General features: G+C 72.5%; 36 protein-coding genes (1 of these 36 only partly in view). 21 read left to right on the forward strand and 15 right to left on the reverse strand.

All coding sequences use genetic code 11. The annotated features are described in order from the left end of the window. On the forward strand, nt 1-1,837 hold the final stretch of the coding sequence (locus AB0N02_RS39180; RefSeq protein WP_363957783.1) for a DUF5682 family protein. It extends 1,919 nt beyond the left edge of the window; only the last 1,837 of its 3,756 coding nucleotides appear in the window; the start codon falls outside the window, past its left edge; it ends in the stop codon at nt 1,835-1,837. Then, nucleotides 1,834-3,906 (forward strand): hypothetical protein, encoded by a 2,073-nt coding sequence (locus AB0N02_RS39185; RefSeq protein ID WP_363957786.1) that lies wholly within the window; start codon nt 1,834-1,836, stop codon nt 3,904-3,906. The genes AB0N02_RS39180 and AB0N02_RS39185 overlap by 4 nt, the downstream gene beginning before the upstream one ends. A 62-nt stretch (nt 3,907-3,968) precedes the next feature. On the opposite strand, the gene AB0N02_RS39190 is transcribed toward AB0N02_RS39185, so the two are convergent. The 7 genes from AB0N02_RS39190 to AB0N02_RS39220 all read right to left on the reverse strand — a co-directional run bounded on the left by AB0N02_RS39190 (nt 3,969) and on the right by AB0N02_RS39220 (nt 13,766). Beyond that, nucleotides 3,969-4,703, reverse strand: a complete 735-nt coding sequence (locus tag AB0N02_RS39190) for a lytic polysaccharide monooxygenase (RefSeq protein WP_363957789.1) — start codon at nt 4,701-4,703, stop codon at nt 3,969-3,971. 286 nt (nt 4,704-4,989) lie between these two features. Further along, nucleotides 4,990-6,138 (reverse strand): oxidoreductase, encoded by a 1,149-nt coding sequence (locus tag AB0N02_RS39195; RefSeq protein ID WP_363957792.1) that lies wholly within the window; start codon nt 6,136-6,138, stop codon nt 4,990-4,992. Between the two features lie 104 nt (nt 6,139-6,242). Then, nucleotides 6,243-8,546, reverse strand: a complete 2,304-nt coding sequence (locus AB0N02_RS39200; RefSeq protein ID WP_363957795.1) for a hypothetical protein — start codon at nt 8,544-8,546, stop codon at nt 6,243-6,245. Then, entirely contained in the window at nt 8,543-10,315 is a 1,773-nt protein-coding gene (locus AB0N02_RS39205) for an ABC transporter permease subunit (protein WP_363957798.1), read from the reverse strand. The genes AB0N02_RS39200 and AB0N02_RS39205 overlap by 4 nt, the downstream gene beginning before the upstream one ends. Nucleotides 10,316-10,348: 33 nt before the next feature. Further along, nucleotides 10,349-11,740 (reverse strand): hypothetical protein, encoded by a 1,392-nt coding sequence (locus AB0N02_RS39210; protein ID WP_363957801.1) that lies wholly within the window; start codon nt 11,738-11,740, stop codon nt 10,349-10,351. Further along, the gene (locus AB0N02_RS39215; RefSeq protein ID WP_363957804.1) at nt 11,730-12,479 is read right to left on the reverse strand and encodes an ATP-binding cassette domain-containing protein; all 750 of its coding nucleotides are present in this window, start codon (nt 12,477-12,479) and stop codon (nt 11,730-11,732) included. The genes AB0N02_RS39210 and AB0N02_RS39215 overlap by 11 nt, the downstream gene beginning before the upstream one ends. A 225-nt stretch (nt 12,480-12,704) precedes the next feature. Continuing rightward, nucleotides 12,705-13,766: a LacI family DNA-binding transcriptional regulator gene (locus AB0N02_RS39220; protein WP_363957807.1), complete on the reverse strand. Its 1,062-nt coding sequence runs from the start codon at nt 13,764-13,766 to the stop codon at nt 12,705-12,707. A 189-nt stretch (nt 13,767-13,955) separates the two neighbouring features. On the opposite strand from AB0N02_RS39220, the gene AB0N02_RS39225 reads away from it, so the two are divergent. The 14 genes from AB0N02_RS39225 to hydA all read left to right on the forward strand — a co-directional run bounded on the left by AB0N02_RS39225 (nt 13,956) and on the right by hydA (nt 30,308). After that, the gene (locus AB0N02_RS39225; RefSeq protein WP_363957809.1) at nt 13,956-14,939 is read left to right on the forward strand and encodes a dihydrodipicolinate synthase family protein; all 984 of its coding nucleotides are present in this window, start codon (nt 13,956-13,958) and stop codon (nt 14,937-14,939) included. Continuing rightward, nucleotides 14,936-15,256, forward strand: coding sequence for a (2Fe-2S)-binding protein (locus AB0N02_RS39230; protein ID WP_363957812.1), 321 nt, complete (start codon nt 14,936-14,938; stop codon nt 15,254-15,256). Before AB0N02_RS39225 ends, AB0N02_RS39230 begins: the two co-directional genes overlap by 4 nt. Further along, on the forward strand, nt 15,246-16,793 hold the full coding sequence (locus tag AB0N02_RS39235; protein ID WP_363957815.1) for an NAD(P)/FAD-dependent oxidoreductase: 1,548 nt from the start codon (nt 15,246-15,248) through the stop codon (nt 16,791-16,793). Before AB0N02_RS39230 ends, AB0N02_RS39235 begins: the two co-directional genes overlap by 11 nt. Beyond that, on the forward strand, nt 16,790-17,998 hold the full coding sequence (locus AB0N02_RS39240; protein ID WP_363957818.1) for an FAD-binding oxidoreductase: 1,209 nt from the start codon (nt 16,790-16,792) through the stop codon (nt 17,996-17,998). The genes AB0N02_RS39235 and AB0N02_RS39240 overlap by 4 nt, the downstream gene beginning before the upstream one ends. Further along, nucleotides 17,992-19,299, forward strand: coding sequence for an amidohydrolase family protein (locus AB0N02_RS39245; protein ID WP_363957821.1), 1,308 nt, complete (start codon nt 17,992-17,994; stop codon nt 19,297-19,299). The genes AB0N02_RS39240 and AB0N02_RS39245 overlap by 7 nt, the downstream gene beginning before the upstream one ends. Then, the gene (locus AB0N02_RS39250; protein WP_363957824.1) at nt 19,296-21,362 is read left to right on the forward strand and encodes a hydantoinase/oxoprolinase family protein; all 2,067 of its coding nucleotides are present in this window, start codon (nt 19,296-19,298) and stop codon (nt 21,360-21,362) included. Before AB0N02_RS39245 ends, AB0N02_RS39250 begins: the two co-directional genes overlap by 4 nt. Continuing rightward, complete coding sequence (locus AB0N02_RS39255) at nt 21,359-23,089, forward strand: hydantoinase B/oxoprolinase family protein (protein WP_363957826.1); 1,731 nt, start codon at nt 21,359-21,361, stop codon at nt 23,087-23,089. Before AB0N02_RS39250 ends, AB0N02_RS39255 begins: the two co-directional genes overlap by 4 nt. Before the next feature lie 6 nt (nt 23,090-23,095). Continuing rightward, the gene (locus tag AB0N02_RS39260) at nt 23,096-24,721 is read left to right on the forward strand and encodes an ABC transporter substrate-binding protein (protein WP_363957829.1); all 1,626 of its coding nucleotides are present in this window, start codon (nt 23,096-23,098) and stop codon (nt 24,719-24,721) included. Nucleotides 24,722-24,806: 85 nt separating this feature from the next. Next, complete coding sequence (locus AB0N02_RS39265; RefSeq protein WP_363957832.1) at nt 24,807-25,880, forward strand: ABC transporter permease; 1,074 nt, start codon at nt 24,807-24,809, stop codon at nt 25,878-25,880. After that, complete coding sequence (locus tag AB0N02_RS39270) at nt 25,877-26,776, forward strand: ABC transporter permease (RefSeq protein WP_363957835.1); 900 nt, start codon at nt 25,877-25,879, stop codon at nt 26,774-26,776. Before AB0N02_RS39265 ends, AB0N02_RS39270 begins: the two co-directional genes overlap by 4 nt. After that, entirely contained in the window at nt 26,773-27,633 is an 861-nt protein-coding gene (locus AB0N02_RS39275; protein ID WP_363957838.1) for an ABC transporter ATP-binding protein, read from the forward strand. The genes AB0N02_RS39270 and AB0N02_RS39275 overlap by 4 nt, the downstream gene beginning before the upstream one ends. Then, nucleotides 27,630-28,445, forward strand: a complete 816-nt coding sequence (locus AB0N02_RS39280; protein WP_363957841.1) for an ATP-binding cassette domain-containing protein — start codon at nt 27,630-27,632, stop codon at nt 28,443-28,445. Before AB0N02_RS39275 ends, AB0N02_RS39280 begins: the two co-directional genes overlap by 4 nt. A 58-nt stretch (nt 28,446-28,503) precedes the next feature. Then, nucleotides 28,504-28,902: a gamma-glutamylcyclotransferase gene (locus AB0N02_RS39285; RefSeq protein WP_363957844.1), complete on the forward strand. Its 399-nt coding sequence runs from the start codon at nt 28,504-28,506 to the stop codon at nt 28,900-28,902. Further along, nucleotides 28,899-30,308 carry a dihydropyrimidinase gene (gene hydA, locus AB0N02_RS39290; protein WP_363957847.1) on the forward strand — a complete coding sequence of 470 codons (1,410 nt, stop codon included), beginning with the start codon at nt 28,899-28,901 and terminating at the stop codon, nt 30,306-30,308. The genes AB0N02_RS39285 and hydA overlap by 4 nt, the downstream gene beginning before the upstream one ends. A 9-nt stretch (nt 30,309-30,317) precedes the next feature. On the opposite strand, the gene AB0N02_RS39295 is transcribed toward hydA, so the two are convergent. Genes AB0N02_RS39295 through AB0N02_RS39325 form a run of 7 tightly spaced genes read right to left on the reverse strand, consistent with a single transcriptional unit; the run spans nt 30,318 to nt 38,048 of the window. Next, the gene (locus tag AB0N02_RS39295) at nt 30,318-31,325 is read right to left on the reverse strand and encodes a LacI family DNA-binding transcriptional regulator (protein ID WP_363957850.1); all 1,008 of its coding nucleotides are present in this window, start codon (nt 31,323-31,325) and stop codon (nt 30,318-30,320) included. 23 nt (nt 31,326-31,348) lie between these two features. Further along, nucleotides 31,349-32,551, reverse strand: a complete 1,203-nt coding sequence (locus AB0N02_RS39300) for an amidohydrolase family protein (protein ID WP_363957853.1) — start codon at nt 32,549-32,551, stop codon at nt 31,349-31,351. 43 nt (nt 32,552-32,594) lie between these two features. Continuing rightward, complete coding sequence (locus AB0N02_RS39305) at nt 32,595-33,548, reverse strand: ABC transporter ATP-binding protein (protein WP_363957856.1); 954 nt, start codon at nt 33,546-33,548, stop codon at nt 32,595-32,597. Next, nucleotides 33,545-34,531, reverse strand: a complete 987-nt coding sequence (locus AB0N02_RS39310; RefSeq protein WP_363957859.1) for an ABC transporter ATP-binding protein — start codon at nt 34,529-34,531, stop codon at nt 33,545-33,547. Before AB0N02_RS39310 ends, AB0N02_RS39305 begins: the two co-directional genes overlap by 4 nt. Next, the gene (locus AB0N02_RS39315; RefSeq protein ID WP_363957861.1) at nt 34,528-35,412 is read right to left on the reverse strand and encodes an ABC transporter permease; all 885 of its coding nucleotides are present in this window, start codon (nt 35,410-35,412) and stop codon (nt 34,528-34,530) included. The genes AB0N02_RS39310 and AB0N02_RS39315 overlap by 4 nt, the downstream gene beginning before the upstream one ends. A 7-nt stretch (nt 35,413-35,419) precedes the next feature. Next, nucleotides 35,420-36,481 carry an ABC transporter permease gene (locus tag AB0N02_RS39320; RefSeq protein WP_363957863.1) on the reverse strand — a complete coding sequence of 354 codons (1,062 nt, stop codon included), beginning with the start codon at nt 36,479-36,481 and terminating at the stop codon, nt 35,420-35,422. Between the two features lie 4 nt (nt 36,482-36,485). Beyond that, a complete protein-coding gene (locus tag AB0N02_RS39325; RefSeq protein WP_363957866.1) occupies nt 36,486-38,048 on the reverse strand; it encodes an ABC transporter substrate-binding protein in 1,563 nt (520 codons plus the stop codon). 444 nt (nt 38,049-38,492) lie between these two features. On the opposite strand from AB0N02_RS39325, the gene AB0N02_RS39330 reads away from it, so the two are divergent. Both AB0N02_RS39330 and aroC read left to right on the forward strand, forming a co-directional pair. Next, a complete protein-coding gene (locus tag AB0N02_RS39330; RefSeq protein ID WP_363957869.1) occupies nt 38,493-38,774 on the forward strand; it encodes an SAV_915 family protein in 282 nt (93 codons plus the stop codon). A 136-nt stretch (nt 38,775-38,910) separates the two neighbouring features. Continuing rightward, complete coding sequence (gene aroC / locus AB0N02_RS39335) at nt 38,911-40,131, forward strand: chorismate synthase (RefSeq protein ID WP_363957872.1); 1,221 nt, start codon at nt 38,911-38,913, stop codon at nt 40,129-40,131. A gap of 31 nt (nt 40,132-40,162) precedes the next feature. On the opposite strand, the gene AB0N02_RS39340 is transcribed toward aroC, so the two are convergent. Beyond that, nucleotides 40,163-41,320, reverse strand: a complete 1,158-nt coding sequence (locus AB0N02_RS39340; protein WP_363957875.1) for a M20 family metallopeptidase — start codon at nt 41,318-41,320, stop codon at nt 40,163-40,165. A gap of 103 nt (nt 41,321-41,423) precedes the next feature. Between AB0N02_RS39340 and AB0N02_RS39345 the strand changes: the two genes are divergently transcribed. The 3 genes from AB0N02_RS39345 (at nt 41,424) to AB0N02_RS39355 (ending at nt 43,878) form a co-directional block, all read left to right on the forward strand. Further along, nucleotides 41,424-42,614: a helix-turn-helix domain-containing protein gene (locus tag AB0N02_RS39345; protein WP_363957878.1), complete on the forward strand. Its 1,191-nt coding sequence runs from the start codon at nt 41,424-41,426 to the stop codon at nt 42,612-42,614. A gap of 83 nt (nt 42,615-42,697) precedes the next feature. Then, nucleotides 42,698-43,177: a VOC family protein gene (locus AB0N02_RS39350; protein WP_363957881.1), complete on the forward strand. Its 480-nt coding sequence runs from the start codon at nt 42,698-42,700 to the stop codon at nt 43,175-43,177. Next, nucleotides 43,174-43,878 carry an FCD domain-containing protein gene (locus AB0N02_RS39355; RefSeq protein ID WP_363957884.1) on the forward strand — a complete coding sequence of 235 codons (705 nt, stop codon included), beginning with the start codon at nt 43,174-43,176 and terminating at the stop codon, nt 43,876-43,878. The genes AB0N02_RS39350 and AB0N02_RS39355 overlap by 4 nt, the downstream gene beginning before the upstream one ends. The last annotated feature ends 131 nt before the right edge of the window (nt 43,879-44,009 follow it).

The raw sequence follows: 44,009 nt of genomic DNA on the forward strand, positions 1-44,009 counted from the left end.
CGCCGTCCGCGCGCTGCCCGGCCTGGTCGGCAGCGATCGGCGGGAGGACGCCGTCGCCCTGGTCGCGCTCGTCGCCCGGGCGGGTGAGCAGCGTCTCGGACTGCGCATGGACGACGCGCTCGGCACCCTCGCGCACGACGGCTCCCCGCTCATGCAGGGGGCCGCGCTCGCGGCCCGGGTGCTGCTCGACCTGGACGCCCCGCACACCCTGGGCGCCCGCGCCGCCGGATGGGTCGACAGCGCGACCGGTCCCGAAGCGCGCCACCGCCTGTCCCGTCTGCTCACCGGCCTGCTCACCGCCGCCGGTCCGCTCCTGCAGTCGGCCACGGCGGCGCTCGACCCGCTGCTGGACCGGGTCGACGGCCTCACCGACGGGGATTTCCTGGACCGGTTGCCCGCCCTGCGCGGCGGCTTCGACACACTCGATCCGGCCGGTCGCGACCGTCTGCTCCGGGCCGTGACCGACCGCCTCGGTGACCGGCTCGACCTGGCGCTGGACGTCTCACCGGCGCTGCTGGCCCTGTGGACCGCCGCGGACGCGGCCGGGCTGGCCGCCCTGAACGCCCTGCGGTTCCCCGTGCCGGGCCTCTCCGACGCCTCCTCCCCGTCGCCGGCGTCCCCCGCCGCGCCCGGGGAGGACGTGCCGGGCCTCCCGGGCACCTCGCCAGGGAGAACGGGAGAGACGCGCGAGGAGCGGGCCGCGCACCGGCTCGCCCCGGCCGACCGATGGCGTCTGCTGCTCGGCAGGGAGACCGAACGGCTTCCCGCCGACGCCCGGCGCTACGCCTACGCCCTGGACGAGCTGTACGGGGCGGGGCAGGGTGAGGGGGCGACCGACCTCGGCAACGGGCAGGGAGGAGCCTCGGGCGGTGGCGGCGGTCAGGGGGCGTCCTTTCCCAGCGCCCGGGAGTGGGCCGCCGAGCTCGACGCCCTCTTCGGCGCCGAGGTGCGCGAGGAGGTGCTGGCCAGGGCGGCGGACGCGGGACGCACCGATGTGCTGGCCGTGCTCGACCCGGACGCCGTGCGCCCGTCGGTCGAGCTGCTCACCTCGGTCCTGTCCCTGGCCGGGGGGCTGCCGGAGCAGCAGCTCTCCCGGCTGCGGCCGCTCGTACGGCGCCTGGTCGCCGAGCTGTCCCGCGAGCTCGCCACCCGGCTGCGTCCCGCGCTGACCGGTCTGGCGACGCCACGTCCGACCTACCGCCCCGGCGGCCGGCTCAACCTGCCGGCCACCCTCCGGGCCAACCTGGCGCACACGCGTCGGACCGGCGACGGCGGATTCCTGGTCGTCCCGGAGCGGCCGGTCTTCGACACCCCGATCCGAAAGGAGGCCGACTGGCGGCTGATCTTCGTGGTCGACGTGTCCGGTTCGATGGAGGCATCGGTGATCTGGTCCGCGCTGACCGCGGCCGTCCTGGGTGGGGTGCGGACGCTCTCGACCCACTTCCTGGCCTTCTCCACCCAGGTGATCGACCTGACGGACCGGGTCGCCGACCCGCTGTCCCTGCTGCTGGAGGTCCAGGTCGGCGGTGGCACCCATATCGCCGCCGGGCTCGCCCACGCGCGTTCGCTGGTCACCGTGCCCAGCCGTACGCTCGCGGTGGTGGTCAGCGACTTCGAGGAGGGGTATCCGATCGGGGGCCTGCTCGGCGAGGTCCGCTCCCTCGTCTCCTCCGGTGTCCATCTGCTGGGCTGCGCCGCCCTGGACGACACGGGTGCCCCCCGTTACTCGGTGCCCGTCGCCCAGCAGCTCGTGGCGGCCGGCATGCCGGTCGCCGCGCTCAGTCCGCTCGCCCTCGCCCGCTGGGTGGGCGACCGCCTCCGAGGAGAAGCACGATGAGTCTCCCCGCTCCCGCCGTTCCGCAGCTGCCGCCGGTGGAGCCGCACGTCGCCGCCGCGGCCGTGGAGGATCTCACGCCGCGGCTGCGCAAGAAGCTGGACGCGGCGATCGAACGCTGCGCCGAGCTGCCCGTCGTCGCCGACGGGCGGGCGGTCTCCGTCAGCTGGGGGGAGGACGCGGTGGTCACCCTCACCCCGGCGGAGTCGGGGGTGGTCGCCGAGCCCGGCGCGGCACTGTGCAGTTGCCTGCTGGCACCGCGCTGTCTGCATCGCGCGGCGGTTCTCAGCGCCTGCCCGGTCGCGGACACGACCGGCGGCACAGACGGTGGCACAGACGGCGGTATCGGCGGCGGCGACGGTGACGCCGGGAGCGGCACCGGAGGCGGTGGCAGCGGTGGCACCGCCGCCGCGGGCGCGGCCCAGGACGGGGACACGGTTCCGGACACGGTTCCGGACGCAGTTCCGGACACGGTCGCGCACGCGGACCGGGCCGGTCACGCCGACGCGGGCGCCGTGACCGGGGCGGTGGGCCCGGCCGGAGACGCGGGTACCGCGGCCGCCGCGCAGGTGGCCGCCGCGGCCGAGGTGTGGGGAGCCGCCGTGGCCGTACTCGTGGCGGGGGTTCCCGGGGCGGGCGCGGTGCCCCAGGCCGAACTGCTCCGCGCGGCGCACACCGCCCGGCTGGCCGGGCTGCCCAGGGCCGAGGCGGCGGCCCTGCGGGTCGTCCGCGGGCTGCGGGCCGCCCGCGCCCGTCATGATGGGCACCGCCTGGCCGACCTGGTCTCCGCGCTTCGCGACCTTCTGGTGACCGCGGGCAGGCTCGCGGCGGGCGACCCCGATCCGGCACTGGTCGGAACCACCCGCCGTGCCTACCGGCCGGGCGAGGCGCTGCGGGTTCACGGGGTCTGCCGGGAGCCCGTGATCAGCGCCACCGGCTACGGCGGGGTGGTCACGCACCTCGTCACGGAGGACGGGCGCTGGGTCTCCGTCGCCGACGTCAGGCCGGGAGGGCCGGCCCGCGCCCGGGGTGCGGGCACGGCGACGGTCGCGCTCGGCGCCGCCACCCTGAACCACGCTCAGCTGGCCCGTGGCGGTCTGCTGATCTCCGGTACGACGATCTCCCCGGAAGGACGCCTTGGCGCGGGCAGGGGCGTACGGGCCACCCCGCTCGCAGGTCTGTCCTGGTCGCAGGGACCGCTCGCGGCGTTGTTCGCCGCCCCGCTCGCCCAGGCGGCCGACGCGAGACTCTCCGGCGACGCCTGGGGCGATCCGCAGGCCGAGGAGGAGGCCAACCGGCCGGTCGGATGCGATCTGGTGATCGTGGGCGCCGAGGGCGACCGGCTGCTGGCCCGTGAACTGCGGCTTGTCGGCGGCATCGGGAGCACCGCGGCCTCGGGGGCGGAGCAAGCGCGGGGCGAGGCGGCGGAGCTCCCGCCGGGGCCGCTGATCCGGCTCGTGCCCGCGAGCTCCCATCCCGACCTGGCCCACGTCGCCAACCTGCGGCAGCTCGCGTCCCGTCCGGGGATGCGGATACGGGTGCTTGGGCGGCTCGACCCCGACCGGGCGGCCACCATGCGCCCGCTGGCGGTCGGACCGGTTCCCGGTGACGGGCCGACGCTCCGCCTGCCCGAGGAGTGGCTGGATCGCGCCGACCTCGGATACGACCGCCTGCGCGGCGCCCATCTCCCGCCGGCGGAGGCCTGCCGGCCGGGGCCGCCCGAGGAGAGCGCCGCCGAAACCGATCCGGTCGCGGACTCGCCCCTGTGGCGGGTGCGCCGCCTGGTCGAGCTGGCCGTCTCCGGTGGCAGGTGGGCGGTCGCCGAGTCCGCCCGGGGCGGTGACTCCCTCACCCAGCGGGCGTCGCTTCGCCGGACGGGATTCGAGACCGCGGCCGAGTTGGTCGTCGCGCTCACCGCGGAGGCCGACCGGCGTGCCCGTGACGTGTTCGGCCGCCTGGTGGACTCCGGGGGAGACGGCTACGCCTGGGCGTGGCTGGCCGCGGCGGTCCATCTCACGGCCACGGAGCGGGCACTGGTCCGGGCGTCCTGGCGGGGTGGCCGGGTTTCCTGAACGGGACGGACCCGCACCCTGGTGGGGTGCGGGTCCGTCGTGGACGTCCGTCAGAAGCGGGGTTACAGCTTCTGCCAGAGGCTCGGCACGTTCGGCGGCTCCCAGCCGGCCAGGGCGGTGTGCGCCTGCAGGCACCGGTAGGTGGAGCCTCCGTAGGTGACCTGGTCACCCGCGCGGTAGGCGGTGCCCGCCGCCCAGGTTCCGCCGGGGTTGGAGGTCGGGGTCACCGTCGGGGTGACGGTCGGGGTCACGGTCGGCGTGACGGTGGGGGTGGGGGTGGGGGTGGGGTTGCCACCGCCCACCTGCAGGTCGACGCACGCGTAGAAGGCGTTGCCGGTGTCGGCGACGTTCCAGATGGCCAGGACCTTCTGGCGTCCGGTCCTGCCGCCCAGGCTCACGCTGTGGCTGACCGTGGCGTCGGGCTGCCTGCCGCCGTCGTTGAAGGAGGCGATCTTGGTGCCGCCGATGTAGTACTCCCACGTGCTGGTGGCGTGGCGAGCGGTCAGCGACCAGGTGAAGTTGACGGTGTTGCCGACGTTCGTGACCGGCCAGTTCTTGCTGTCGTCGTCGAGGTCGGTGAAGCGGGAACCTCCGCTGCAGGTCCGCAGACCCTTGGGACCTTCCACGCTCTGCGGCTCGTACTTGATGTCACCGCAGGAGACCTTGCCCTGGGCGCAGAAGGCCTGGCGGCTCGGAGGGTTGGAGATGTAGCCGTGCGCCTCGGCCGGAGTGGCCATGAACACCGTGGTCACCATGGCGAGCATCGACGCCGACATGAGTGTTGTCGTTCTGCGCATGTACTGCTCCTTTGCTGGGGGGTGATCTAAATATAAAGGAAAGTTTCCTAACAGTAAATGCTCCAGCAATGTGTCACCCCCCGGCTCCGCCGGTCGTTCGCCCCCTAATGTGTACTTTCGCGGCAATTGCGAACATCGCTGTAAAACAGCCTTGACACCGCTTTTCAGCTGTAGAAATCCGCCGGTACGGCGGCCGCCGCCGCGGGGGAAGAGCGTCGCGCGGCGGATGTTCTCTGACAGGAGGTTCCCGGGCCGGTTCCGCCCGGTGCGGGCCGGCCAGGGGCGGCTAGGGGCGGCGGGAGAGCGTCAGGCGGGCGATCCGCCCCTGCTCGCCCGACGCCCAGCAGGCGAGGTCGGCGGTGCAGGACACCGTGTCGAAGGAACCGGTGTCGAACCGCTGCCACCGCCTGCCCTCGGAGAACGTCACGTCGCTGCCGGTGGGGCCCACCGCGATCGCGGCGGACGGCAGGTGGGGCAGCCATGTCACGCCCGACCGGTAGGCCTGCGGCGGCGCGGAGGCGGCCTGCCAGGTCGCGCCGCCGTCCCGGGTCAGCGCGGCGGCGTCGGGGGAGGGGTGTTCGAGCTGGAAGTCACCGCCGACGGCGATGCCGTGACGCGGGTCGCGGAACGCCAGGGCGAAGACGCCCCGCGCCGGATCGGCGGCCGGTAGGGGGTTGTCGGCCACGCTCCAGGTACGGCCCCGGTCCCGGGAGTGGAAGACGCGTGACCGGGCGCCCCCACCGGTGGCCAGCCAGACGTCGCGACTCCCCGAGGTGGTCAGGCACTGGCCGCTGGCGGCGAACCCGGCCTCGCCGGGGAGGGCGTCGGGCATCCCGGTGGACGGCAGGACCCGCCAGCTCCGGCCCCCGTCGTCGGTGGACAGGACGCGGAACCTCCCGTCGACCGGGTCGCTCACCGCCAGCCCGCGGTCACGGTCGAAGAACGCGATGCAGTCGTAGAAGGCCTTCGGGTCGTCGTTGCGGAAGGTCTGGGTCCAGGTGCGGCCCCCGTCTGCGGTCCGGTAGATGCGCGAGGTCTCGCCCTCGCCGATCGACAGGATCACGGCGTTGCGGGCGTCGAAGGCCTCGATGTCGCGGAACTGCAGGTCCGCGCTGTCCGGCGGTGAGACGTTCTGCCAGCTTCCGCCGCCGTCGCGGGTGCGCAGTACGGTGCCGAGGCTGCCGGAGGCCCACACGACGTCGCGGCTCACCGGGGACAGGCCGCGGAAGCGGGCCGTGACCCCGGTGGGCTTGAGCTCCCAGGCGAGGCCCGCGCCGGCGGGCGTCCGGACGGCGGGCGTCTGGGCGGTGGACGTCTGGGCGTCCGGACGGGCGGGGTCCGTCTCGACGGGGGACGCCGCCGCGGCGGTGACGTTGGCGGCGCCGGCGAACACGCACAGCGCCGAGATCATGCCCAGCACGGATCCAAGCCTCATGGCGGGCCAAGCTAACCGGGAAGGCCGGGCCCGTCCATGGACGAGCGGGCCATCGGTTGTCCCAGCCCGCCGATCCGCGGGGCGGGCGGGGACCGGTGGGCCGCCTAGAGGCGCAGAAGCCGTTTGCGTATCTCGGCGACCTGGAGCGGCTCGGCGACCCCGTCCCACGGAGCGAGCGCGGCCAGTCCCCTCTCGCGCTGGGCCTGGGCGTTGCGGGGGTCGACCCTGGCCAGATGCAGCCGGGCCAGTGCGGTGCTCACCCCTGTCGGGGGAAGCCGCCGCAGGGCCGACCGCAGAAGCCGGGCGGCGTCCCGGTGCCTTGCCGCGGGCAGCGCCGCCGCCTGGTTCATCTGACAGCGTGCCTGGCCGATCATGTCTCCCGACCGCCTGTAGAGCACGACGGCCTGCGCCCATTTCGCCGTCGCCTCCTGCTCACGCTCCATGAAGTGGTTGACAAGCGCGAGCAGTTCCAGCGCGTGGGCCTCGGCGTTCACGTCGCCCGTCTGCTGTGCGCCGCCGAGGGCCTGGATCAGCATGCCGAAGGCGTCGGTGTACAGGCGATCCGCCTCGCCCGCCCGGTCCTTTTCCTCGAAGCCGCAGACCTGCCCCCGGCGTATCTGGAGAACGGCCATGTTGATCCATCGGGTGGTCTGCCCGGAGACGTCGTCGCCCGGCAGCTTCTGGGCATAGCGCACCAGCGACGACTCCACCGAGGCGAACTCGTCGCCGGTCGCCAGCAGCGTGGCCGCGCGTGCGAGATGGAGTTGGGCGGGCCAGGACTCGACTCCCGTCTGCAGCCCCGCGGCGCCGTCGAAACGTCTCTGGGCCTCGCGCGGATCGCCGAGCACCAGTGCGATCTGGCACAACCGCAGCTCGGCGGTCGCCTGGACGTCCTCGGCCTTGAGCGTCCTGGCGGCGTATGCCAGGGCGCGGGCGGCATCCCGTCTCTCCTCGTGACGTTGTTCGAGGAGGAACCACACCTCCAAGGCGTCCGCGATCCGCCACAGCGGGCCGGAGGCCCACGGCGCGGGACGGGGCATTCTCAGGATCTGCAGCAGTGCCCTGTCCTCGATGCCGAACCAGGTGCGTGCCTCCCGCTGCGGGAGCCGTTCGGCGAAGAAGTCGGCCCGTTCGGCGAAGTACTCCAGAAGCCGCCGCCATGCCACACCCTGGTTCTCCGGAGGCTGCACGATCGGGCGGGCGGCGTCGACCACGCGGAACCGGGACTCCCGCACCTTCTCCACCAGGCCGTGCTGGTTCAGCTCCTGCATCGTCTGCTCGACCTCGTGCTCCGACTCGCCGGCCAGGGCCGTGACGCAGTCGATCCCGAGTTCGGAGATCGGGGTGTGGGCGAGCGACGCCAGCAGCCGCCGCGCCGCCGGCCTCGTCCGTCCCAGTTGCATGTCGAGCAGCACCTGAAGCGTGGGGTCGTTGGGCCTGCTCTCCAGGTCCTTCACCAGGCTCGCTATCGTCACCTGCGGGTTCTCCGCCAGCCAGCGCCCGATCCCGGCCGCGATCGCGGGCCTGCGCAGGAACAGTGTCGCCAGCCTTTCCGTCGCCTCCGGGGCGGCGTCGACCCGGTCCGCCGCGACCTGGGACCTCAGCAACGCCACGCCGTCGGCGGGGCTCAGGGGGTCGAGCCGGACGACCGCCACGTCCGTCGGTATCGCCTCGCCGCCGTCCGTCCTGACCTCTCCCGCGACGATCACCCAGCTTCCCGGCACGTGGCGGGGGAGCCAGGCCACCTGGCTCCATCGCTCGACGTTGTCGAGGAGCAGGACGCGGCCCGTGTCCCGGAGCGTGCTGAGGACCTCCCGCTCCGCCTCCTCCGGATCCTCGGCCGATCCGAGCGGCCGGCCGAGCGTCCGCAGCACCCGGCGTATCACGCTGGGCACGTCCTCTGCCCTGTTCCGGTCCTGTCGCCGCAGATCCGCGTAGTGCTGCAGCTCCACCTCGGGAGCGAGGCTCCAGCCGACGTCCACGGCCAGCGCGGAGGTGCCGATCTTGGCCAGTCCCCGCACCACGACCAGTCCCCGGTCCCGGACGCGGTCGACGGCCTCTTCCAGCTCCGAGTCCCTGCCGATCAGCGCGTCGATCCGAGGGGGAAGGTGCCCGGGCTCCACCGGTTCCCCGGACTCCGGATTCTGTTCCCTCGCGCGCAGCAACCTGGTGGACAGCAGGAACAGGCCGATGGGGACGAAGAGCGCGACCGGGATGAGCCTCTTCAGGTTTTCGAAGAACGTCTCGATGAGAAGGGCCCCGCCCAGGGAGGAGACGAAGGTGATCGCGGCGGCCAGGAACTCCCTGGGGGTCTTCGGCAGGAAGGAACGGAGCATCTCCAGCACCGGCTGGAACAGGGAGGGCGGACGCCGGGGCTCCCGGGAGGGCTTTCGGGAGGGGGAACTCATCGGTTGACTCCTTGCGTCAGTCCCCGGACCAGCCACCTGCCGGTCGCGAACAGCAGCAGCGCGGGCACGGCGGTCACCGCGACCGCCTGGGCCGCGAGTGCTCCGGCCGACGTCGTGAAGAAGCGCGACTGCTGGAACATGATCAAGGGCGCCTGGTTCGCCGCCGACCAGTTCGTCATCAGGCCGATCACCAGGTCGTTCCAGGTGAGCACGAACGTCAGCACGGCCACCGTCACCACCGCGGGGCCGCTCTCGGTCGTCACCCGGCGGATCGCGGAGCGCCCTTCGGCGAGCGGGCGCAGCACCACGGGCCGGGGAACCGACGCGAACGCGTTGCGCAGCAGCAGTACTCCCAGGGGGAGGGCCAGCGCCGCGTGTATCCAGCTCAGGGTCACGACACCGCCGGGCAGTCCGTCCGGCATGTCGCCGAGCGGCCCGCCCAGCGCCTGCGGTGGCAGTACCGCGAGCAGTACCGTCACCGACGTGACGATCCGCCGTGCCCGGAGCGGCAGCCGTTCGTGCGTCAGGGCGTAGGCGGCGGGGACGGCGAACAGCACGACGATGACGGCCGCCAGCAGCCCACGCTGGGCCGTGGCCCACAGCGCGCCGGAGAAGGAGCCGTCGCCGAACGCGTCGCCGTACGATCCCGACAGGCGGTACTCCTGCCAGGTCCACCAGCCGGAGGTCGCGACCCCCTGAGGGGATCTGAACGAGGTGAGCAGGAGCACCACGAAGGGAGAGAGCCACACCGGGGTCACCGCGGCGAAGACGCCCCGCAGGAGCCACCGGGGGCGCCGCCGCGCCGGTGCCCGGTACTCCTGGCGCCGCTGTCCCGTCTCCGGCCAGTCCCGGCGCAGCCGCCACACGATGAGCAGCGCCACCGCCGCGGCCATCGCGAACAGCAGGACCGCGAGCGCGGAGGCCCTGCCCCGCCCGAGTTCGTCCTGGTGGCGCCACCAGAAGAGTCCCACCACGTCCACCTCGTCCTGGATCGCGCCCGGCGCGCCCACCAGGATCACGTCGAACACCCGGACCGCGGCGGTCAGCACGACCAGCGTCACCAGCGCCGCCGTGGGGAACAGCGCCGGGGCGACCACCGTGCGGAGCAGGCGGATCCGCTCGGCCCCGAAGATGCGTCCCACCCGCAGCAGATCCCTCGGGACGTTGGCGAGGCCCACGTGGAAGACCAGGAACGCCAGTCCCGTCCACTGCCAGACGAACGCCGAGCCCAGGACCAGCCAGATCCAGCCGGGGCCGGTGAACAGGACGGGGGCGGGCAACAGGGCGTTCACCGTGCCGCGGGGACTCACGTCGAAGATCAGGCGGAAGGCCACTCCGGCCGTCAGGGGCGAGGTGACCGTGGGCAGCGCCAGCACGCTCAGCAGCAGCACCCGCTGCCGGGGCCCGGCGTCCCGCGCGAGCCAGGCGAGCCCGAGGCCGAGCGCGCAGACCATCAGCGCGAGCAGCAGCCACACGGCGCTGTGCAGCAGGGGCGGCCAGACGCTGAGATCCTCCAGACCGTCCTGGTCGGTCATGACGTCGAGGTAGTTGGCGGGGCCGCCCTCGCGGAGGCTCAGCACCACGGTCCAGAGCAGCGGTACGAGCAGGACGGTCGCGAGCGTGATCGCGGGCAGCAGGTATCCCCAGATCCGCCACCTGCCCTGGCCGTGCCACTTGGCGGGCGCGCGCATGTCGGGGTGCGGTGTCACGTCGAAGAAGACGTCGTGCCGCCGTGCCCCTTCGAACGGAAAGACGTCCTCGTGTCTCATGGCGATCCCGCTTTCAGCATGACGACGGTTCCCCTAACCGGCGCTTTTCCTCAGGTGCTCCAACGCCCGCGCCACGGGACCGGCCACGGGTTTGCCGCAGCCGGATCCCCGCGCGCCGTCGTCGGCGACCTCGATGAACAGTTTGGTGAGGATCCGCCACAGCCCCTTGCCGTCTCCGCCCGCCAGGCCGCCGGTGAGCTTGTCGGAGAGGTCGAAGGCGCCCGGGGGGACCGAGGGAGCCGGAGGAGTCCTCACCTCCCGGGCCAGGTCCCGCAGTTCGTCCGGGTACACGTCGGGGCTCAGCTCCGGTGACAGGAAGCCTCCCTCGCGGGCCCAGTCCTTCAGGCCCTCCACGCCACCCCTGGGATCCGTGATCCATTTCACGAAGTCCACGGCGCTCGCCCTGCCCGGGCCGAGCGCCACGGCGACGTCTCCTCCGACCAGCACCGGGGGCTGCGGTTTACCGCAGGGCCAGGGGAAACGGATCGGCTTGGGCGCCGGCGGGTTTCCGGGCGGACGGTGGTAGCGCTTGATGACGGGCCAGGCGAAGTCGGGCGCGGACAGCATGTCCGCGTTGCGGTAGTAGAAGACGTCGAGGATCGAGTCGTGGAACTGCGTGGTCAGCGCCCTGGGGAAGCCGCCGGGGACCAGGCCCGGGATGCTCCACAGGGTGGCCAGGCTCGTGAGCGCCTTTTCGACGTTCTCGTCGTTCCAGGCGCCTGCCACGTTGTTCAGCAACCCGGCGTACGTCTCGCGGGAGATGCCGAGGAGGACGTTCTCGAACCAGTCGGTGAGCGTCCAGCCGTCGGCGGCCGCGATGGAGAGCGGCGGCGTGCCGTCACGCGCGAGTCTCCTGCAGTGCTCCAGCCACCCCTCCCAGCCTCCTTCGCATCCGGAGGGGAGAGCGCCCTCCCCGCACCCGGAGGCAGGATCGCCGTCCCCGGGGCCGGCGGAGAAGGGGGGAGCGTTCGGCCCGCGCCAGATCAGTGACTTGTGCGTGACCTTGAACCAGACGCCTTTGACCTGGACGGCCGGGCCGGTGGCGTTGCCGTCGGCCGCCGTACCGGACGCGGAGGTGCCCGGTGCGGCGAGTACCAGCTTCTGCCACTCGTCGGCGCCGGTCGGGGCGACAGGTTGCAGAACGGGCTGGATCCGCCTGGAGATCTTCGGATTGTCGAGCAGCCAGGGCTGCGGGATGATCGCCACATCGGGGCCCGCCGGGTTCTGGAGGAGGGCGGCGATGTCCTCCCCGCCCGAGTACACGACGACCTCCTGGTGATAGTCCCGCACGAACCGGCGGAAGCGCTTGAGTTCCTCGCCGCTCCACACCACCGCGATCCGCAGGGGGGATCCGGGGTCGCTGCATCCGGTCAGGCCGCCCACCGCCAGTCCCGACAGGACGGCCAGGGCCTTTCTACGATTCATCGGCATCGACGATCTCCCAGGCGGTCGCGGAGGTGTGGAGCGTCTCGACCCGGTGCCTGTCGTCGGTGACCACCAGAACCGGCAGATCGGGATAGGCCTTCAGGCTTTCGCTCACCGCCGCGTGACAGGGGGGATGGCCGGTGCGGTCCTCGACCACCACGATTTTGGCCGTCGGCCAGCGGCACATCGCACGGGCGAGCGCCACCCGGAGCCTTTCGTCGGGTGACAGATCATGCGGCCTGCAATCGAGAAAGCCGTGGAGGTTCAGTTGGCCGGCGGTGTATTTCACCCGCTTCTTCCAAGAATCCTCTGGATGTCGGCTTGGTATGCCGAATCCGATGTTCTGCTCGATGCTCAGATGGGGGAGGAGACCGCCTCCCGCGGGTACCAGGGCGATGCCCCGTTCCCTGGAGGCCAGCCGGGTGACGTCGTCGTTGGAGATGCGGATCCTGCCCCTGGTGGGCCAGTCCTGCCCGATCAGCACATCGCCGAAGGCGTCGGCGTCGGCGGCGTCCTTCGCCAGCACGACCGCTTTCGTTCCCGCCTCGACGAGCAGGTGCCGGGGCTTCAGGGTGCGTGGACATCCGTCCTGATCCCAGGAGAGCTCGTCCAGCTCAAGTAACGGCCCGCTCACGGATTCACCAGCTCCGGAAAGGTCGGGAATGTTCTTGCTTATATACAGCAACGAAGCCGGAGATCGGCGGGTTCCTCGGGAAGCGCCGCCGAATCGTTTTTCCACGTCCGGAAGGATTCGCGGTCCAGGGGGCTGTCGTGGGACGGATGTTAAGCGTTTCGCGAGCGGTGAGTAGTTACGAAATGCCGTGTTAAGTGGTGAATAAAGATCAAAAATGTTCTTGGGGGTGGGGAGCCGCCCTCCCCCGAACGCGGCGGGCGCGGTCGAAGGAGGCGGGGGACCGGGGGCGGGCAGGGGGGCGGGCAGGGAGCGGACTGTGGCCGCCGGGCGCTATCCGGCCGCAGGCCGGTTCGGAGCCTGCTCTCCCGGTTTCGTGGAGGAGGAGCGGACGACGAGCTGGGCGCCCACCCGGTAGGCGCGGCCGGTCCTGCCGGAGCCGTCGGAGACGGGTGACCGGTCGGCCCTCTCGATCTGCTGGAGCAGGAGGTCCATGGCGAGTTCCCCGAGTTCGCGCGCCCCGTTGTCGACGACGGTGACGGAAGGCTGCCACCACCGCAGCCAGGGGATGTCCTCGTAGCAGACCAGGGAGAGCTGCCGGGGAACCTCGACCCCCGCGGAGACGAGGGTGGGCAGCACGCCGAACACGGCCTCGTGGTTCGCGGCGAACAGCGCCGTCATCCTCCGGTCGCGGCGCAGCAGCCGTTCCACCGCCTCGGCCCCGAAGGCGGGGTCGAACGGCCCGCGCTCGACGAGCGACTCGTCGACCTGGAGCCCACGCTCGCGCAGCGCCGTCTCGTATCCGGCGAACCGTTCGCGGCCGGAGTTGGCGGTCGGCAGGCCGCCGATGAAACCGATCCGCTCGTGCCCCAGGTCCAGCAGGTGCGAGGTGGCGGCGTGGGCGCCCTCGCGGTCGGAGGCGAGCACGGACGGGGCCGCGCTCTCCGTGGCGGCGCGGATGACGTTGACGACGCCGATGCCCTCGGTGAGCAGCGCGTTGGTCGTGGCCGCGTTCTTCCCCGTGCCTATCACGATCAGGCCGTCCACGCCGTAGGCGGCGAGGGTCTGCAGGAACGACTCCTCCCGCCGCGGGTCCGCGTCGGTGATGCACAGCATCACCTGGTAGCCCTCGTCCGCGGCGCGGCGCTGCACGACCTCGGCGATGGTGTGGAACGACGCGTTTATGAGATTGTTCAGCACCAGGCCCACCACGTGGGACTGCTTGGAACGCAGCGCGCTGGCCGCGCGGTTGAGGCGGTAGCCCAACCGGCCGGCGGCCTCCTCGACCGCGAGCCGGGTCTCCGGGGAGATGAGCGGAGAGCCGCTCAGGGCGCGGGAGGCCGTGCTCCGCGAGACCCCGGCCGCGGCGGCGACGTCCTTCAGCGTGATCGCCATGATCCTTCTTTCTGGGATCGATCCCATCTGCTGCTCAATTTTGCCACAAGATCAACTTGCTCGCATGGCGTATGGCGAAATTTGTCCCCTCTGAAGTCGAAGTTCGTGCTTGACCGAAATCTGGGCAGTGGTGCAACCTTATGCAAGCGATCCCACAGACCGTCTTTTCCAACCGACTCCGGGGGTTCCATGGACCGCGACGATGTCACCTGGCACGGCTACTGGCCTGCCGCTCCCACCCCTTTCACCCGCGAGGGCACGCTGGACGAGAACGCCTGGCGTGCGCTGCTGCGGCTCTACGCCGCCCAGGGGGTGCACGGTGTCCTGGTCAACGGGAGCACCGGCGAGTGGTTCAGCCAGAGCGCGGCCGAGCGCCGCAGGGTCGCCGAGATCGCGGTGGCCGAGCTCTCCGGCCGGGTTCCGGTGGTCGTCGGCATCACGGCCTACACCGCCGCGGAGGCGATCGAGCTCGCGCGGCACGCCGCGGAGACGGGAGCGGACGGCGTGCTCGCGACGCCGCCGCCGTACGTCCACCCGGGCCCCGAGGACATCCTCGCCTTCTACTCCCAGGTCAGCTCCGCGACGGACCTGCCGTTCATGGTCTACAACTGGCCGCGCGGCGTGGCCGTCGACATCTCCGCCCACCCCGGGCTCATGGCGAGACTGGCCGACCTCGACCGGGTGGTGGCCATCAAGGACAGCACCGGCGACTGGCTGCGGATGCTCGGCACGGTGGAGGCGGTCGTCGACAGGGTGCGGGTGTTCGGGAGCTTCCTGCACCGGCGCGGCCTGGCCGTACTGCTGGAGCTCGGCGGGGACGGGAACATCGACGGCGGCGGCATGGGCGCCCCGTTCGCCGTCCCCTACTACGAGGCCGTCGAGGCCGGCGACGCCCGGACGGCGCGGGGCTGGGTCGACCGGTACGCCGCCCTCTCCTCCCGGCTGATCAACCCGGACTACAGCGGCGTGTACGGCACGCCCATCGCCCAGCTCAAGGCCGCCATGGCGATGCTCGGCCAGCCCGGCGGGCACGTCCGCCCCCCGCTCCTGCCCATCACGGACGCACGGTCACTCGAGGCCATCGCCACGGTGCTGGCGGAGTCCGGGCTGGTGGAGGCCCTGTCCCAGGGCACCGCCCACACCGACCGGGATCTCGGGGAGATCCGGCGATGACGACCCCGCGCGGCCGTGCCGGCAGGCGCGCCGGACCGGACACGGCCCCCCGCACCACGATCGTCGTCGACGGCCGTCCCGTGCGCGCCGTCGACGGCGTCAGCCTCGCCGCCGCCCTCGTCGGCGACCGGCGGTGGAGCCTCAGGCGCAACCCCGTGAGCGGCGACCTCCGCGGCCCGTTCTGCGGGATGGGCGTGTGCTTCGAGTGCGAGGTGACCGTGGACGGCCGTCCCGGGGTCCGCGCCTGCATCACCAGGATCCGGGCCGGCATGCGGGTGGAGACGGCCGGCGGCGAGGAGGCCCGCGATGACGGCTGAGCACGGTTCTCCCCCCGGGGAGGACGTGATCTCCGGGCGGGACATCACCTCCGGACGGGACATCACCTCCGGACGGGATGCGCTCACGCGCGGCGAGACCGTCGAACGGGACGTCGTGGTCGTCGGCGGCGGTCCCGCCGGGCTCACCGCCGCCGCCCGCCTGGCCTCCGCCGGGCTGGCCGTGACGGTCCTCGACGAGCAGCCCGAGCTGGGCGGCCAGTACTACCGGCGGCCCGCGCCCGCGGTGGCCCGGCAGTGGGGCGACCACCGCCCCGAGGGCGGCCTGCTGATCGACCGGGTGCGCGCGGCCGGGGCCGAGTGCCGCACCGGTCACCTGGTCTGGGGTGCGGACGACGACGGGCGCACGCTGCTGGCCACCGACCCGGCCGGCCACCCGGTACGGCTGCGCGCCCGCCATCTCGTGCTGGCGACCGGCGCCTTCGAACGCGCCTTCCCCTTCCCCGGCTGGCAGCTGCCCGGCGTGACCACCCCCGGTTTCGCCCAGCACCTCGCCTCGGCCGACCACACCCCCGTGGGGAGCCGGGTGGTCCTGGCGGGCTCTGGACCGTTCCTGCTGCCGGTCGCCTGCTCGCTGCTCGCGCTCGGCGTGAACGTGCTGGGAATCGCCGAGGCGGGCACGCCGTACCGGCCGAGACTGCGCGCGCTGGGCACGCTGGAGCATCCCGCGCGCCTGCGCGAGCTGGCCGGTTACGCCGCCAGGCTGGCCCGCGCCCGGGTGCCGATCTGGCAGGGGACCGTCGTGCTCCGCGCCGACGGCGGCGACCAGGTCTCCTCGGTGACCCTCGCCGCCGCCACCCGCCCGGCGCACCCGGTCCGAACCGTCCAGGTGGACGCGCTCTGCGTCGGGTACGGCTTCCGCCCCCAGGCCGACCTGGCCCGCATGCTGGGCTGCGCGACGCGGACCGACACGCCGGGCGGCGACGTGGTGCCGCTGACCGACGCGGCGGGCCGTACCTCCAGGGAGAACGTCTACGTCGTGGGCGAGGCCGCCGGAATCGGCGGGGTGCACGCGGCGAAGGCACGCGGCCTCGCCGCCGCGCACGACATCCTCGCCCGCGAGGGCCTGCCGGTACGCGTGACCCGGCGGGCGGCCGCGGCCAGGCGCCGCCTGGCGCGGTTCACCGCGCTGACCGACGCCCTCTACCCGAGCCCGGCGGACCTGCTGGCCACGCTGACGCACGCGACGCCCGGCGACACCATGATCTGCCGGTGCGAGGCGGTCACGGCCGCGGAGATTCGCGCGGTCGCGGCCGGGGGCGCCGACGGCGACCTCAACGCGACCAAGGCGTGGACCAGGGCTGGAATGGGGCCCTGCCAGGGCAGGGAGTGTGGTTTCGCGGTGGCCGGTCTCGTCAGGTCCGCCGCGCCGGGATCCGGCGCGGGGAACGGCGGGCGGGACGGCGAGCGGCGGGTCGAGGTCTTCCCGTCCCGGCTGCCGGTGCGGCCGGTGCCCATATCGACCCTGCTGGAGATGCCGGAGCCGGCCTCGGCGGAAGCGGAAGGGGACAGGTCATGACCGCGCTGACCGCGGACGCGGTGATCGTGGGAGCCGGGGTGCTCGGCGCCGCGACGGCCAGTCACCTGGCACGCAACGGCCACCGGGTGCTCGTCCTCGAACGCGGCGCGCCCGGCAGGGAGGGATCCGGCACGACCGCGGGCAACCTGCACATGCAGGCGGTGCACACCCGGCGCCCCGGCCAGGAGGTGCCGCTGGACAGCGCGCGGTTCCTGCCGTTGCAGCGCGCCGCGAGCGACCGCTGGGAGGTGCTGGAGGAGGAACTGGAGACCTCCGTCGAGGTCCGCCGTACCGGCGGGTTCACCGTCGCCGAGACCGAGGAGCAGTGCCGGGAGCTGCGCGACAAGCACGGGTGGGAGGCCGCGGCCGGCATCCGCACCGAGATCCTCGACGGGGACGCCGCCAGGGCCGCGCTGCCCCTGCTCGGCCCGACCGTGGCCGCCGCCACCTGGTGCGACCTGGACGGCTACGCCAACCCGCTCAAGGTCACCCCCGCCTACCTGGCCGACGCGGCCAGGCACGGGGCGCGGACGTCGGCGTTCGCCCCGGTCAGGAGGATCACCCGGGTCGGCGACGGCTGGCGGGTGGTGGCCGGGCACGGCGCCGCCGAGCAGGTCGTGGACACCCCCGTGGTGGTCGACGTCGCCGGGCCGTGGCTGGGCGAGATCGCCGCCATGGCCGGCATCCGGCTGCGGATGACGCCCGTGGCGATCCAGATGCACGCCACCGTGCGCTCGGCGGCGACCATGTCCCACCTGGTCCAGCACATCGGTGAGGGGCTGTCGGTGAAGCAGGTCGCCGCGGGCAACCTGCTGATCGGCGGCGGCTGGCCCGCCCGGAGCATGAACCTGACCGGGCGCAGCGAGGCGAGCGTGGACAGCCTGGTCGGCAACGTCGCGCTGGCCGTGCGGATCCTGCCGTTCATCCGTGACCTGCGGCTGCTGCGGATGTGGGCGGGGCCGCTGGCCGCCACGCCGGACGAGATGCCGGTGATCGGCGAGGTCTCCGGCGCCCCCGGGTTCTTCGTGGCGGGAGGCACCTATGCCTTCACCTTCGCCCCGCTGTGGGGGGAGACGCTGCGCTGCCTGATCGAGCGGAAGCCGCCGCCGGTGGACGTCTCCGATCTCGGGCCCGACCGGCTGGCCGTAGCGGCCGGGGGCCGCCAACAGGAACGTCATCCAGATGAGAGGAGAGAACGGTGCTGACAACGACCAGGGGACGGCGACCGGCCCCGGAGCCGGAGACCCTCTGGCTGACCGGCGGCCACGTCGTGGACGTCCGGTCGGGGCGGATCCGCCGCGACACCAACGTGGCCGTCACCGCGGGCCGGATCGAGCGGATCACCGCCGACGCCCCGCCCCCGGGGGCGCGGACGGTCGCGCTGGGCGGGCGGTACCTGATGCCGGGCCTGATCTCGGTGCACACCCACCTGGGGGTGGTCTATCCCTTCTCCGAGACCGACGAGGCGGAGAACCCGGGCCTGACCGCGCTGCGCGCGCTGTCCAGGGCACAGGACGCCCTCTACGCCGGGGTCACCACGATCCGCTGCGTGCACGAGCAGAACCGCGCCGACCTGCTGGTGCGCACCGCGACCGAGCAGGGCTGGGTCGACGCGCCGCGCATCGTCGGCGCCGGCCGGGCCATCTCCACCACCGGCGGACACGGCTGGGGCAGCGACTGCTCCTACGCCGACGGCTACGACGCCTTCCTGCGCGCGGCCAGGATGGAGCTGAGCGCGGGCGCCGACCTCATCAAGATCTTCATCACCGGTGGCATCGCCCACCAGGGAGAGTCGTTCACCGGCGCGCAGATGACCGTCGACGAGATGCGGGCCGTGGTCCGCGCCGCCGAGGAGCACGGCAGCTACGTGACGGCGCACGCGGGTGCGGGCTCCGCGATCCGCGAGGCGCTCGCCGCCGGGGTCCGCGGCTTCGAGCACGCCTACGAGCTGGACGACGCGACGGCCGCGGAGATGGCGGCCCGGCGGGTGTTCCTCACCCCGACCCTGTGCGTCACCCGCTGCCCCGACTGGATGGCCGAGCACAGCTTCACGCCCTGGCAGATCGAGCGGGCGGTGGAGGTCGGCCCCGGCCACCTGGCGAGCATCCGCCGGGCGGTCGCGGCCGGCGTCGCGGACCCGGACGACCCCGGGGCCCCGGGCATCACCCTGCTCGCCGGAACCGACTACCCGCCCGGCGAGCCCATCGAGGACACCGTCGTCGCGGTCCGCGAGATGGAGTTCCTCACCGACGCGGGCCTCAGCCCGCTCCAGGCGGTGCGGTCGGGAACGTCCGAGGCCGCGCGCCTGGTCGGGCTCGCCGGTCAGGCGGGCGCGGTCGAGGAGGGCTTCCTCGCAGACCTGATCGTCACCGAGCGCGACCCGCTGAGCGACGTCTCCGCGCTGCGCCGGATCCCCTTCGTCATGCAAGCCGGCCGGATCGTCCGTGACGAGCTCCCGGCCGTTCCCGTCACCCCCAACCAGCAGGCTCCCGGAGGCGTCCTGTGAACTCTTCTGCCACCCCGGCCGGCCGTACCCGCTTCGCGGTGGACATCGGTGGCACCTTCGTCGACGCGATCGCCTACGACGAGACCACCGGCGAGCTGCGGCTGCACAAGGCGTCGACGACCCCGGACGCGCCCGCGCGCGGCGTCCTCGACGCAGTGGGCGGCCTGGCCCCCAGGCTGGACGACGTGGAGGCGTTCGTCCACGGCACCACCCTCGGCCTGAACGCGATCCTGCAGCGCAGGGGCGCGAAGGTCGGGATCATCACCAACGACGGCTTCAGGGACATCCTGGAGATCGCCCGAGCCAACGTCCCGGGCCAGTACATGTACGACTTCTCCTATGCCCCGCCGCCGCCGCTGGTGCCCCGCAGGCACCGGGTGGGCGTGCCGGGCCGGATCGACGCGCAGGGCGACGTGGTCGAGGAACTGGACGAGGACGCCGTGCGCGAGGCCGGGCGGATCCTGGTCGAGAAGGAGGGGCTGCGTTCGCTGGCGGTCTGCTTCCTGCACTCCTACGCCAACCCCGAGCACGAGCGGCGGGCCGCCCGCATCCTGCGCGAGGCGTACCCGGAGGTGTCCGTCTCGACCTCGACCGACATCACCCGGGAGTACCGGGAGTACGAGCGGACCAGCACCGCCACCCTGGACGCCTACATCAGGCCGGTGCTGAACGACTACATCGGCACCCTGGAGGCCAGGCTGACCGACGCGGGGCTCACCCACCCGCTGCACATCATGCGCTCGGGCGGCGGCGCCATGACGGCCGAGCTGGCCCGCCGCGCCCCGCTGATGACGGTGCTGTCCGGCCCGGCCGGGGGTGTGGTCGGGGCCTCCTACCTGGCCCGCGAGCAGCGGCTGCCCAAGCTGATCTCCTTCGACGTGGGCGGCACCAGCGTGGACTGCTGCGTGATCGAGGACGGTGAGCCCGGCGAGGTGCACGAGGCCGGGATCGACGGCTTCCCGCTGCTCATCCCGATCTTCGACATCCGCACGGTCGGCGCGGGCGGCGGTTCGATCGCCTGGATCGACGAAGGGCTGCTCAAGGTCGGCCCGCACAGCGCGGGCGCGGTCCCCGGCCCGGTGGCCTACGGCGCGGGCGGCACCGAGCCGACCGTCACCGACGCGGCGCTGGCGCTGGGCTATCTGGACCCGGACGCCTTCCTCGGCGGGGACATGACCATCGACGCCGACGCGGCCCGTGCCGCGATCGACGCCAAGCTGGCCGGTCCGCTGGGCGTGACCACGACCCAGGCGGCGGCGAGCGTCTTCCGGGTGCTGCTGGCCCGCACGGTCGGCGCGCTGCGCGAGATCACCGTCGAGCGGGCGCTCGACCCGCGCGAGTTCGCGCTGCTGGCCTTCGGCGGCGCGGGCCCGCTGCTGGGCCCCATGCTCTCGAGGGAGATGGGCATCGCCACGACGATCATTCCCCAGGTGCCCGCCGCGTTCTCCGCCTTCGGCATGCTCATGTCCGACCTGGAGTACGAGTTCGCCACCACGGTGCTGCGTCCCCTCAGCGACGCCACCCTGGCCGACCTGGAGGGGGCGTTCGCCGAACTGGAGGCCCAGGGCGAGGAGGTGCTGTCCACCCAGGGCGTCAAGCCGGAGGACCGCACCCTGGTCCGCAGGCTGGACGTGCGCTACCACGGCCAGGAGCACAGCCTCGGCATCGACCTGCTGCCCGGAGACACCGCCGCGACCGTGCTGTCCCGGTTCAACGCCCAGCACGAGGCGAGGTACGGCCACGCCATGCCCGACGCCGGTCAGATCCTCACCCTGCGGGTGCGCGCGGTCGGGCGGCTGGCCAAGCCGGAGCTGCGCGAGCTGCCGCACACCGGGCAGGGCACGCCCGAACCCGTCGGGGCCAGACCGGCCTTCGACGTCGCCACCGGGCGGACCGTCACGTTCCCGGTGTACGACCGGTCGGCGCTGGCGCCCGGCCACGAGGTGAGCGGCCCGGCGATCGTCGAGGAGGGCACCTCCACCACGGTGATCTTCGGTGACCAGCGGCTCACCGTCGACGCCTACGCACAACTGCTGGTGACCGGCATCGGAGGAGACCGATGAGCATCCACGAACAGCTGGACGGCGCGACCGTCGAGGTGATCCGCAACTACCTGGTCTCGGTGGGCGAGCAGATGCGCCGCACCCTGGTCAGGGCGGCCTTCAACCCGGTCATCTACGAGGTGCTGGACTTCGGCATCTCGATCTACAACGCCGACCTCGACCTGACCGCCGAGGCCGCGGGCATCACCTCGTTCCTCGGCGCCAACGACCACGCCATCGTCAAGGGCGTGGAGTACGTCGGCCGGGACAACCTCGCCCCGGGTGACGTCTACCTGCTGAACTATCCGTACTGGAGCGGCGCGCACTCCTACGACGCGATGCTGTTCGCTCCGGTCTTCCGCGACGGGCACGACGGCCCCGCCGCCTACCTCGCGGTGCGCGCGCACTGGATGGACCTCGGCGCCAAGGCCCCCGGCTACGTGCTGGACTCCACCGACATGCACCAGGAAGGCCTCATCTTCCCCGGAACCAAGATCGTCAGCGGCGGGGAGGTCGTCCACGACATCGTCGAGCTGATCCGGTTCAACTCCCGGCTGCCCGACCTGACCATCGGGGACTTCCACGCGCAGCTCGCCGCGCTGCGCACCGGCGAGAACCGGCTGGCGCAGGTGTGGGAGAAGTTCGGCGGCGAGACCGTCGACCAGGCGATCAGGCAGATCATCGAGCACGGCGAGCGGGTCGCCCGCAAGGCCCTGGCCGCGCTGCCGAACGGGACCTGGACCGCCTTCGACTACTGCGACGACGACGGCGTCACCGACGACCTGATCCGGATGGAGGTCAAGGTCACCATCGACGGCGACCGGATGGAGGTCGACTTCAACGGCTCGGACGGCGCGGTGGCCGGACCGGTCAACCTGCCCATCGGCTCGACCGAGAGCCTGGGCAAGGCCATCTTCAAGGAGCTGACCACCGCCGACGAGCCCTCGAACGCCGGGCACTACCGGGCGCTGGAGATCAAGGCCGATCCGGGTAACTTCTTCCACGCCGTCTACCCGGCCGCGACGTTCACCCAGTGGAGCGCCATCGTCGCCTTCGAGCTGATCCACAAGGCGCTGGCGCAGGTGATGGACTCCATCCCCGCCTCATCCGGCGGCGACGAGCCGGGCTTCATGGCGCTCGGCCACGACCCGCGCACCGGCGCGGACTTCGTGATCAGCAACAACGAGGGCATCGGCTGGGGGGCGTCCAAGGACCGCGACGGCGCCAACGCCCAGCAGCACCCCTCGCAGAGCGTCGTCCGCAACACCCCGGTCGAGGTGCTGGAGCACAAGTCGACCGTCTTCCACGAGCGCCTCGAACTGATCACCGACTCCGGCGGGGCCGGCCGCTTCCGCGGCGGCGTCGGCGTGCTCAGGCAGGCCCGCTATCTCGCCGACGGCGAGGTGCTGTCGATGAAGAAGAAGAGCAAGACCCGGCCCTGGGCGCTGCACGGCGGCCAGGAGCCCGAGCCCAGCGAGATGGTGCTGTGGCCGGACACCGACAGGGCACGGCGGGTCGGAATGTACCGGGCCTCGATGAAGGCCGGTGAGCGGTTCGTGAACCGGACCGCCGGGGGCGGCGGCTACGGCGACCCCCTCGACCGGGACCCGGCCGCCGTGGTGGCCGACGTCCTCGACGGCTACGTCAGCCCGGAGGCGGCGGAGCTGCTCTACGGCGTGATCGTCGACGCCGACGGCGGCTGGTGGCCCGCGCCCGCCAGGACCGCGCGATCCACTCAGGAAGGGTAGAAGACAGTGAACGACCACACCCCCCCGATCGGCAGGCCGGCTCTCCGGGGTAAAACCCGGGGGCCGCTCCGCCTGACCTCCGTCGTCGTCGCGGGCGCCCTGGCCCTGGCCGCCTGCGGCGGCGGCCAGAGCGGCACGGGCGCCTCGGGCGGCTCGGGCGGCTCCGACGCCCGCAAGCAGACGCTCATCATCGCGGAGAACGAGCCGCCCGCGACCTTCGACCCGGTCCAGGCCGACAACTCCACGGTCGACGAGGTCTCCATCCCCGCCTACGACACCCTGGTCAGGTACGGCAAGGGCAGCGAACTCCAGCCCGCCGTCGCCACCGAGTGGAAGTTCGGAGAGGGCGGCAAGAGGCTCGACCTGACCCTGCGCGGCGACGTGACCTTCCACGACGGCACCAAGCTGACCGCCGCCGACGTCAAGTACACCCTGGACCGGATCGCCAAGCTGGGGATCGGCGTCGCGTCGCTGCTGACCGCCTACGACTCCGCCGAGGTCGCCGACGACACCCATCTGACGATCAGGCTGAAGCAGCCGTACGCGCCGTTCCTGGCCGCGCTGACCCGGGTCTACCTGCTCAACTCCAAGCTCGTCCAGGCCAACGAGGGCTCCGACGACGGCCGCAAGTGGCTGGCCGCCAACGACGCGGGGTCGGGGCCGTACAAGCTGACCGGCTACACCGCCAACCAGGAGGCCAAGTTCGCCCGGCACGACGGGTACTGGGGTGGTTTCACCGGCCAGGCCAAGAACGTGGTGATCCGCTACCTGCCCCAGGCCGCGACCCAGAGGACCGCGCTGAGCAGCGGCGACGTGGACATCGCGATGGACGTCGACCCCAACGACTGGGCCGGTCTCGAAAGCGGCGGCTACGTGGTGGACAAGGCCGACACCAACGTGCAGCTGTACGTCTTCTTCAAGATGAAGGACTCGCCGGTGGCCGACAAGGCGCTGCGCGAGGCCATCACCTACGCCTACGACTACGACCAGCACATCTCGGCCATCCTCAAGGGCGCGGGCAAGAAGGCGGTCGGGGTGCTGCCCGGCACCATGGCCTGCTTCGACGCGACCGTCCCGCAGCCCGGCTACGACCTGGAGAAGGCCAAGAGCCTCCTGGCCTCGGCAGGTCTGAAGGACGTCACGCTGACGATGACCTACCTGAAGGCCACCGCGGAGATGGAGCAGGCGGCGACGCTGCTGCAGTCCAACCTCGCCAAGATCGGCGTGACGGTGAAGCTGGAGGCGATCACCTACCCGCAGTACGTCGAGGTGCTCAAGAGCAACGCCACCACCCCCGACCTGGGCATGATCTACGGCTTCCCGCCGTACCCGGACCCGGACTCCGTGCTGTACCTGCAGTTCGACTCGAAGTTCATCAACAACGGGCAGAACAGCGGCGGCTATGACAACCCGCAGGTCGACAAGCTGGTCGAGGACGCCCAGAAGCTGACGGACCAGGACGCCCGCTGCGCCGCCTACAAGAAGGCCCAGCAGCTCATCGCGGCCGACCACGCCTCGATCAACCTATCCAACCCGCAGTACGTGACGGTCTACCGCAAGGGGCTCACCGGCTACGCCTACGACCCCGCCCACCACCAGACCGTGAACGTCTACCAGGTGCAGGTCGGCTGACCCGCCGTACCGGCCAGGCGTTCCGCGTGACCTCCGCGTCACACCGTTCCCACTGTCAGAGAACACCATCGAGGGGAGGCGCAATATGGCTCGTTTCCTGCTACGGCGGCTCGTGACCAGCGTCGTCGTGCTGGCGGGCCTGGCCGTCGTCACCTTCCTGATGACCCAGGTGCTGCCCGGCGACCCGGCCAGATCGGCCGCCGGGCGCAACGCCACCGCGGAACAGGTGGCGCGGATCCGTGTCCAGCTCGGCCTTGACCAGCCGATGTGGAACCAGTTCACCGGCTATCTGAACCGGCTGCTCCACGGAGACCTGGGCACGTCGGTCTTCACCCAACGGCCGGTGCTCGACGACATCGGCGCCATGCTGCCCTCCTCGGTGGAGCTCGTGCTCGCCGCGATGACGATCAACATCGTGGTCGCGGTGCCGCTGGGGGTCTACTCCGCCTACCGGCGGGGGCGGACGACCGACGTCGCGGCCCGGCTGGTCACCCTGTTCGGAGCGGCGGTCCCGGTCTTCTGGCTGGGACTCATGCTCCAGCTCGTCTTCGCCGCCCAGCTCAAGGTGCTGCCGCTGACCGGTCAGCTCGCCTTCGGCCAGGAGGTGCCGAAGATCACCGGGATGACGTCGGTCGACGCGCTGCTGGGCGGCGACCTGCCCGCCTTCGGCGACGCCCTGCTCCACCTGGCGCTGCCCGCGGTCACGCTGGCCGCCTCGTTCGTCGCCGTCGTGGCCCGTACGGTGCGCTCCTCCATGATCACCGCGCTGGACTCCGACTACATCGCACTGGCCAGGGCGACCGGCGCCTCGGAACTGCGCGTGGTGGTACGGCACGGCCTGCGCAACGCCCTGGTGCCCGCCAGCACCATCCTCGGCATGCAGCTCGGCTGGATGCTCGGCTCGACCGTGCTGGTCGAGTCCATCTTCGGCAGGACGGGAATCGGCGCCTACGCGGTCACCGCCGTCCTGCAGAACGACCTCTACGCCGTGATCGGCACGGTTCTCGTGATCGGAGTGGTCTTCGTGGTGGCGAACATCGCCGTCGACCTCGTCCAGCTCTGGCTGAACCCGCGGCTGCGGCAGCGGAGCCGCCGCACGGCCTCCCCGGAGACCCCCGCGGGCCCGGTCGTCCCCACAGTCCCGGAGGTGATCGCATGACTCCCGCGGCGACGGCCGAACGGGCCGGAAGCCCGGCGGGCACGCGGAACAGGGGAGGCCGCCGCCGTACCCGGCGGCGCACCCCGCTCGTCGAGCGCGCCGCGCTGGCGGTGGCCGTGCTGATGGTCGTCATCGCCGTCGCCGGGCCGCTGCTCGCGCCGCACGACCCCTACGCGGTCGACCTGTCCAAGGCGCTGCTGCCCCCCTCGGCCGACCACTGGTTCGGCACCGACGCCAACGGCCGCGACGTGCTCAGCCGGGTCCTGTCGGGGGCGCAGGTCACCCTGCCCGCCACGGTGATCGTGATCGTCGTGGCGACGCTGGTCGGGACGCTGATCGGCACGGTCGCCGCGCTCGGCGGGAAGGTCGTCGACGAGGCGCTGATGCGCGTCACCGACATCGGGCTCTCCCTGCCGTCGATCATCCTGGCGCTGGGCCTCGCCGCGGCGCTCGGCGCGGGGCTGCGGTCCGCGGTGATCGCACTGGCCGCCACCTGGTGGCCAGGGTACGCCCGGCTGGTGCGCACCCTGGTCCGGGACGTCAAGGACGCCGAGTACGTCGACGCGGCCCGCACGCTCGGCGTCTCCAGGACCCGCCTCGTCTTCCGGCACATCCTGCCCAACGCGCTGAACACCCTGTACGTGCAGACCACGCTGGACGTCGCCGCGGTGATGCTGGTCATCTCCGGCCTGTCCTTCGTCGGGGTCGGCGCGCAGGTGCCGTCGGCCGAATGGGGGGCGATGATCGCCGGGGCGGCCAACAACCTCACCAACGGCTGGTGGGCGGTGGCCTTCCCCGGCCTGGCCATCATGCTGACGGCGATCTCCTTCAACCTGGTCGGCGACTGGCTGCGCGTGCGCAACGACCCGACGATCCGACAGGGGGCCGGACGATGACGGGCACTCCGCTGCTCGCCGTACGCGACCTGCGGGCGAGTTTCCCCGGACCCGACGGGCCCGTCGAGGTCGTGCACGGCGTCGGACTGGAGCTGGCGCGCGGCGAGAAGGTCGCGCTGGTCGGCGAGTCGGGGTCGGGCAAGTCGGTGACCGCCAGGGCCGTGCTGAGGCTGGACGCCGACGCCCGGCTGAGCGGGCGGATCGAGCTGGACGGCACCGACCTGCTGGCGCTGCCGCCGCGCGGGATGCGCGAGATCCGCGGCGCCCGGGTCGGCCTGGTCTTCCAGGATCCCCTCTCCTCGCTCAACCCGGTGATGACGATCGGCTGGCAGATCACCCAGCCGCTGGTCATCCGGGGGGTGCCCAAGCGGATCGCCAGGCGCCGCGGCGTCGAGCTGCTCGCCCGGCTGGGCGTGCGCGACGCCGAGCGCAGGTTCGACGACTACCCCCACCAGTTCTCCGGCGGCATGCGGCAGCGGGTGGTGATCGCCATCGCGGTCATCGCCGAGCCCGCGCTGCTCATCGCCGACGAGCCGACCACCGCGCTCGACGTGCGGGTCCAGGCGCGGGTGCTGCGGCTGCTGCACGAGCTGGCCGAGGAGCGGGACATGGCCGTCCTGCTCATCACGCACGACCTGGGCATCGTGGCCGGGTTCGCCGACCGGGCGGTGGTGATGCGGCACGGCAGGGCCGTCGAGTCCGGGCCGGTGGAGGAGATCTACCGGCGGCCCCGCCACCCCTACACCAGGGCGCTGCTGGCGGCCGTGCCGCGGATCGGCGGCGACCTGTCCCGCCCGCTGGCCACCGTCGGGCCCGAGGTCACCGGAGACGAGGAGGGAACGGTGAGCGACACGTGAGCGAGCCGCTGCTGCGTGTGGAGAACCTGGTCAAGACCTTCGAGGGCCGCCGTGTGCTGAGCGACGTCTCCTTCGATCTGGCGCGCGGCGAGGTGCTCGGACTCGTCGGCGAGTCCGGATCGGGCAAGTCGACCACCGCGCGGTGCGTGGCACGGCTGACCCGGCCCGACTCGGGACGGGTACGGCTCGGCGGCCGGGACGTGCTGACGGCCGGCCGCGGGGAGCTGCGCTCACTCCGGCGCGAGATGCAGATGGTCTTCCAGGACCCCTACTCGTCGCTGAACCCGCGGATGACCGTGGCCGCGCTGCTGGAGGAGCCGCTGGCCGTACACGGCCTGGAGACCGATCGGCGGCGGCGCAGGGACCGCGCGGCCGCCCTGCTGGAGACGGTGGGCATGTCGGCCGAGCACCTGGACCGCCACCCCCGGTCCTTCTCCGGCGGGCAGCGCCAGCGGATCGCGATCGCGCGTGCCCTGGCGGTCGAGCCCCGGCTGCTCATCTGCGACGAGCCGATCTCCTCACTGGACGTCTCGGTGCAGGCGCAGGTGCTCAACCTGCTGCGCGACCTGCGGCAGCGGCTGGAGCTGTCGATCCTGTTCATCGCGCACGACCTGGCCGTCGTCTACTACCTCTGCGACCGGATCGCCGTCATGGAGCAGGGCCGGATCGTCGAGATCGGCACCCGGGAGCAGGTGTACGGCGAGCCCGCCCACTCCTACACCCGATCGCTGCTGGAGGCCGTCCCCGTGCCCGACCCGGCCGCCGAGCGGGCCCGCCGTACGGCCGGACCGGATGACTCGACGGCCGGATGACCCAAGGGTCCGGACGGATCAGGAGTCCGGACGAATCAGGATGACCGAAGGAGAAGCTGTGGAGAGTCTGCGGATGTTCGTCAACGGGCAGGCGATGTCGGGCGGCAGCCTGAACGAGGCCCTCGCCGGGGCGCGGTTCCTCGGCCCAGCGGAGACGGCGCCCCGATACCGGTTCTACGCGGTGCGGGAGGAGTTCCCCGGCCTGTATCCGGTGCCGGAGGGCGGGCACGCCGTGCCCGGTGAGCTGTACGAGGTGACCTACGAGATCCTGCGCGAGCACCTGCTGCCCAACGAGCCGCCGGAGCTGGAGCTGAGCGTGATCGAGCTGGCCGACGGCAGCGGATCGCTGTGCATGCGGATGCGGGAGGAGTCGCTGATCGCGCCCGGCGTCGTCGACATCAGCACGGCCGGCGGCTGGCGCGCCTACCTCGCCGGGGCGGCGGGGGAGACCCGATGAGGGACGCCGAGCTCGTGGTCCGGGGCGGGACGGTGGTGGAGGCCGGCTGGTCGGCTCCCGCCGACGTGTTCGTGGCCGGCGGCGTCGTCACCGCCCTGGCCGAGCCCGGCACGCCCGCGCCGCGCGCCGCGACCGAGGTCGACGCGAGCGGGCTGCTGGTCATGCCGGGCGGGGTGGACCCGCACTGCCACGTCGGGTTCACCTCGGGCGACTTCACCTCGCTCGACGACTACCCGCGCTGCACGACGGCCGCGGTCTTCGGCGGCACGACCACGATCGTGGACTTCGCCATCCCGCGGCCGGGCCAGTCGCCCGCCGAGGCGGCCTACGCCCAGCGGGCCAGGGCCGCCGGGGGCCTGTGCGACAGCGCCCTGCACGCCTGCGTCGTGGAGTGGGACGAGACCGTGCCGGACCAGCTCGCCGCGCTGGTCGCGGACGGCCTCCCCACGGTGAAGATGTTCACCACCTACCGCGGCGAGACCATGGCGGACGAGGACACCGTCCTGCGCACCATGAGGACGCTGCGCGACCTGGGCGGCATGGTGGTGATCCACTGCGAGGCCGACCACATCGTCGGGGACGCCCAGTCGCGGTGCGCGGCGGCCGGCGGGATCGGCGCGGAGCACATGGCCGCGACCCGCCCCGAGCTGGCCGAGACCGCCTCGGTGGCGGAGGTGCTGGCCATCGCCGAGTCGTTGCGGGCGCCGGTCTACTTCGTGCACCAGTCCACCCCGGAGGCGGTGGAGCTGGTGGCGGCGGCCAGGCGGCGGGGCGTGTCCGCGTTCACCGAGTCGGTCGCCCATCACCTGGTGCTGGACGACCGCCTGTACGGCGGGGCCACCCCCGAGCGGTTCGTCTGCTGCCCGCCGCTGCGCTCCCGCGCGACGGTCGACGCGCTGGGCCGTCACCTGTTCACCGGTGAGATCACCACCGTCGGCAGCGACCACTGCTGCTACGACGTGGCACAGAAGGAGCTGCGCAGGGACGACGTGCGGGTCATGCCGAACGGGCTGCCCGGCGTGGAGACCCGGCTGCCGGTGATCTTCTCCGAGTACGTCATGGGGGCCGGGCTGCCCGTCACCCGCTTCGTCGAGCTGACCGCGGCCAACCCGGCCCGGACCAACGGCCTGTATCCGCGCAAGGGCACGCTGATGCCGGGAGCCGACGCCGACATCGCCGTCTGGGATCCCGCGGTCCAGTGGCGGGTGACCGCGGGCGCGCTGCACATGGCGACGGACTACACGCCGTACGAAGGCATGACCCTGACCGGCAGGCCCAGGACCGTGCTGGTCGGCGGGCGGGTCGTGGTCCACGACGGCGTCCTGGCCGACCCCGCGCCGCGCGGCAGGCACCTGCCCGCCGGGCGGATCTCGCTCACCCCGGCACTGGGCCGCCGGGGCGGGTGAGGCGCCGGCTCAGCCCCTGGGCGGAGCGGTGGAGGAGCGCACGACGAGGTCGGCGCCGACGGTGTACCGCCTCGGCCTGGCCTCCCGCCCGTCCGGCGGCTGCAGCAGCAGCTCGACCGCGAGCCTGCCCAGCTCGTGCGCGCCCGTGTCGACCACGGTGATCGGCGGGCTCCACCACTCCAGCAGGGGCATGTCCTCGAACGCGACGACGGACAGGTCGGCGGGTATCTCCAGGCCCGACCTGGCCAGCACGGGAAGCGCCCCGTAGGTGGCCTCGTGGTTGCTGAGCATCAGCGCGGTCGGCGCCGTCTCGCTCCGCAGCAGCTCGGTCATGGCCTGCGCGCCGAAGGCGACCTCGAAGGGGCCTCGCCGTACGAGCGCGGGATCGGGGGCCAGTCCCGCCTCGGCGAGCGTCTGGGCGAAACCGGCGAACCGATCCCGTCCCGAGTTGGTGTCCGCCGGGCCGCCCATGAACGCGATCCGCCGGTGCCCCTGGTCGAGGAGGTGCCGGGTGGCCGCCACGGCTCCGTCCCGGTCCCCCGCCAGCACCGCCGGTCCCAGCGAGCCATCGATCTCCCGGATCAGGTCGATCACGGTGACCCCGGAGGCGCGCAGCGCGTTGATCTCCTCCGCGTTCCGGCCGGTACCCACGATCAGCACGCTGTCGACCTGGTGGTCGCGCAGCAGCCTCAGGTAGTCGGCCTCGATGGCCGGGTCGGCGTTGGTGATGCAGAGCAACGCCTGGTAGCCGGAGGCCACGAGGCGTTGCTGCACGGCTTCGACGACCGTGTGGAAGGTGTTGTTGACCAGGTTGTTGAGCACCAGCCCGACCAGCCCGGAACGTCTCGTCCGCAGGCTCACCGCCGCCAGGTTGCGCCGGTAGCCCATCGACTCGGCGGCCCGCGAGACCCTGCGGCGGGTCGGTTCCGAGATCTCCGGGGAGCCGGTGAGGGCACGGCTCGCCGTACTCACCGATACACCGGCGGCTGCGGCGACGTCGCGGAGCGTGGCGGCCATCGTCTTCCCCGTTCCTGAGTGCCTTATCCGGCGGTCCGGGTTTCCCCGAGATCATCGTCTCGGATGATACGGCCTCCGCTGCCGACAAATGAGACATCTCGCAGGGCTTCGAGGTCCTCCAGCGGATTGTCCCGCAGGGCGACGACGTCGGCCGCGTAGCCGGGGGCGACCTGGCCGAGGAACGTCTCCGCCCCGACCAGCCGTGCCGCGGTCAGCGACGCCGAGCGCAGGACGTCGAGGTTGCTCAGACCGGCGGTGGCCAGGAGCAGCATCTCGTGCACGTGCGCGCTCACCCCGTCGACGTCGTCGCCCGGCGGGTAGTCGGTCCCCGCCACGATCGGGACACCGGTCCGTACGGCCGTGCGGATGCTGGCCAGATGCCGGTCGGCCGCGTCGAGCGCGTTGCGGATCGAGAACTCCTCGAATCCCTTGGCCCGCATCCAGCTCTCCGAACGGGTCACGCACAGCGTCGGGGTGAGGAACGCCCCGGCCTCCAGCATCCGCCGCGCGGTCTCCTCGTCCAGGTCGTAGGCGTGCTCGAACGACCGCACGCCCTGGGCGAGGGCCTGCCTGATCGCCTGCCAGGCGCCGGCGTGCGCGGCCACGTACGAGTCGTGCTCGTGCGCCGCCTCGACCGTGGCGCGGATCTCCTCGTCGGTCATCTCGGGCTCGCCGAAGTCCTCGCCCTCGTGCGCGAGCCCGCCGGTGATGAAGATCTTCAGATGGTCGGCGCCGGCCCGCAGCTCCTCGCGGGCGGCGGCCCCGAACTCCGCGGCACCGGTCGCGTAGGCGCAGTCGGCGCCCTTGCCGTGCCCGTTCGGGCGGGAGATCGCCCGGCCCGCGCCGAAGATCCGCGGCGCGTCGATCCAGCCGTGCGCCGCCGCCTCGCGCAGCATCAGGTCGGCGCGGTTCTGCTCGTGCACGCAGCGCATCGTCGTGACGCCGGAACGGAGCGCGTCCTGCGCCCGTACGGCCGAGCGATAGGCGGTGATCGCGGGGTTCTCGGCCTCGTCGGTCGCCGAGAACGGGTAGACGACCGACAGGTGGGTGTGGCAGGAGATGAAGCCGGGCATCAGGTACCGGCCCCCGAGGTCGTGGACGGCGGCCCCGGGCGGCGGTCCGGCGGAGGCGATCTCGGTGATGATCCCCCGTTCCATCTCGACGCTGCGGCCCCGCAGGACCGTGCCGGATTCCACGTCGACGACGTTGCAGTTGGTCAGCCACATGGCGGGATTCCTTTCCCGTGTGAGGGCGGTGGGGTGGTGGGGGTCAGCGGGTGGCGGAGAGCGGGGCCCGCACGACGGGACAGGCGGCGGTGTGCCCGGGGGCGACCTCCACCAGTTCGGGGACGCGCCGCGCGCACTCGGGCTCGGCCAGCGGGCAGCGCAGGCGGAAACGGCAGCCCGAGGGGGGCGAGGACGGGTCGGGCACGTCTCCGGGGAGCGTGGCCGGGAGCCTGCCCGCCCCGTCGGGGCGTGGCACGGCGTCGATGAGGGCGCGGGTGTAGGGGTGCCGGGGGCGGGCCCAGACCTCGGCGGTCGGCCCGCTCTCCACGACGGTGCCGAGATACATGACGGTGACGGTGTCGGCGATCTGGCGCACGATGGCCAGGTCGTGGGAGACGAACAGCAGCCCCATGTCGAGCTCGCGGGCCAGCTCGACGAGCAGCAGGGCGACGGACGCCTGCGCCGAGGCGTCCAGCGCCGAGATGGGCTCGTCGGCGACGACGCAGCGGGGCTCGGCGGCCAGCGCCCTGGCGATGGCGACGCGCTGGCGCTGGCCGCCGCTGAACTCGTGCGGGTAGCGGCCGGCGGCGTCGGCCGGCAGCGACACGCGGCCGAGCAGCTCCGTGACGCGGTTCCGGTCGCCGCCGAGCCCGGCCAGCCGCAGGCCGTCGTCGATCTGGTCGCCCACGGTGCGGCGCGGGTTGAGCGAGGAGAACGGGTCCTGGAAGATCATCTGAAGGCGGCGCTGCGCGGCGGGGCGGGCCCGGCGGGTGAGCGGGACGACCGGCTCGCCGTCGAACGTCACGGTGCCCGCGCTGGGGGCGAGCAGGCCGACCACCGCCTTGCCCAGCGTGGACTTGCCGCAGCCCGACTCGCCGACGAGGCCGGCGATCCGCCCGCGTTCCACGGTGAGCCCGGCGCCCGCGACCGCGGTCACCGGCGGCCGTCCCGGGCTCCGGTAGGTGACGACCAGGTCCCTCACCTCGAGCAGACTCATACGGGAACCTCCTTGGCGAGCGGGTCGACCGGGCACGCGGCCGAGTGCCCGGGGTCGAGGTGGAGCGGCTCCGGCGTCGTCCGCGCGCAGGAGGCGAGCGCCCAGTGGCAGCGGGGGGCGAACGCGCAGCCGTCTCCCACGCTCCCGGCGGCCGGCGGCAGTCCGGGGATCGGCCGCAGCCCGGTGCCCTCCTCGCCGGGGTGTGGCAGGGCGTCCAGCAGGCCCCGCGTGTAGGGGTGGCGCGGCCTGGTGAGGACCGTGCCGCGCGGGCCGCTCTCCACGACCCGGCCCGCGTACATGACCGAGACGCGGTCGGCCAGCGACGACATGACCCCGAGGTCATGGGTGATCAGCAGCACCGACATGTCGCGCTCGCGCCGCAGCCGGTCGAGCAGTTCCAGGATCCCAGCCTGCACGGTCACGTCCAGCGCGGTGGTCGGCTCGTCGGCGATGAGCACCTTGGGGTCGCAGGCCAGTGCGATCGCGATCGCGATGCGCTGCCGCATGCCGCCGGAGAACTGGTGGGGGTAGGAGCGCAGGGCGTCTTTCCCGCCGGGGATCCGCACCGTCTCCAGCAGCTCCAGCGCCCGCCCCCGGGCCGCGGCCCGGTCCAGCCCGCGGTGGTGCCGCAGGTGGTCGGTGAGCTGCCGCTCCACCGTGAGCATCGGGTGCAGCGAGGTCATCGGATCCTGGAACACCATGGCGATGTCGCGGCCGCGCACGTCACGGAGCGCGCGGGTGGGCAGGGTCAGCAGGTCGCGTCCCTCGAAGAGGATCTCGCCGCCGGTCCGCGCGCCGCCGGGCAGCAGGCCGAGGGCCGCCAGCGCCGTCATCGTCTTGCCGCTGCCGCTCTCCCCGGCCAGCCCGACGATCTCCCCGGCGCCCAGGGTGAGGTTCATGCCGCCGACCGCCGTCACCCGGCCGCCGCGGCGCGGCAGCGTGACGGTCAGGTCGCGGACGTCGAGAACGGGTTCGCCGGTCATGCTCGCCCCCTCCGGGCCGAACGGGGGTCCAGGACGTCCCGTACCGTGTCCCCGATGAAGTTGGAGGCGAGCACGACCAGCAGGATGGCCAGGCCGGGGAAGAGACCGAGCCACCACTTGTCGAAGTACTGCGCGCCGGCGGCGACCATCGACCCCCACTCGGCGGCGGGCGGGCGGGCGCCGAGGCCCAGGAAGGACAGGCCGGACAGCGTCAGCACCGCGTTGCCGACGTCGAGCGCGGCCAGCACCACGGTCGGGCCGACGATGCCGGGCCGTACGTCGACCCAGAGCGTGCGCAGGCTGGAGGCGCCCAGCAACCGGCTGGCCTGCACGTAGTTCTCCTCTCGCATGCCGAGGATCAGGCTGCGCACCACCCGGGCGTAGGACGGCCAGCTCACGACCACCACGGCGAGCACCGCGTTGACCAGGTCGGGGCCGAGCGCGGCCACCACCGCCATCGCGAGGATGATCCCCGGGAAGGCGAACACGAGGTCGGCGCTGCGCATGATCAGTCCTTCGACCCAGCCGCCGAGGTAGCCGCCGAGTGCCCCGAGCAGGGTGCCGGCCGCGCAGGCGACGGCGACCAGCAGCAGCGCCACGGGCAGGGAGAGCCGGGCGCCGTGGACGACGCGGCTGAACACGTCGCGGCCGAGCTGGTCGGTGCCGAACCAGTGTTCGGCCGAGGGCGGCAGCAGCTTGGCCGCCTCCTGCGCCGCCGGGTCGTACGGCGCCAGCAGCGGCGCCAGGACCGCCATGGCCAGGAACAGCGTGAGCACGGCCAGGCCGGTGACGCTGAGGGGCCGCAGCCAGGGGGAACGCGCGGCGGCGGCGTCCCGGCGATCGAGGCGCCGGGCGGCGCGGGCGCTGAGTTCGGTCTTCATGAGGCGTTCACCCGAGCCGGATCCTGGGGTCGAGAACGGCGTAGAGCAGGTCGACGACGAAGTTGACGACCACGTAGACCACGGCCACCACCAGGCTCACGCCCATGATGGCCGGAAGGTCGAGGGCCAGCGCGCCCCGGTAGGCGTAGGCGCCGAGTCCCGGCCAGGAGAAGACGGTCTCCACGAGCACCGCGCCGCCCAGCAGGCCGCCGAACGCCAGGCCCGCGACCGTGATCACGCTCACCAGGGCGGGGCGCAGGACATAGGCGAGGGTGACCGACAGTCCGGGCAGGCCCTTGGCGGTCGCGGCCCGGACGTAGTCGTTGCCGAGCACCTCTAGCACCGAGGCCCGGGTGAAGCGGGTGAGCGAGCCGATGGTGAAGACCGCGAGCACGAGCGCGGGCAGCCACAGGTGGGCGACGGTCTCGCCGAACGTGGCCCACTGCCCGCTGATCAGCGAGTCGACCGTGTAGAGGCCGGTGACGTCCGGTGGCGCGGGGGTGCCGGGGTTCAGGCGGCCCGTGCCGGGGGAGAGCCCGAACTTGAAGAAGAACACGTACAACGCCACGAGCGACAGCCAGAAGGTCGGCACCGAGACCCCCGCCAGCGAGACGACCCGGACCAGCTGGTCGGCGGCGCGGTCGCGGCGCATCGCGGCCAGGACGCCGAGGCCGACGCCGAGGGCGAGTGCGACCACGATCGCGCTGAGTGCCAGCTCGAACGTGGCCGACATGAACTCGCCGAGGTCCTGGGTGACCGGCCGGTGGCTCAGCTGCGAGGTGCCGAGGTCGCCCCGGAGCAGGTTGCCCAGGTAGTTCAGGTACTGCTGGGGCAGCGGCTGGTCCAGGCCGTGCATGTGCCGCCAGGCCGCCACCACGGCCGGGTCGGCGGCCGCCCGCTCGCCCAGGTTGGCGGTGACCGGGTCGCCGGGCACGAGCTGGGTGAGGACGAACGACACCACCGTGATGCCGAGGACGAGGAGAAGGCCGGAGACCAGGCGGCGGAGCGTGAACCGGACGAAGCCCGGCAGCGCGTACCACCGCCCGGTGACCGGGGCGAGCGGTGACATCCGGTCAGTCCAGCGCCGTCAGGTCGACGGTCCACAGCGTGTTGTAGTCCAGCGTCCCGAGTTCCTTGGCGCCGGCGAGCACCGCCGACGGCTGGAACAGCGGGATGAAGGGACCCTCGGCGTTCATCGCCTTCTGCAGCGCCTGGAAGGCGGCGTCACGGCTCGCGTCGTCGGCGGTCTCCGCCTTGCGGGCCAGCGCGGTGACCTCCGGGGCGGCCTTGTCCTTCCAGCCCGCGCGCAGGCCGACCAGCTGGCCGGGGGTGAACAGCAGGTAGTCGTTCGGGTGGTTGTAGTCGGGGCCCCACCACTGCAGGCTCAGCTCGTCCTTGCCCGCCCGGTAGGAGTCGAGGGAGGTCGTCACGGGCTTGCCGTCGAGCCGTACGTCGATGCCGACCTCTTTGAGGTTCTGCTGGATGCGCGCGGCGACGTCGCCCATCTGCACGCCCTTGTAGGTCAGATCGGAGGCGTAGTTCAGCCGGACCGACGGGTTGGCGACGCCGGATCGGGCCAGGGCCGCCTTCGCCCTGGCCAGGTCGCGCTTGGCGCCGTCGGCGGCGGGCAGCGCGCCGGAGAACATCGAGGGGACGACGCCGCCCGGCTGGACGGCGCCCTCGCCGACCAGGTCCAGCAGCGCGGTGTAGTCCACGCCGTAGCGCACGGCCTCCTGGAAGTCCTTGTTGGAGGTGGTCGCCGAGACGGCGGGGTCGTCGTTCACCAGGAGGAAGGCGACGTCGGCCGCCGCGGTCTTGGTGACCGTCACGTTGCCGCCCAGCGAGCCCGTCTGGTCCGGGCGCAGGTCCAGGACGAGCTGGCTGCTGCCCTGGGTGACGTTGAGCTGCTGCACGTTGGCCTGGACGTTACGTACGACGATCTTGTCGTAGGCGCTCTTCGGGCCCCAGTAGGCGCCGTTGCGCTCCAGCACGACCTCACTGGCCGCGTCGAACTTCGTGATCTTGTAGGGGCCGCTGCCGTACGACGCCTTGGCGAACTCGGCCTCGGCCTTGTCGGTCTCGGCGTCCTTGGTACCGCCCGCCTTCTCGACGGCCGCGCTGTTCTCGATGCCGAGCGCGGGGTTGGACAGCTTGGCCATCAGCCCCGAGTCCGCGGCCTTCGTGGTCAGCACCACGGTCCGGTCGTCGGCGGCCTTGGCGCTCACCCCGTCGAGAAGGAAGGACGGGTTGCCCTTGAGCCCGGCGATCCGCTCGAAGGTGTAGACGACGTCCTTGGCCGTCATCGGGGTGCCGTCGCTGAACTTGACGCCGTCGCGCAGGGTGAAGGTGAACTTCCGGTAGCCGTCCTCGACCTTGGGAAGCTCGGCCACTCCGGCGACCGCCGTCCTGACGTCGGATCCCTTGTAGGTCACGAGCGTCTCGTAGACGGGGTACAGGACGGTCTGCGCCGTCGGCTCGAACTGGCGGGCGGGGTCGGCGGTCTTGAGCTGGAAGGAGGCGTCGACGACCAGGGTGCGGGGGGCGGCCGTGCCGCCGGAGCCCGTGCCGCCGCAGGCGGCGGTCAGCACCGCCACCGCTCCGAGCCCGAAGACCGCGAGTCCTCTGCGACCAACCATTGCGCCTGCCTCTCATCACGACGGATCGGTTCATGGCACCGAGACGATTCCGCGAGAGCGCAAACGATTCCGTTAAACGTTCCGGCATGTCAAGGCTTGACGGAGTAAAAGACGACGTGGGAGCTTGTCTGAGGCTACGGAAACGATTCTGAAACCATGACTTCTGCGGCCCGGTTCGCCTGCTCGGCGACCGGGATTCCGTCATGCCCGCGCGGGCTCTCGCGCCGGGCCGCCGGCCGTCCCGCTCCGGCGCTCGCGGCGGGTTCCGGTACGGGCCCGAAAACCGATTCGCGCGCTCACGCCGGGTAATCGGCTGTCAAGGGGGTGTCAGAGAGGGCCGGGAGGGCGTAAAAATCTTATGTAGATCGCTTTTTCCGGACAAAGGCCGCCATAGCGTCCCTTCTGCGCGGCTACCGGGCCTCGCCACTCGAAGCAGGAGGAGTCATGGAGATCTCGCCCAGGAACCGGCCCCCGTTGCTCGTGCCCGTCAGGGCGGAGCGAGGGGTCCTGTCTCTGCGCCTGTTCCGGACGCAGGGGGGCGGGCGGACGGCGATCGCGTTCACCTCGCGGGATCGGCTTGTCAAGGTGCTCGGTGAGGGCCACGCGTGGATGTGGCTCAACGAGCGCGCACTGCGGGAGATGGTCGGCAACCTCGACGCCGTCGGCGTCCTGATCGACCCCGCCGGAGCCGGGGAGCTGCAGAACCCGGGCGTGCGGGCGGCGTGAGGCGTCCGCCGGCATCGGCCACCGGCGTGTCGCCGTCCGGCGGCCGCCCGGTGGCGGCCGGTGGCCCAGCGACTACGGAGCACTTCTGTGCCCGCGGCACAACATGATCGCATCGGCGATGTGACAGTTTCGCTGCATGCTCAGATGGCTCACCTCAGGTGAATCACACGGTTCCACCCTCACCGCGATCCTTGAGGGACTCCCCGCGGGGGTCCAGACCGAGACGAAGGATCTCGCCGACGCGCTCGCGCGCCGGAGGCTCGGCTACGGCCGGGGTGCCCGGATGAGGTTCGAGCGTGACGAGGTGCGGTTCACCGGGGGTGTGCGGCACGGCCGTACCCTGGGCGGCCCGGTCGCCATCGAGATCGCCAACACCGAGTGGCCGAAATGGCGCGAGGTGATGGACCCCGATCCGGCCGACGCCGACGGGGTGAGATACGACGAGCCGGGCCGGATCGAGGACAGGGGACGCGGCGCGGCCCTCACCCGTCCCCGTCCCGGCCACGCCGACCTCGCCGGGATGCAGAAGTACGGCTTCGACGACGTGCGGCCGGTCCTGGAGCGTGCCAGCGCCAGGGAGACCGCCGCCAGGGTCGTCATCGGAGAGGTGGCGCGGGCCTTCCTCGACCAGGTCCTGGACGTGGAGATCATCAGCCATGTCGTCGGGCTCGGCGGCGTGCGGCTGCCCGACGGGCTGGTGCCCGCCAGGGGCGCCACCCCGGCCGTCGACGCCGATCCGGTCCGCTGCGTCGATCCGGCGACCGGTGAGCGGATGGTCGCCGAGATCGAGGCCGCGCACAAGGACGCCGACACGCTCGGCGGTGTCGTCGAGGTCGTCGTGTACGGCCTGCCGCCGGGCCTGGGCAGCTACGTCCACTGGGACCGCAGGCTGGACGCCCGGCTGGCGAGCGCGCTGATGGGCATTCAGGCGATCAAGGGAGTCGAGGTCGGGGACGGCTTCACCACCGCCACGCGACGCGGCTCCGTGGCCCACGACGAGATCGAGGCGGTGCCCGCGGACTCGCTGACCGTCAGACGGATCACCGGCAGGGCCGGCGGCATCGAGGGCGGGATGACCTCCGGGGAACTCGTCCGGGTCAGGGCCGCGATGAAGCCCATCTCCACCGTGCCCAGGGCACTGTCCACGGTCGACGTGGCGACCGGCGATCCGGCCAGGGCCATCAACCAGCGCAGTGACGTCTGCTCGGTCCCGGCGACCGGGGTGGTCGCCGAGGCCATGGTCGCGCTGGTGCTGGCGGACGCGGTGCTGGAGAAGTTCGGCGGCGACTCGGTGGCCGAGACCCGCAGGAACGCCCGGGCCTATCTGGACGGCCTGAGCGTCCAGGTGGGCCCCTGACCGTCACCGGTCATCGCCGGTCACCACTTGGTCACCCCATCAGCCTGGCCCGCTGTCCGGCGTCCAGGGCGACGTCGATCGCGGTCCACGCCATCGCCGTACCGCCGTCGAGCAGCGCGCGGTCGGCCGCCGGCCGTACCGCGAACTCGGCGAACTCCGCCTGGTGCTGCCCTGCCGTCCCCGACTCGATCGAGACGAGCGGCTGAATGGACGGTACGGCGAGCGAGACGTTGGCCATGTCGGTAGAGGCGGCCATCCGCTCGTCCTGGGCGGTCACGTCGGGAAAGGACCGGCCGAGCGCCAGCGCGTTCCTCCGGTAGTGCTCCAGCAGAGGTGTGTCGTGGCGGAACTCGGAGTAGGCGGGCGAGGCGGAGGTCATCGACAGGGCCGCCCCGGTGGCCACCGAGCCCGCCTCGAAGCAGGCGCGCACCCGATGCTCCAGGACCGCCAGCTCGGCCAGGGTGCGGGCCCGCACGTAGTAGTCGGCGGCGGTGTGCGCGGGCACGACGTTGGGCGCCTGCCCGCCGTCGGTGACGATCCCGTGGACGCGCTGGTCGCCGGGAATGTGCTGGCGCAGCAGGCCGATGGCGACCTGGGCCACGGTGAAGGCGTCCGCGGCGTTGATCCCGTCCTCGGGACAGGCCGAGGCGTGCGCGGGCCTGCCCTCGTACTCGACGTGGAGCTGCGCGCGGGCGAGCACGGGCGGGTCGAGCCGTTCGCGCGGCGCGGGGTGGACCATCATGGCCAGGTGCAGGCCGTCGAACGCGCCGCGTTCGAGCATGAGGACCTTGCCGCCCCCGTTCTCCTCGGCGGGCGTGCCCAGCACCCTGACCGTCACCCCCAGGTCGTCGGCGACCCGGGCCAGGGCCGCCCCGGCCGCCACCGCGGCGGCGGCGATCACGTTGTGGCCGCAGGCGTGGCCGACGCCGGGCAGCGCGTCGTACTCGGCGCAGATCCCGACGACCAGCGGCCCGCTTCCGGCCGTCGCGGTGAACGCGGTCGGCAGGCCGCACACCCCCGCCTGTACGGCGAAGCCGTACGAGGTCAGTTCCTCGCCGAGCCACGCGCAGGCGCGCTCCTCCTCGAAGCCCAGCTCGGGATGGGCGTGCAGCCGGTGGCTCAGCGCGACGAGGCGCCCGGCCTCCCGGTCGATCACGGCCCGTGCCGCGCTCTTCGCTTGATCGCTCATGGGCGGATTCTCGCACCGAGATAAGGGTGTCCTAAAAGGCAATTAATGCTGTGAACTATCGCTAGGTTTTGTACCAAAAGGCCAAATTTGCAACGGAGGCCTCATGGATCATCTGGGTATCCGGGGAGATCTGGACAGCGCGGTGAGCCGACCGAAACCCGCACTTCGAGGGGCGGGGGTCACCGTGGAGGAGTTCGCGAGCGGGCTGAACGAGCTGGCGCTCGGCGGCGACGGATGGCGCTCGGTACTGGCCAGGCTCTCCTCGGTGACCGGCAGGAAGGCCCGCCTCGTCGGCGTCCACGGCGGCGTGTTCGCGGCCACCGACGGCGGCGACATGACGATGAGCCCCTCCGAGGTCGCCCGGATCTTCGCCGAACCCGAGCCGACGACGGTCGAGCTGCCGGACGGCCTGTCGGCCAGGGCCCTGGCCGTGTGGGCCGGGCAGCGCAGGGTCGGCCTGCTCCTGCTGGCCGAGCCCGTCGACGAGCGGAGCCTGGCCTACCTCAAGGCGTCGGTGACCGCGGTGGCCATCGAGGCCGTGCGGCGCGACGCCGCCGCCACCGCGAAGGCGGAGAACGCCAGCCGTCTCATCGACGAGCTGAGATACGGCGCGTTGCGCGGCAGCGACGAGCTGACCAGAACCGCCGCCCGCTTCGGCCTCCGGCTGGACGAGCCGCACGCCGCGGCGGCCTTCGCCTACGACGGCCCCAACCGCCGGACCTGGTCCACGGCGCTGTCCTGGCTGGAGATGCCGGTGCGCCAGGAGGACGCCGAGGGCTGGACCGTGCTGGCGGGGGACGTCCCCCGCGAGATCGGCCGGATCCGCGTCCGGCTGCAGGGCATGGTCGGCGAGGGGACGGTGCTGGCCGCCGCGGGCCCCGTGGTGACGAACCCCCGGGACACCGCCCGCTCCTTCAGGGACGCCGAGACCGTGCTCGGCCTGCTGCGCCGCAGGAGCGGGGAGAGCGAGCTGCTCTACTCCGAGCTGGGGCCGGCCCAGCTGCTGCTGGCCGTACCGCCGGAGCGCCTGCACGCCTTCGTCGACCAGCAGCTGGGGCCGATCCTCGACCGTCCCGAGCTGATCCTCACCCTCGACGCCTGGCTGGCCACCCGGGGCAGCAGGGCGGCGGTCGCCGACCTGCTCCACCTGCACCGCAACTCCGTCGGCTACCGCGTCGGCCAGCTCAGGCAGCTGCTCGGCGCCGACCCGCTGGACCCGGAGACCGCCCACCGCATGCGCACCGCCCTCACCGCGAGGGAACTGTTGCACGTTTTCTGCCATCGCACCTCTTGAATCCTGCGGTCTGCTCAACTTATGCTCCGATTGTCAGACCAACAGACCATCTTCTTGGGGGCGATCAGATGGGTATCACCCGGATGAATCACGCGGTCCTCTACGTGCGGGACGCGCGCGGGACCGCGGACTTCTACCGGCGGGTGCTGGATTTCAAGGTGATCATCGAGGGGCCGGCGGGGCAGTACGTGTTCCTGCGGGCCCCCGACTCCGGCAACCACCACGACCTGGCGCTGTTCACCATCGGGTCGTCCGCGGGTGACTCCCAGGCCGGTCGGCGGACCGTGGGCATGTACCACATCGCCTGGGAGGTCCCCACCCTGGAGGAGCTGGAGGCGGTCGGGGAGCGGCTGGCGCGCGAGGGCGCGCTGCACGGCGCCAGCGACCACGGGGCCAACAAGAGCCTGTACGCCAAGGACCCCGACGGCCTGGAGTTCGAGGTCATGTGGCTGGTCCCCGCCGAGTTCTGGGGCGAGGAGGAGCACGAGGCGATCATCCGGCCGCTGGACATCCCCGCCGAGCGCCGCCGCTTCGCCGCGCTGATGGAAGGCGCCGGCTCGTGAACCGCCCCAGATTCGAGCCGGTGGCCCGGCGCATGCTCTCCGAGGAGATCCGCGACAGCCTCCTGGAGAGCATCGAGAGCGGCGTGCTGCCCCCGGGCGGCCGGCTGCCCTCCGAGCGGGCGCTGTGCGAGGAGTTCGGCGTGGCCCGCACCTCGGTGCGGGAGGCGGTGCAGAGCCTGCTGGCCCTGGGCCGCGTCCACAAGATCGGCAACCGTTTCCACGTGGTCGAGCAGCTTCCCGGGGTCAGCGTCGACCCCCGTAAGAGCCGGGTGCGCGAGCTGTTCGAGTGCCGCAGGGTCATCGAGGTGTCGATCGCCCGCTTCGCGGCCTCCCGCGCCACCCCGGCCGAGCGCGCCGAACTGGTCAGGATCGCCGAGTCCTTCACCGAGGACATGGAGCTGGAGGACTTCCGCGCCTCCGACCGGCGCTTCCACTGGGCGGTCGCCCGCGCGTGCGGCAACCCGACCCTGCAGGAGCTGTACGGCAAGGTCCTCGACGGCGTCTTCGCCTCCGAGGAGTTCCACACGCTGCTCGACTCGACCACCAACGCCGCCGCGGTGCGCGAGGTGATCGCCGAGGCCTGCGACGCCCACCGGCGCATCGCCGAGGCCGTCAGGGCGGGAGACGAGGACTGCGCGGAGCGGGCCGCCGAGTTCCACCTCAGCCAGGTCGAACACGCCATGGTCGCCCGGATGGTGTGACCCCTCGACGACGCGACCCCTCAACGACGGAGACAGCATGACCGACCATGTGTGGCGTTTCGACGACGCCGCCTTCAAGGAGATCAAGCCCGGTTTCAAGCGTCGCATCTACACCGGTGACGACCTGATGC

It is taken from the genome of Streptosporangium sp. NPDC051022 (assembly GCF_040683035.1).
Lineage (GTDB): Bacteria > Actinomycetota > Actinomycetes > Streptosporangiales > Streptosporangiaceae > Streptosporangium.

What these genes read in the sequence shown, in the direction of transcription:
- AB0N02_RS39240 (WP_363957818.1), top strand. Translation starts at nt 16,790, where the DNA reads ATGACCGCGCTGACCGCGGACGCGGTGATCGTGGGAGCCGGGGTGCTC.
- hydA (WP_363957847.1), top strand. Translation starts at nt 28,899, where the DNA reads ATGAGGGACGCCGAGCTCGTGGTCCGGGGCGGGACGGTGGTGGAGGCC.
- AB0N02_RS39345 (WP_363957878.1), top strand. Translation starts at nt 41,424, where the DNA reads ATGGATCATCTGGGTATCCGGGGAGATCTGGACAGCGCGGTGAGCCGA.
- AB0N02_RS39325 (WP_363957866.1), bottom strand. Translation starts at nt 38,048, where the DNA reads ATGGTTGGTCGCAGAGGACTCGCGGTCTTCGGGCTCGGAGCGGTGGCG.
- AB0N02_RS39255 (WP_363957826.1), top strand. Translation starts at nt 21,359, where the DNA reads ATGAGCATCCACGAACAGCTGGACGGCGCGACCGTCGAGGTGATCCGC.
- AB0N02_RS39320 (WP_363957863.1), bottom strand. Translation starts at nt 36,481, where the DNA reads ATGTCACCGCTCGCCCCGGTCACCGGGCGGTGGTACGCGCTGCCGGGC.
- AB0N02_RS39210 (WP_363957801.1), bottom strand. Translation starts at nt 11,740, where the DNA reads ATGAATCGTAGAAAGGCCCTGGCCGTCCTGTCGGGACTGGCGGTGGGC.
- AB0N02_RS39230 (WP_363957812.1), top strand. Translation starts at nt 14,936, where the DNA reads ATGACGACCCCGCGCGGCCGTGCCGGCAGGCGCGCCGGACCGGACACG.
- AB0N02_RS39275 (WP_363957838.1), top strand. Translation starts at nt 26,773, where the DNA reads ATGACGGGCACTCCGCTGCTCGCCGTACGCGACCTGCGGGCGAGTTTC.
- AB0N02_RS39220 (WP_363957807.1), bottom strand. Translation starts at nt 13,766, where the DNA reads ATGGCGATCACGCTGAAGGACGTCGCCGCCGCGGCCGGGGTCTCGCGG.
- AB0N02_RS39305 (WP_363957856.1), bottom strand. Translation starts at nt 33,548, where the DNA reads ATGAGTCTGCTCGAGGTGAGGGACCTGGTCGTCACCTACCGGAGCCCG.
- AB0N02_RS39225 (WP_363957809.1), top strand. Translation starts at nt 13,956, where the DNA reads ATGGACCGCGACGATGTCACCTGGCACGGCTACTGGCCTGCCGCTCCC.
- AB0N02_RS39350 (WP_363957881.1), top strand. Translation starts at nt 42,698, where the DNA reads ATGAATCACGCGGTCCTCTACGTGCGGGACGCGCGCGGGACCGCGGAC.
- AB0N02_RS39310 (WP_363957859.1), bottom strand. Translation starts at nt 34,531, where the DNA reads ATGACCGGCGAACCCGTTCTCGACGTCCGCGACCTGACCGTCACGCTG.
- AB0N02_RS39205 (WP_363957798.1), bottom strand. Translation starts at nt 10,315, where the DNA reads ATGAGACACGAGGACGTCTTTCCGTTCGAAGGGGCACGGCGGCACGAC.
- AB0N02_RS39235 (WP_363957815.1), top strand. Translation starts at nt 15,246, where the DNA reads ATGACGGCTGAGCACGGTTCTCCCCCCGGGGAGGACGTGATCTCCGGG.
- aroC (WP_363957872.1), top strand. Translation starts at nt 38,911, where the DNA reads ATGCTCAGATGGCTCACCTCAGGTGAATCACACGGTTCCACCCTCACC.
- AB0N02_RS39295 (WP_363957850.1), bottom strand. Translation starts at nt 31,325, where the DNA reads ATGGCCGCCACGCTCCGCGACGTCGCCGCAGCCGCCGGTGTATCGGTG.
- AB0N02_RS39330 (WP_363957869.1), top strand. Translation starts at nt 38,493, where the DNA reads ATGGAGATCTCGCCCAGGAACCGGCCCCCGTTGCTCGTGCCCGTCAGG.
- AB0N02_RS39265 (WP_363957832.1), top strand. Translation starts at nt 24,807, where the DNA reads ATGGCTCGTTTCCTGCTACGGCGGCTCGTGACCAGCGTCGTCGTGCTG.
- AB0N02_RS39195 (WP_363957792.1), bottom strand. Translation starts at nt 6,138, where the DNA reads ATGAGGCTTGGATCCGTGCTGGGCATGATCTCGGCGCTGTGCGTGTTC.
- AB0N02_RS39300 (WP_363957853.1), bottom strand. Translation starts at nt 32,551, where the DNA reads ATGTGGCTGACCAACTGCAACGTCGTCGACGTGGAATCCGGCACGGTC.
- AB0N02_RS39315 (WP_363957861.1), bottom strand. Translation starts at nt 35,412, where the DNA reads ATGAAGACCGAACTCAGCGCCCGCGCCGCCCGGCGCCTCGATCGCCGG.
- AB0N02_RS39340 (WP_363957875.1), bottom strand. Translation starts at nt 41,320, where the DNA reads ATGAGCGATCAAGCGAAGAGCGCGGCACGGGCCGTGATCGACCGGGAG.
- AB0N02_RS39270 (WP_363957835.1), top strand. Translation starts at nt 25,877, where the DNA reads ATGACTCCCGCGGCGACGGCCGAACGGGCCGGAAGCCCGGCGGGCACG.
- AB0N02_RS39200 (WP_363957795.1), bottom strand. Translation starts at nt 8,546, where the DNA reads ATGAGTTCCCCCTCCCGAAAGCCCTCCCGGGAGCCCCGGCGTCCGCCC.
- AB0N02_RS39185 (WP_363957786.1), top strand. Translation starts at nt 1,834, where the DNA reads ATGAGTCTCCCCGCTCCCGCCGTTCCGCAGCTGCCGCCGGTGGAGCCG.
- AB0N02_RS39190 (WP_363957789.1), bottom strand. Translation starts at nt 4,703, where the DNA reads ATGCGCAGAACGACAACACTCATGTCGGCGTCGATGCTCGCCATGGTG.